Raw genomic sequence first — 56,247 nt, forward strand, 5'->3', positions numbered from 1 at the left:
GTGTTGTAAAGTGCGAGTGATGCACAAGAACCGTCCCCATGCATCACAATCCTTCAAATTTAGTAGTTTTTTCCCATCAATCATAGGTTTCGCAACCGCGAGATTTGGAGAAAATCATATAATAGGGAATCGTTGCATCTGGAATTAAAATTGAGTATAATTAATGTCAAATATAGTCAAGGTCAGATGGTGCAAGGGGGTGGGAAGATGAGAAACATCTCCGATATTATCGAGAAATATCTGAAGCAGGTTTTGGATATGAGTGAAGAAGATATTGTGGAAATCAAACGCAGCGAGGTTGCTGATAAATTTCAATGTGTTCCTTCACAAATTAACTATGTCATTAACACCCGATTCACGATTGAACGGGGGTATGTCGTGGAAAGCAAACGGGGCGGGGGCGGATATATCCGGATTATTAAGGTGCAGTCTCATGATTCGGCCCAATTGATTGACCATTTGCTGTCACTTATCCATAGCCGTTGCAGTCAAGCAAGTGCTGAGGATGTGATTGGCCGGCTTATTCAGGAAGAGATTATTACAAAGAGAGAGGCTAAAATCATGTTAAGCGTAATTGATCGGTCTGTTTTGTATATTGAACTTCCATATCGGGATGAATTAAGAGCAAGAATGTTAAAGGCAATGTTAACATCTTTGAAATATAAATAATATAGCCAGAGGGTGAAAGTATGATTTGCCAAGAATGTAATCAAAGGCCTGCGGCACTCCATTTTACAAAAATTATTAATGGTGAAAAGACGGAAGTGCACCTTTGTGAAAAGTGTGCTCAGGAAAAGGGCGATATGTTTATTTTTAATGGTGAATCAGGGTTTTCTTTTAATAATTTATTAGCAGGTTTATTAAATTTCGACCCGGCATTTCAACAGCCAACCGAGAGCCCGTTTCAACAGGCAGAAATCCTGCAATGCCACCATTGTTCCATGACATTTCCACAGTTTTTGAAAGTAGGACGCTTCGGCTGTTCGCACTGCTACGAGACCTTTAAAGAACAATTAAAACCTGTTCTAAGGCGGCTTCATGGCGGAAATTGGACCCATAACGGGAAAATCCCAAAAAGAGTTGGCGGGGCCATTTATCTCCGCAAGCAAATTGATGAACTGAAAAACTCGTTAAGAGAATCTATTATTCATGAAGAATTTGAAAAAGCCGCAACCATCCGCGATGAAATCCGTCAGCTGGAGAAAAAATTAGCGGCTGGTCATGAGGGAGGGGAATAACGGTGTCGCTCGAACGTTTTTTAAATCAAGCGGTCAGCTCCTGGATGAGTGAGGAAGGGCCTGAATCCGATATTGTCCTCAGCTCGAGAATTCGCTTGGCGCGAAACTTGGAAGCATATAAATTCCCAACTCTTTTTTCACATGAGGAAGCCAAACAGGTTATTAATGAGCTGGAGGGCATTTTGCAAACTTCCAGCCTTCGAAACTTTGGGCATTTGGAATTGCTGAAAATAGATGAGATGCAGCCGCTGCAAAAGAGGGTCTTGGTTGAAAAACATCTAATCAGCCCGCAATTGGCAGAGGATTCACCATATGGTGCCGTTTTATTATCCGAAAATGAAGAAGTTAGTATAATGATTAATGAAGAGGACCATATACGGATTCAATGCCTATTTCCTGGGCTGCAGCTAAAAGAAGCATTAGATGCTGCCAATGAAATTGACGATTGGCTTGAAGCTCATCTCCAGTATGCTTTTGATGAAAAATACGGCTATTTAACAAGCTGTCCAACAAATGTCGGCACTGGCCTTCGGGCATCCGTCATGATGCATTTGCCGGGTTTAATTTTAACACAGCAGATTAACCGGATTATTCCAGCCATCAATCAATTAGGGTTTGTGGTTCGGGGAATTTACGGTGAAGGAAGTGAAGCACTCGGCAATATTTTTCAAATTTCCAATCAAATAACCCTTGGAAAATCTGAAGAAGACATGTGCCGCGATTTAATGGGGGTTGTCAGCCAGTTAATTTCACAAGAAAGGTCGGCACGTGAAGCATTACGCAAAACTTCGAACATACAATTAGAAGACAGGGTGTTCAGGTCCCTAGGGATCCTAACCAACAGCCGGATTATTGAAACGAAGGAAGCTGCAAAGTGTTTATCGGATGTTCGTCTTGGAATAGATATGGGATATATAAATTATGTATCAAAGAACATCTTAAATGAATTGATGATTTTAACGCAGCCTGGTTTTCTTCAGCAATATGCTGGAGGACCATTAAGACCGCATGAAAGAGACATAAGGCGGGCGGCATTAATTCGGGAACGTTTTATAATGGAATCTAAAAATATTGGTGAGGAGTGATAGTATGATGTTCGGCCGTTTTACTGAAAGAGCACAAAAGGTTCTAGCTTTAGCACAGGAAGAAGCAATTCGTCTTGGGCATAACAACATTGGAACTGAGCATATTTTATTGGGATTAATCCGCGAGGGTGAAGGGATTGCAGCTAAAGCTCTTTATGGACTTGGATTAGGCTCAGATAAGATTCAAAAAGAAGTGGAAAATTTAATTGGCAAAGGGCAGGAAGCCTCACAGATTATTCACTACACTCCGAGAGCCAAAAAGGTAATTGAACTTTCAATGGATGAAGCACGCAAACTAGGACATTCCTATGTCGGGACAGAGCATATTCTGCTTGGACTGATCCGTGAGGGAGAAGGGGTGGCAGCCCGAGTCCTTAATAACCTTGGGGTAAGCTTGAATAAAGCGCGCCAGCAGGTATTGCAATTATTAGGCAGCAATGAGAGCGGAGGGCAGCATGGCGGAGCATCTGCCAGTGCCAATACGCCTACACTTGACAGCCTGGCAAGAGATTTAACAGCCATCGCAAGGGAAGGCAGCCTTGACCCAGTGATTGGCCGCAGCAAGGAAATTCAGCGTGTAATCGAGGTGCTGAGCCGCCGGACTAAAAACAACCCGGTATTGATTGGCGAGCCTGGGGTTGGTAAAACAGCTATCGCGGAAGGCCTTGCCCAGCAGATTGTCAATAATGAGGTGCCAGAGATCCTTCGCGATAAGCGTGTCATGACACTTGATATGGGAACCGTAGTTGCGGGAACCAAGTATCGCGGCGAATTCGAAGACCGTCTGAAAAAAGTAATGGATGAAATCCGCCAAGCCGGAAATATCATCCTGTTCATTGATGAATTGCACACATTAATCGGTGCTGGCGGGGCGGAAGGTGCCATTGATGCTTCCAATATTTTAAAACCATCGCTTGCCCGTGGCGAGCTACAATGTATCGGGGCGACAACCCTTGATGAATACCGCAAATATATCGAAAAGGATGCTGCCTTAGAGCGCCGCTTCCAGCCGATTCGGGTGGATGAGCCGACTGCGGAAGAATCCGTTCAAATTTTAGAAGGGCTGCGTGACCGCTATGAAGCCCACCATCGTGTCTCCATTACCGATGAGGCGATTGAAGCAGCGGTAAAGCTTTCCGACCGTTATATCTCAGACCGTTTCCTGCCTGATAAAGCGATTGATTTAATCGACGAAGCAGGGTCTAAGGTTCGTCTCCGTTCCTATACCACTCCTCCAAACTTAAAAGAGCTGGAAGTGAAGCTCGAGGAAGTGCGGAAGGAAAAGGATGCAGCCGTGCAAAGCCAGGAATTCGAAAAGGCGGCATCATTAAGGGATTCAGAGCAGCGCCTGCGTGAGCAGCTTGAAGAAACGAAGAAAAGCTGGAAGGAAAAGCAGGGCAAAGAAAATAATCAAGTAACAGTTGAGGATATTGCCAGCGTTGTATCGAGCTGGACTGGAATTCCTGTTTCTAAACTTGCAGAAACAGAAACAGCAAGACTGCTTAACTTAGAAGAAATTTTGCATTCTCGCGTGATTGGTCAAGAAGAGGCAGTTTTGGCTGTATCCAAAGCGGTCCGCCGTGCGAGAGCAGGATTAAAAGATCCAAAGCGGCCGATTGGCTCCTTTATCTTCCTAGGACCAACCGGGGTCGGGAAAACAGAATTAGCCCGTGCCCTTGCTGAAGCAATGTTTGGTGATGAGGATGCGATGATCCGGATCGATATGTCGGAATATATGGAGAAGCATTCGACATCCCGCCTTGTCGGTTCCCCTCCAGGCTATGTAGGATATGAGGAGGGCGGACAATTAACCGAGAAAGTCCGCAGAAAGCCATATTCAGTTGTCCTTTTGGATGAAATTGAAAAGGCGCACCCAGATGTGTTTAATATCCTGCTCCAGGTATTAGAAGATGGCCGCTTAACCGACTCGAAGGGAAGAACAGTCGATTTCCGCAATACAGTTCTGATTATGACATCTAACGTCGGTGCGGAAGCCCTGAAGCGGAATAAGTATGTCGGCTTTAATATCCAGGATTCTGCCCAGGACTACAAAGACATGAAGGGCAAAGTCATGGAAGAGCTGAAGAAAGCATTCCGTCCTGAATTCCTGAACCGGATTGATGAAATAATCGTCTTCCATGCACTTGAGAAAAAGCATTTGGAGGAAATTGTTACATTACTATCTGATCAGTTAATTAAGCGATTAAAGGAACAAAAAATAGAAATCGAACTAACACCGGCGGCAAAAGGGAAAATTTCCGAAGAAGGCTATGACCCTGAATATGGGGCAAGACCGCTTAAACGGGCCATTCAAAAACATATTGAAGACCGCCTGTCGGAAGAGCTGCTAAAAGGAAATTTATTGACCGGCCAGCTTGCTGTTATTGACGTCGAGAATGGTGAATTTGTTGTCAGATCAGCTGAGCAAACGAGCTTGGCAAAATAATTATGTAAGATGAAACCAATCAAGGGAGGTACACGTAAATAATGTAAAATCGTGTACCTCTTTTTCCATGTAAGGGACGTCTTTTTCGCACAGAGAGGAAGAGCAAGAATGGTAAAGCGAAAAACAAAATTCATGTGTCAGGACTGCGGATATGAGTCACCAAAATGGATGGGAAAATGCCCAGGGTGCGGCGGCTGGAATCGAATGGTCGAAGAAGTAGAGGTTACCGGGGCGCAAAGACGGGGAGCGTTTGCCCATTCTCAGGGAGGTTCAGGCATTCTTTCAAAACCGGTTCCGATTACTTCGATTGAAACGGTCAGCGAGCCGAGAATCCATACTGACTTAAAGGAATTAAACCGTGTTCTTGGCGGCGGAGTTGTTAAGGGGTCATTGGTGTTAATTGGCGGCGACCCGGGCATCGGAAAATCAACGCTCCTTCTGCAAGTATCTTCACAGCTAGCAAAAAAGGACCATCAAGTATTGTACATATCCGGTGAGGAATCCTTACGGCAAACCAAACTTCGGGCGGAACGGTTAAACATCGCCTCGCCAAATTTAATGGTATATGCGGAGACAAACCTTGAGGAAATTAACAGGACCATTGAAAGCACAAATCCAAGCTTTGTCATTATCGATTCCATCCAAACGGTTTACCACCCGGAGGTTACCTCAGCACCAGGTAGTGTTTCTCAGGTTCGCGAATGTACGGCTGAATTAATGAGAATTGGCAAAACGAAAGGGATTGCCATCTTTATTGTCGGGCATGTTACAAAAGAAGGGTCGATTGCCGGTCCTAGGCTGCTCGAGCATATGGTGGATACGGTCCTTTATTTTGAGGGAGAAAGACACCATACCTATCGAATTTTACGTGCTGTAAAAAACCGCTTTGGATCCACAAATGAAATGGGAATTTTTGAAATGAAGGAATTTGGCCTTGAAGAGGTCGAAAATCCATCGGAAATATTTTTGGAGGAGCGCTCTAGAGGTGCGGCAGGATCGACTGTTGTCGCTTCGATGGAAGGGACCCGGCCTGTTCTTGTGGAAATCCAAGCACTTATTTCGCCCACCAGCTTTGGGAACCCGAGAAGGATGGCAACAGGGATTGACCACAACCGGGTACCGCTCTTAATGGCTGTTCTAGAGAAGCGGGTCGGAATGCTCCTCGCCAATCAAGATGCCTATTTAAAGGTAGCCGGCGGAGTGAAATTGGATGAACCGGCCATTGATTTGGCGATTGCCGTAAGCATTGCTTCAAGTTTTAGGGACAAACCAACACGGCCGACAGATTGTATTATTGGGGAGGTCGGCTTAACGGGAGAAGTCAGACGGGTTTCAAGAATCGAGCAGCGCGTTCAGGAGGCTGCCAAAATGGGATTTGAGCGGGTTATCCTGCCGGCTAATAATCTTAGTGGCTGGAATGGGCCAATAGGTGTCGAACTCATCGGTGTTTCGTCGGTCAGCGAGGCGCTGAAGGCGGCTTTGGGAGGGTAGCGGATGGACAATAAAAGATCAGGGGAACTATCCATTCATGATGTAGTACAGTTAATTGCACCGGGTACCCCTATTCGAGAAGGACTTGATAATGTTTTACGGGCCAATACCGGAGGCTTGATTGTGATTGGCTATAACGAAAAAGTAAAAGCGATAGTCGACGGGGGATTTGAAATTAATTGTTCCTTTTCACCAAGCTTTTTATATGAATTGGCGAAAATGGACGGGGCAATCATCTTAAATGAAACTGGAAATAAAATTTTGATTGCTAACGCCCAGCTTGCCCCAGATACTGATATTGCCTCTACGGAAACGGGTATGCGGCACAGAACAGCCGAACGGGTCGCCAAGCAGACAAAAGCGCTTGTGATTGCAATTTCCCAAAGAAGAAATGTTATTACTTTGTATCAGGGGAATTTTCGTTATGCCCTCAAGGACATAGCTGTCATTTTAACAAAGGCGAATCAGGCCATTCAAACACTGGAAAAGTATAAATCCGTCCTGGAGCAAAGCATTACCAATTTAAGTATTTTAGAATTTGAGGATTCTGTTACTTATAATGATTTTCTACTTGTCCTCCACCGCTTCGAAATGGTCTTAAAGATTAAAAATGAACTGTTGGGGTTCCTGTATGAACTGGGGACTGAAGGCAGGCTGATTCGGCTGCAGATGAATGAAATATTGACAGAACTGGAAGAAGAAATGATGCTGATTATGAAGGACTATGCGTTTGATAGAGAGGTAAAACCAAACGAAGTCCTGCAGCGGATGCAGACTATGACGGCGAGCGGGACCATAGACGACATGGTTTTGTTAAGGCTATTGGGGTACCTCGGCTATGTTCACCTTGATGAATACCGAAATCCGTGCGGATACCGGATTCTTAATAAAATCCCCAGGCTTCCTGGTGTCATCATCGAAAATCTTATCAATAACTTTGGAAATCTGACAAATATTCTGACTGCAACAGTTGAAGAACTTGATGACGTGGAGGGAATAGGGGAAATACGTGCGAATAAAATCAAAGAGGGCTTCAAATTAATTAAGGAGCGATTATATACGGATCGCCATCTATAAAACTATTGAAAAAATCTAAAAGGCTATGTTAAAATAAATGTTTTTCATTTATTTGACACTCCCATTTTTCGATGCTACCCTAGATTTTAACGTAACAAATTTGTTTCAAAATCAACACAATTTGGAAAAATATTCTTACTTGCAACGTTTCAATTTCCCTATTGTGTTTATAATGAAAAAGAGGAGGTGAAGGAATGTTAAAACGAATTGTGCAGGCGTGCTTTCTCATTACTGGGGGAACGCTTGGAATTTTGTTTTTGCCGCAATTACTTGTTCTACTTCATCTAAATGATAGCCAACTTATCAATAATTCCTATGTCACTGCTATTTTAGGTGCTATTATTTTTTATCTTATAACCTTTTGGGCAGTAGATTACGTTATTAATTTTATTAAATGGGCGGAAGATTCATTAGTAAAGATTCCTGTTACAGATGTTTTATTTGGAAGTATTGGCCTAATATTTGGCTTGTTGGTTGCCTTCTTGATTGGCTTTGCCCTAAATGCCGTACAAGTACCAATCTTAAATGAAGTGGCCCCGATTCTATTGACCTTGTTATTTGGGTATTTAGGATTCCAGGTGGGATTTAAAAAACGCGATGAACTTCTCGGTTTGTTTGGCCGAGGCAGCGGCAAGAAAAAGACCGCTGAAGAGGAAACAGATAAGGCGGAATTTAAATCTTTAAAAATATTGGATACAAGCGTCATTATTGATGGACGCGTAGCTGATATTTGCCAAACGGGATTCTTGGATGGGACGATTGTTATTCCCCAATTTGTGCTTGAGGAATTGCAGCATATTGCAGACTCTTCTGACGTGTTGAAACGCAATCGCGGCAGAAGAGGATTGGATATCTTAAATAGAATCCAAAAGGAGCTGGCAGTTAAAGTAGAGATTTACGAGGGAGATTTTGAAGAAATTCAGGAAGTCGACTCGAAGCTCGTTAAGCTGGCGAAAATAACGAACGGTATTCTTGTGACGAATGATTTTAACTTAAATAAGGTTTGTGAATTCCAAAATGTCTCCGTTTTGAATATCAATGATCTGGCAAATGCTGTGAAGCCAGTCGTTCTTCCAGGTGAGGAATTAACTGTTCAAGTAATCAAGGATGGTAAGGAATATCATCAAGGTGTTGCCTATTTGGATGACGGGACGATGATTGTTGTGGAAGAAGGAAGAGAATATATCGGCAAACGAATTGATGTCCTCGTAACGAGCGTCCTGCAGACATCTGCAGGCAGAATGATTTTTGCCAAACCGAAGCTTTTAGAAAAAGCATTATAAAAAAGGATTGTGTTATATATGACTTACAAAGTCATTCTCCCTGCCGCCGGTTCCGGAAAGCGAATGGGAGCGGGGAAAAACAAGCTTTTGCTTGAACTTGAAGGTGTGCCAATCCTCATTCATACACTTAAAGTTTTTGCGGATGATGAGGATTGCGAGGCCATTATTTTAGCGGTAAACCCAAAGGATGAAAAGGAATTCACGGATTTAATCAATAAACATCATATCAAAAAGTCCGTCAGTATGGTTCCGGGCGGTTCTGAACGCCAGCACAGCATTTATAATGCGTTAAAAACCATCAAGACCGATGGGATCATTCTTGTTCATGATGCCGCCAGACCGTTTATCAAAAAAGAGCATATCCTCCGTTTAACGGGAGTAACAGAGGAGAAAGGTGCTGCCATTATTGGCGTGCCTGCAAAAGATACGATGAAAAAAGTCATGGGCGGTACTGTAACAGAGACTGTGGAACGTTCGAGCTTGTGGGCAGTGCATACCCCGCAGGCTTTTCGCATTTCCCTCCTCCATCAGGCATATGAAAAAGCAGAAAGAGACAGCTTTCTCGGCACTGATGATGCCAGTTTGGTAGAAAGATTGGGACATCCAGTGGCGATGGTGGAAGGCGATTATGATAATATCAAAATTACAACACCAGAGGATTTATTTTTTGCAGAAGCGATTTTAAAAAAGAGAAATATAAAAGCGGAAGCGACTTGACCAGGGGCGACAGGCAGAAAACGAGCCGTCAAGAAGGTTGCTCTTTAACCTTCTTGACGGATTTGCTTCTGACCCCGAGCCCCTAGGCGCTGGAGCTGGATAAAAAGGAGTTTGAATTATGTTTCGAATTGGCCAGGGCTTTGATGTTCATCAATTAATCGAGGGACGCCCTCTGATTATTGGTGGTATCACGATTCCATATGAAAAAGGGCTGTTGGGGCATTCCGATGCCGACGTATTATTACATACCGTTTCCGATGCCTGTTTAGGGGCAATTGGCGAAGGCGATATCGGAAGGCATTTTCCTGATACCGACCCAAACTTTAAGGACGCTGATTCGGCTAAGCTGATGGAGCGTGTCTGGGGAATCGTGAAAGAAAAGGGATATGAGCTTGTTAATGCTGATTGTACAATCATTGCCCAAAAACCAAAGATGGCTCCCTATATTGGCGAGATGCAGGCGCGGATTGCCGAGCTTCTCGAGGCATCTCCGGAGCAGGTTAATGTGAAAGCAACCACAACTGAAAAGCTCGGGTTTCCTGGCAGAGGCGAAGGGATTGCGGCCCAGGCAGTTGTTTTGTTAAAAAAGGTTGGGGTTTAGACTTTATTGAGGTTCTGCCAAGTGATAAAATATATCGGTATGAGAACCAAATGGAAAAAGTGGAGGCATTATGATGTCAAATGAGATTAGAGTAAGGTACGCTCCAAGTCCAACCGGACATTTACATATCGGGAATGCCCGTACGGCACTATTTAATTATTTGTTTGCCCGCAATAAAGGCGGAAAGTTTATTATCCGGATTGAGGATACTGATAAGAAACGTAATATTGAAGGCGGCGAGCAAAGCCAATTAAAATATTTAAAATGGCTTGGAATGGACTGGGATGAAAGTGTTGATGTCGGTGGTGAATATGGTCCGTACCGCCAATCGGAAAGAAACGATATTTATGAAACCTACTATAAGCAGCTTTTAGAGAATGGAAAGGCTTATAAATGCTACTGTACAGAAGAAGAATTGGAGAAAGAACGGGAAGAGCAAATTGCCCGTGGTGAAACCGCACATTACTCCGGCAAGTGCCGGCACTTAACTCCGGAAGACCGCACCCGTTTGGAGGCAGAAGGCCGCAAGCCAAGCATTCGTATTCTTGTACCGGAAGGAAAAACGTATACCTTTGATGACATGGTTAAAGGAACTGTATCCTTTGAATCAGATACGATTGGCGGAGACTGGGTAATGGTTAAGAAGGATGGCACGCCAACCTATAACTTTGCGGTTGCTATCGATGACCGTCTCATGGAAATCTCGCATGTTCTGCGCGGCGATGACCATATCTCCAATACGCCAAAGCAACTGGTGGTCTACGAAGCATTAGGCTGGGAGCCGCCAATTTTCGGACATATGACGCTAATTGTGAATGAAAGCCGTAAGAAATTGAGCAAGCGGGACGAGTCCATCATTCAATTTATCGAGCAATACGAGGAATTAGGTTATCTGCCAGAAGCATTATTTAACTTTATTGCTTTGCTCGGCTGGTCTCCTGCAGGGGAAGAGGAGATTTTCGCGCAAGAAGAATTTATTCAAATCTTTGATGCAGAGCGACTGTCCAAATCACCGGCATTATTTGATAAACAAAAGCTTGCTTGGATGAACAATCAATATATGAAAAAAGTAGAGCTAGAGCGGGTAGTGGAACTTTCCCTGCCGCATTTAATCAAGGCTGGCCGTGTCAGCGAGAACCTGTCAGAGGAAGAACAACAATGGGTCCGCACTTTGGTTTCTCTCCTTCAGGAAAAAATGAGCTTTGGCGCGGAAATCGTCGAGCTTTCGGATATGTTCTTTAAGGACGAGGCAGACTATGAAGAAGAAGCGAAGGAAGTACTGGGTGGAGAACAAGTTCCAGAGGTGTTAAAGGCTTTCTCACAGGAGCTTGATCAGCTTGAAAGCTTCCAGGCAGAAGGCATCCAGGCCGCGATGAAGGCTGTCCAAAAATCAACAGGGCAAAAGGGGAAAAACCTGTTTATGCCGATTCGGGCCGCTGTGACGGGGCAAACCCATGGACCAGACCTGCCAAAATCGATTGAACTTTTAGGCCGCGAGAAAGTTCAAAATAGAATTAAGCAAATTATTAGTTAACATTCAAGAAAAAATGTAATATAGTATAAGTATTATAAAACGAGCTAAAGCTTTGATGAGGAAAAGTAGAAAAATGATGCTTGAAAGAGAGAACCATCACCGGCTGAAAGTGGTTTAAGCCGCTCATTTTTTGAAAATGCACCTCGGAGCCCCACTTCGAAACAGATTGCCTCTGGAGTAGATTTGGGCGGAACCTTTCCGTTAACAGGTAGAGTGAGGCCATATTAATGTACACACAGTTTCTGTGTCTGTATTCATTATGACCTAATCAGAGTGGAACCACGTTAAAATCAAGCGTCTCTGTCTTTACGACAGAGGCGTTTTTTATTTTATAAAAAGGGGTATAAAACAAAGGGGGGAGTATCAATGTTCAAAACATTGAAGGAGGATATTGATGTAATATTTGACCAGGATCCGGCAGCAAGAAGCTATTTGGAAGTAATTCTAACTTATTCAGGTCTTCATGCCATTTGGGCGCACCGCTTGGCGCATGGGTTCTATAAGAGAAAATTGTTTTTCATTGCTCGAGTTATTTCACAAGTAAGCCGCTTCTTCACAGGAATTGAAATTCATCCGGGGGCAAAAATAGGCAGAAGATTTTTTATCGACCATGGAATGGGCGTTGTTGTGGGGGAAACCTGTGAAATTGGCGATAATGTTACGATTTATCAAGGGGTCACACTAGGCGGTACAGGGAAAGAAAAAGGAAAGCGTCATCCGACTATTAAGGATAATGTACTCATCTCTACTGGTGCCAAGGTTTTAGGCTCGATAACCATCGGCGAAAATTCCAAAATCGGCGGCGGATCGGTAGTTTTAAAGGAAGTTCCGCCGAACTCCACGGTCGTAGGAATTCCAGGAAGAGTCGTCATGAAAGACGGCATTCGAGTTGGGAAAGATTTAAACCATTCCGACTTGCCAGACCCGGTTGCGGATCGCTTTAAAGATTTGCAACTGGAACTGGATCAAATGAAAAAGGAACTGGCAGAATTAAAAGAGGAAAGGACAAAAGTTAATGACCATTCAACTGTATAATACACTTACCCGCAAGAAAGAGACCTTTGTACCCCTTGAAGAAGGCAAGGTCAAAATGTATGTTTGCGGGCCAACTGTCTATAATTATATCCATATCGGAAATGCGCGCCCGGCAATTGTATTTGATACGGTACGCCGTTATTTAGAATACCGCGGTTACGACGTCAAATATGTATCCAACTTTACGGATGTCGATGATAAATTGATCCGCGCTGCCAATCAGCTCGGAGAAGATGTACCAACGATTGCGAATCGGTTTATTGAGGCCTATTTTGAAGATGTTTTGGCACTAGGCTGCAAAAAGGCAGATGTCCATCCGCGTGTCATGGAAAACATGGACATTATTATCGACTTTATCAGCCAATTAATCGAGAAGGGCTACGCCTATGAGTCTGAGGGGGATGTTTATTACCGGACGCGCCACTTTGAGGAGTACGGCAAGCTTTCCCACCAGCCAATTGATGAACTGCAGGCTGGAGCTAGAATTGAAGTAGGCGAGAAAAAAGAAGATAACCTGGACTTTGCTTTATGGAAAGCAGCCAAGGAAGGGGAAATTTTCTGGGAGAGCCCGTGGGGTCCGGGAAGACCAGGCTGGCATATCGAATGCTCGGCGATGGCGAAAAAATATCTTGGTGAGACCATTGATATCCATGCTGGCGGACAGGATTTAACCTTCCCGCACCATGAAAACGAAATTGCCCAATCCGAGGCGTTAAGCGGAAAAACTTTTTCCCGCTATTGGATGCATAATGGCTATATTAATATTGATAATGAAAAAATGTCAAAGTCACTTGGCAACTTTGTGCTGGTCCATGACATTATTAAGCAGATAAACCCGCAGGTGTTACGATTCTTTATGCTGTCCGTTCACTACCGCAATCCAATCAATTACAGTCAGGAGTTATTGGAGAGCACAACGGCAGCCCTTGAACGGTTAACCACCTCTTACCAAAATTTAAAACACCGCCGTGAGAACAGCGCAAACTTGACGGAAAATAATCAAGAATGGCTTGATAAAATCAGCAGACACCGCGATGAATTTATCGAAGCGATGGACGATGATTTTAATACAGCCAAGGCCATTTCAGTTTTATTTGAGTTATCGAAACTAGCTAATTATTACCTCATGGAAAAAAATACTGCGGTAGAGGTTATTGATGCGTTTACAGCGCAATTCGAAGAGCTGTTTGCTGTTCTTGGCCTGACTTTTGAACAAGAAGAATTACTGGATGAAGAAATTGATGCCCTAATTGAACAGCGAATTCAGGCCAGAAAGGACCGTAACTTCCAATTGGCTGACCAAATTCGTGACCAGTTAAAGGAAATGAATATCATTTTAGAGGATACCCCACAAGGTACAAGGTGGAAAAGAGGCTAATTTAAATGCTTGATTACGATAAAACAGTCGATGCCAGCCAATTGAATAGTCTCGCACTTGCTTACATGGGTGACGCTGTCTATGAAACATATGTAAGGCGTCACCTCTTGTTTAGCGGGCGGGTCCGGCCCCATCAACTGCACAGAGAAGGGACGAGGTATGTTTCTGCAAAAGCGCAATGCCAGATTCTTTTTCAAATGATGGATGAAGGGCTATTGCTAGAGGAGGAGATGGCGGTTGTTATGCGCGGCAGAAATGCGAAATCAGGAACTGTCCCGAAAAATACCGATGTTCAAACTTACCGATACAGCACAGCCTTTGAAGCGTTAATCGGCTATTTATATTTAATGGGAAGGAAGGACCGCCTAGAAGAACTCGTCCGCCAGTCGTTTTTCTATGTGGAAAATAAGAAAGGAGGAACGTCAACATGAATCAGGAACAGGAATACATCGTGGGTAAAAATCCGGTGATTGAGGCGCTAAAATCAAAACGGGATATCAATAAAATTTTAATTGCAGAAGGGTCACAACGCGGGCAAATGCAGCAGATTACCCAATTGGCCAAAGAAGGAAATGTCCTCGTGCAATTAGTCCCAAAGAAAAAAATCGACCAGATTACTGACCAGAACCATCAAGGTGTCCTTGCCTATGTCGCAGCCTATCAGTATGCCGAATTGGATGATTTGTTTGCGGCGGCGGAAAAGAACAACGAGCCTCCTTTCTTTTTACTGCTGGATGAGATTGAGGATCCTCATAACCTCGGCTCGATCATAAGAACTGCAGATGCAGTCGGAGCGCACGGGATCATCATTCCAAAGCGAAGGGCAGTTGGCTTAACGGCAACGGTCGCCAAAGCTTCGACAGGAGCCATTGAATATATACCGGTTGTCCGGGTAACAAACATGGCGCGTACGATAGATGATCTGAAGGAACGGGGAGTCTGGATTGCCGGGACAGATGCGTTGGGGGAACAGGATTACCGGCAAATGGACGGAACTCTTCCGCTTGGCCTTGTGATTGGCAGTGAAGGAAAAGGAATGGGGCGGTTAATCCGTGATAAGTGTGATTTTCTCATTCATCTGCCAATGGCGGGTCATGTTACATCCTTAAATGCTTCTGTTGCGGCGGCACTGCTGATGTATGAGGTATACCGGAAACGGCACACCTTAGAGGGATAGTATATGGATATCCTGCTAGTCGATGGCTATAACATTATCGGGGCGTGGCCGGAGCTTAAAGCATTAAAAGACCGGGACCTTCCGGCAGCAAGGGACCGATTGGTGGAAAAGATGGCCGAATATCAGGCCTTTTCCGGCTTTCGGGTAATCGTAGTCTTTGATGCTCATTATGTAAAAGGAACGGAAAAAAAGTATGAAAATCACAAGGTTGAAGTCATTTTTACGAAGGAAAATGAATCAGCCGATGAACGGATTGAAAAAATGGCGATCAGCTTAAGTAATCGAAGAACACAAGTTCACGTGGCCACTTCTGATTTTACAGAGCAATGGCAAATTTTTGGACAGGGTGCTTTAAGAAAATCAGCCCGTGAATTAGAAATAGAAATGTCCTCCATTGAAAAAGGAATTGAGAAAAAGGTAAAAAAAATTCAAGAGAAAAAACCTTTCTACAAAATACCGATTAGCGAAGAAATGGCAGAAATTTTTGAAAAATGGCGCCGAGGACAGAAGTGAGCTATCGACTTCAAAAATTTTCTAATGTATAATAATACTATCTATGCTTGTTCGGTGGAGGGGATCTTAAGTTGAGTGCGGACTTCGGGACAAATGTTAACGAGCAGTTTTTCGTAATGGAAGACGAGGAAATTGTCGATTTGGTTCACCAAGGCGACAGCGAAGCTTTGGATTTTTTAATCCATAAGTATCGAAATTTTGTACGTGCGAAAGCAAGATCCTATTTTTTAATTGGCGCGGATAAGGAAGATATTGTTCAAGAAGGAATGATTGGTCTGTATAAGGCGATCCGCGATTTTAGAGAGGACAAGCTGACCTCCTTCAAAGCATTCGCTGAATTGTGCATCACAAGGCAAATCATCACAGCCATCAAAACGGCAACGAGGCAGAAACATATTCCGTTAAATTCCTATGTTTCATTGGACAAGCCTATTTACGATGAAGAATCAGACCGGACGTTGATGGATGTATTATCAGGTGCAAAGGTTCTCGACCCGGAAGAGCTAATCATTAACCAGGAAGAGTTTGACCACATAGAAGTAAAAATGACGGAATTGTTAAGTGATTTAGAACGAAAGGTATTGGCCCTGTACTTGGATGGGCAATCGTACCAGGAAATTTCTGAAGAACTTAACCGTCATGTGAAATCGATTGATAATGCCTTGCAGCGTGTAAAAAGAAAGCTAGAGCGGTACCTGGAGTTTCGCGAGTTTTCCCTGTAAGTTTTGTATGCGCTCACAGATTTATGTCAGTTCACTGAATCTCCTGCCGAATGTTATTGACAATAAATAGGGGTCATGATACATTTTTAGGGATATAAAGAGGGTGCCTAAGGATGAGTAAAAAGAGAGTTCTTGCCTGCACAATCTGCGGTTCTAGAAATTATTCCACCGCCAGCAAGGATACACAAACAGAGAGATTGGAATTAAATAAATATTGTAAAACCTGTGATGTGCATACTGTTCATCGTGAAACAAAATAAAAGATTAACATTCTAGCATTGCTATTTACGATAGTTGGGGGTTACTAAATGTCTCGCATAAAGAATTTCTTCAGTGACGTAGTTCGTGAAATGAGAAAAGTCAGCTGGCCAAAACGCGGAGAACTGACTCGCTCTACTGTAACTGTTATAACAACTGTTGCCTTTTTTGCCGTTTTCTTTGCGGTTTTAGATTTGGGAATTTCAAAATTGATTCGGTTAATTCTTGAATAATAACTTGTACTTCATGGTATAATGGAAAACACAAGGAATTTTTAGCAAAAAACCCGTCATTAGCGGGTTTTTTAATTTGTTTAAAAAAAAGGTTGAATTTAAATTAGGGAGGGACGGACGCACAAGTCCTCTTAAATGGAAAAGAATTGGTATGTTGTTCATACTTACTCAGGCTATGAGAATAAGGTAAAGGCTAATTTAGAAAAACGTGTGGAATCCATGGGCATGTCAGATAAAATCTTTCGTGTCGTAGTTCCGGAAGAAGAAGAAACAGAAATTAAAAACGGTAAGAAAAAGGTTGTCAAACGTAAGGTGTTCCCTGGATATGTGTTGGTTGAGCTTGTGATGACCGACGATTCTTGGTATGTCGTACGAAATACACCGGGTGTAACTGGGTTCGTTGGTTCTGCTGGATCAGGTTCAAAGCCAACTCCACTGCTTCCGGAAGAAGTGACCGGCTTACTGAAACGTATGGGCGTAGAAGAAAAGCGTATTGACGTTAACTACGAAATCGGCGAAACCGTCAAAGTTAAAGAAGGCCCATTCGCCAACTTCACAGGAGTCGTCGAAGAAATGGACAAGGACAAAGCCAAGCTTAAAGTACTAGTCAACATGTTCGGCCGTGACACCCCAGTAGAACTTGAATTCACACAAATTGATAAGCTTTAATTTTTAAAAAATAATAAAAAGTTGAAGATAAGTTTTTCTACCCTGTTGATTGGAGTGGAGGGCACGAAGACTCCTGCGGGAGTACGGTTCAGGGGAGACCCCGCAGGAGCTTTAGCGACGAGGAGGCTCCCCGAAACGCCCGCGGAAAGCGAAGTGCCCGGAGCTCCAATCAACAGCCCTTTTTTAGAGCAGAAAAAGGCCAAAAGAGACAATTTTAAAGAAAAATTATCTGATATTGTAAAAAAACTTGAAATCAGTTTTAAAAAATGATAATATTTCATAGGTCAGTATGTCTAAGGAAAACTCCTTGGACAAGACTTTTGTCAAGCTCTTTGTATTCATATAAAGACTTCAGATGAGTGGGAGGGTTAATACCCTATTAACCACATCACGGACTTTAAGGAGGTGTGTCTCGTGGCTAAAAAAGTAATTAAAGTTGTTAAATTACAAATCCCTGCTGGTAAAGCAAACCCTGCACCGCCAGTTGGTCCAGCACTAGGTCAAGCCGGTGTTAACATCATGGGATTCTGTAAGGAATTTAACGCTCGTACAGCAGATCAAGCTGGATTGATTATTCCTGTTGAAATCACGGTGTTTGAAGACCGTTCATTTACATTTATTACGAAAACTCCTCCTGCTGCCGTTCTTTTGAAAGTAGCAGCTGGAATTCAGTCTGGTTCAGGCCAGCCTAACCGTAATAAAGTAGCAACAGTAAAGCGTGATAAAGTACGCGAGATTGCGGAACAAAAAATGCCTGACCTAAACGCAGCTAGCGTTGAAGCAGCAATGCGCATGGTTGAAGGTACTGCACGCAGCATGGGTATCGTTATCGAAGACTAATCCATGTTAGTAACTGTTATGTTGTAATGAAGGGGTTGCGCAGTTATAAAAATACTCGCAACCTTTTTCGTGGGAGTTATCAAGACGTTAAAACCACAATTTAGGAGGAAATAAAAATGGCTAAAAAAGGTAAGAAGTACCTAGAAGCTTCTAAGCTTGTAGATCGCTCAAAAGCTTACCCAATTGCAGAAGCAATTGAACTTGCTAAGCAAACAAATATTGCGAAATTCGACGCAACTCTTGAAGTTGCTTTCCGCTTAGGCGTTGACCCTAAGAAAGCTGACCAGCAAATCCGTGGAGCAGTTGTGCTTCCAAACGGAACTGGTAAAACTCAACGCGTATTAGTATTCGCGAAGGGTGAAAAAGTGAAAGAAGCAGAAGCAGCTGGCGCTGATTATGTTGGCGATGCAGAATACATCAACAAAATCCAACAAGGTTGGTTCGAGTTCGATGTAATCGTAGCAACACCTGACATGATGGGTGAAGTTGGTAAATTAGGTCGTACTTTAGGGCCTAAAGGCTTAATGCCAAACCCTAAAACAGGCACAGTTACATTTGATGTAACAAAAGCAATCAATGAAATTAAAGCAGGTAAAGTTGAATACCGTGTTGACAAAGCTGGAAATATCCACGTGCCTATCGGTAAATCTTCTTTCGAAAACGAAAAGCTTGTTGAGAACTTCACTACTGTGTTCGAAACAATGTTAAAAGTAAAGCCATCTGCTGCTAAAGGTACTTACATGAAGAACGTAACTGTTACTTCAACAATGGGACCTGGAATCAAGGTAGATCCTTCTACTGTTGCAGCAAGATAAGGTAACTAATTTTTCCAATTGACAATCGAAATTAGATTTTATATAATCAATTTTGTTGTTTAATACAATAAACATTTGTACCGTAGACAGCAGGGGCTTATGTGCTTAATAATCCTGCCGAGGTTATGCGATAAATTAAGCTATCTTTTTAGCTGATTATGCTGCCTCTATGTCTATTCTATGATATAGAGGCATTTTACTGACCGGTATAAATGTAGACATTCTACAGGAGGTGTTAAGATGAGCAGTGCAATCGAAGCTAAAAAACAGGTTGTCGAAGAAATTGCTGGAAAACTAAAAGCTAGCGTATCAACAATTGTTGTTGACTACCGTGGCCTTACAGTTGGTCAAGTGACTGAACTTCGTAAACAACTTCGCGAAGCTGGCGTTGAGTTCAAGGTTTATAAAAACTCCATGACTCGCCGTGCGGCTGAAGAAGTAGGTCTTGCTGGCTTAAACGATGCATTAACAGGTCCTAACGCAATCGCGTTCAGTACTGAAGATGTAGTAGCACCAGCGAAAATCTTAAACGATTTTGCTAAAAAGAACGAAGCGTTAGAATTAAAAGCGGGTGTTATCGAAGGTAACGTCGCAACTGTTGAAGAGGTTAAAGCTCTTGCTGAACTTCCTTCACGCGAAGGCTTGCTTTCTATGTTACTCAGCGTGCTTCAAGCACCAATCCGCAACCTTGCTCTTGCAGCAAAAGCAGTTGCAGATCAAAAAGAAGAACAAGGCGCGTAAGTTAAGACTTATCGCTTAACCAATAACGGAATGAAAATTAAGGAGGAAAATTAAAATGACTAAAGAACAAATCATTGAAGCAGTTAAATCTATGACTGTTTTAGAACTTAACGATCTTGTAAAAGCAATCGAAGAAGAATTCGGCGTAACTGCTGCTGCTCCTGTAGCAATGGTTGGCGGCGCAGGTGCTGCTGCTGTTGAAGAGCAAACTGAGTTTGATGTAATCCTAGCTTCTGCTGGCGATCAAAAAATCAAAGTTATCAAAGTTGTTCGTGAAATCACTGGTCTTGGACTTAAAGAAGCAAAAGACCTTGTTGACAACACTCCAAAGCCTGTTAAAGAAGGCGTTTCTAAAGAAGAAGCTGAAGAAATCAAAGCTAAGCTTGACGAAGTTGGAGCAAACGTTGAAGTTAAGTAATCTTAACGTTATAAAAAAGTCCGCTGCATAAGCGGGCTTTTTTTGGCTATCTTAAAAAGGTCCTAGTGCCTCATTATCTTCTATTCCTTTCCTCAGGAGGTGAGTCGTTTGACTGAACACTACTATTCTCGTTCCCAAAAGGTTGAAAGTGACCCGAAATATTGGGACTTCACCTTAAGAAACCATCAATTTCGGTTTAAAACGGATAACGGAGTTTTTTCAAAAAGAGAGGTAGATTTTGGCTCACGTCTATTAATTGAATCTTTTACGATTCCGGAAATAAACGGTCCTATTCTCGATGTTGGCTGCGGATATGGCCCCATTGGTTTATCTATTGCAAAGGCCAACCCAGACCGGATCATTCATATGGTAGATGTGAATGAACGGGCTCTTGAATTGGCGAGGGAAAATGCCGTTCTCAACAAAATTGAGAATGTAAAAATCTATGAAAGTGACCGGCTGCTTAGTGTAAAGGAAGATACCTTTTCCGCTATTTTAACCAATCCCCCCATTCGTGCCGGGAAAAAGACTGTTCATGATATTTTTGAACAAGGTTATGAACGTCTTGCTGCCCGCGGCGAATTATGGGTAGTCATTCAAAAGAAGCAGGGTGCTCCCTCGGCGATGGAGAAAATGAAAGAACTTTTTTCTAATGCTGAAGTAATTGACAAATCAAAAGGATATTTCATCATAAAGGCTAAAAAACAGTTGACTTGATAGTGTCGTTGTGATAGCATTATAAAATGCCATCATAATATTTACTGAATTATTCCTATAAATACATTTTGTCTGTATAAAATAGGGATAAAAAGGAAATGATGACAAAATAATAGTCAAAATGTGAAAATGTGGTTTTTGGGAAAAAACCCTTTTTCTTTTTGTCTTTTGGATAGGGCTTTATAGCACTGCTCAAAAGATGTGCATAGATTTTTAAATTACGCTTGATTTGAGGGGTGAATCAGTTGACAGGTCAACTAGTTCAGTATGGACGCCACCGGAAGCGGAGGAGTTACGCACGAATCAGTGAAGTTTTAGAGTTACCAAACCTTATTGAAATCCAAACCTCTTCTTATCAGTGGTTTCTTGATGAGGGATTGCGTGAAATGTTCCAGGATATTTCACCGATTGAGGATTTTACAGGTAACTTATCACTGGAATTTATTGATTACAGTCTTGGCGATCCAAAGTATTCTGTAGAAGAATCAAAAGAACGGGACGTTACATATTCTGCTCCATTGCGTGTCAAAGTACGTCTTGTAAACAAAGAAACAGGCGAAGTAAAGGATCAAGATGTATTCATGGGTGATTTTCCGTTAATGACGGAAACCGGCACGTTTGTTATTAATGGTGCGGAACGTGTAATTGTTTCGCAGCTGGTGCGCTCACCGAGCGTTTATTTCAGCGGAAAAACCGATAAAAACGGAAAAAAGGGCTACACAGCTACTGTCATTCCGAACCGCGGCGCATGGCTTGAATATGAAACAGATGCCAAGGATGTCGTATATGTCAGAATCGATCGTACTCGGAAACTGCCCGTTACGGTTCTTTTGCGTTCACTTGGTTTCGGCTCTGATCAAGAAATTCTTGAATTGATTGGTGATAACGAATATCTCCGCAACACGCTTGAAAAAGATAATACGGAAGGTATTGATAAAGCGTTACTTGAGATTTACGAACGTCTTCGTCCGGGTGAACCTCCGACTGTTGAAAATGCGAAGAATTTATTGATTTCTCGTTTCTTTGATCCGAAACGATATGACCTGGCTAATGTAGGTCGTTATAAAATTAATAAAAAGCTTCACATTAAAAACCGCCTATTCAATCAGCGCTTAGCGGAAACGCTGGCAGACCCTGAAACAGGTGAAATCATTGCAGAAAAGGGAACTGTTTTGGATAGAAGAAATCTGGACAGAATCCTGCCTGCGCTCGAGAAAAATATTAATTTCAAAAGCTACAACCCTGTTGGTGGTGTAGTGGAAGAAGAAATCATTATGCAGGGCATCAAGATTTACGCTCCTGGCGATGAAAATGAAAAGGTTATTAATGTTTTAGGTAATGCCTATGTGGCAGAACCAATTAAAAATATCACTCCTGCTGATATTATTGCGTCAATCAGCTACTTCTTTGATTTGCTGCATGGAGTAGGTGATACAGATGATATCGACCATTTGGGGAACAGACGTCTTCGTTCAGTTGGTGAGCTTTTGCAAAACCAATTCCGAATTGGATTGTCCCGGATGGAGCGCGTTGTTCGTGAAAGAATGTCCATTCAGGATACAGCAACGATAACGCCGCAGCAGTTAATCAATATTCGTCCAGTTATTGCTTCCATCAAAGAGTTCTTCGGAAGTTCACAGTTATCACAGTTCATGGATCAGACAAACCCGCTTGCGGAATTAACCCATAAGCGTCGTTTATCAGCGCTTGGACCAGGTGGTTTAACACGTGAACGTGCCGGTATGGAAGTTCGTGACGTTCACTACTCTCACTATGGCCGGATGTGTCCGATTGAAACACCGGAAGGTCCGAACATCGGTTTGATTAACTCATTATCAAGCTATGCAAAAGTTAATCGCTTTGGATTTATAGAAACACCTTACCGCCGTGTTGATCCTGATACAGGTAATGTGACAGACCGAATCGATTATCTAACAGCCGATGAAGAGGACAATTATGTTGTCGCCCAGGCGAATGCCCGTCTTGGTGATGATGGCTCCTTCCTTGATGAAGATGTTATTGCCCGCTTCCGTGGTGAGAACACGGTTGTTAAACGCGACAGGGTCGATTATATGGACGTATCACCAAAGCAGGTTGTTTCTGCGGCAACGGCATGTATTCCGTTCCTTGAAAATGACGACTCCAACCGTGCACTGATGGGTGCAAACATGCAGCGTCAGGCGGTCCCATTAATGCAGCCTGAGGCGCCAAGAGTTGGTACCGGCATGGAATATGTCTCCGGAAAAGACTCCGGGGCAGCGGTTGTTTGTAAGCACGATGGAATCGTGGAACACGTTGAAGCCCGTCAAGTATGGGTGCGTCGTGTGAAAGAGATCGATGGTCAAGAGGTTAAAGGTGACCTCGATAAATACAGGATGTTGAAATTTATCCGTTCCAACCAAGGAACATGCTATAACCAGCGTCCGATTGTGGCTGTTGGCAACCGTGTCAAAAAGGGTGAAATTCTTGCTGATGGTCCATCTATGGAGCTTGGCGAATTAGCGTTAGGAAGAAACGTTCTTGTTGCATTCATAAATTGGGATGGATACAACTATGAAGATGCGATTATCATGAGTGAACGTCTTGTAAAAGACGATGTCTATACTTCTATTCATATCGAGGAATATGAATCTGAATCTCGTGATACAAAGCTTGGACCAGAGGAAATTACTCGTGATATTCCTAACGTGGGTGAAGACGCCCTTCGCAATCTTGATGAGCGCGGTATTATCCGCATTGGTGCAGAAGTAAAAGACGGAGACCTTTTAGTTGGTAAGGTTACACCAAAAGGGGTAACAGAATTGACCGCTGAAGAACGTCTCTTACATGCTATCTTTGGTGAAAAGGCTCGTGAAGTCCGTGATACTTCTCTTCGTGTTCCACACGGCGGAGGCGGTATTGTTCTGGATGTAAAAGTCTTTAACCGTGAAGATGGCGATGAACTGCCTCCAGGCGTTAATCAGTTAGTCCGTGTCTATATCGTTCAAAAGAGGAAAATCTCCGCAGGCGATAAAATGGCGGGACGCCACGGGAATAAAGGGGTTATCTCAAGAATTTTACCGGAAGAGGATATGCCATTCCTTCCAGATGGCACACCGGTTGATATTATGTTAAATCCATTAGGGGTACCTTCTCGGATGAATATCGGGCAGGTTCTTGAGCTTCACTTAGGTATGGCTGCCAGAGCTCTTGGTATTCATGTTGCAACGCCAGTATTTGACGGTGCACGTGAGGAAGATGTATGGGCAACGATTGAGGAAGCCGGCATGGCCCGCGATGCCAAAACGGTTCTTTATGACGGCCGTTCGGGTGAACCTTTTGATAACCGTGTATCAGTTGGGGTCATGTATATGATTAAGCTTGCTCACATGGTTGACGATAAATTGCATGCACGTTCAACAGGTCCTTACTCACTTGTTACACAGCAGCCGCTTGGCGGTAAAGCCCAGTTTGGCGGACAGCGTTTCGGTGAGATGGAGGTATGGGCGCTTGAAGCATATGGCGCTGCATACACGCTGCAGGAGATTCTTACGGTTAAGTCGGATGACGTGGTTGGCCGGGTTAAAACATATGAAGCCATTGTAAAAGGCGAAAATGTTCCAGAACCGGGCGTTCCTGAGTCATTTAAGGTATTAATCAAAGAACTTCAAAGCTTGGGTATGGATGTCAAAATCTTATCCGGTGATGAAGAAGAGATTGAAATGCGCGATATGGAAGATGAAGAGGACGTACAACAAGTCGACACATTAAACATCGTTCCTGACGCACCAAGCTTTGAATCCGAAAAAGTAGGTTCAAAAGAGTAATCCATTCTTAGTTTAAGCGCACTTAAGAGAATAGCTCCTGCTGTGAACAAGCTATTGCTGTTCCTTGGTGCGCTTTTAAGCTTTTATATAAGGGTAAAACCTGGACATAAATAGGGAGGTAGGCCCCTTGCTGGACGTTAATAATTTTGAGTACATGAAAATAGGTCTTGCATCACCGGATAAAATCCGCTCTTGGTCATTCGGTGAGGTTAAAAAACCTGAAACCATTAACTATCGTACGTTAAAGCCAGAAAAGGACGGTTTATTCTGCGAAAGAATTTTTGGTCCGACAAAGGATTGGGAATGTCATTGCGGAAAGTACAAGCGTGTCCGTTATAAAGGTGTTGTCTGTGACCGATGCGGTGTAGAGGTTACTCGTGCAAAGGTCCGCCGCGAACGAATGGGGCATATTGAACTTGCCGCACCTGTTTCGCATATATGGTATTTTAAAGGCATTCCAAGTAGAATGGGGCTTGTTTTAGACATGTCTCCAAGGGCGCTTGAAGAAGTCATTTACTTTGCTTCATACGTAGTGACAGAATCAGGTGACACTGCTCTTGAAAAGAAACAGCTATTATCAGAAAAAGAATATCGTGCCTATCGTGAAAAGTACGGTAATAAATTCCAAGCATCTATGGGTGCAGAAGCCATCAAGAAACTGCTGTCAGATATCGATTTAGACAAAGATGTTGATGGTTTAAAAGAAGAGCTTAAAACAGCTCAAGGCCAACGCCGTACACGTGCAATTAAACGTCTTGAGGTTCTCGAAGCATTCCGTAATTCCGGGAACGAACCATCTTGGATGGTGTTAGATGTTCTTCCAGTCATTCCACCAGAGCTGCGCCCGATGGTTCAATTAGATGGCGGAAGATTTGCGACTTCTGACTTAAACGATTTATATCGCCGTGTGATTAACCGTAACAATCGTTTAAAGCGTTTATTAGACCTGGGTGCGCCTAGCATTATCGTTCAAAACGAAAAGCGGATGCTCCAGGAAGCCGTCGATGCTTTAATTGACAACGGCCGCCGCGGCCGCCCGGTTACAGGTCCTGGTAACCGTCCGTTAAAGTCACTGTCCCATATGCTGAAAGGTAAGCAAGGACGTTTCCGTCAAAACCTGCTTGGAAAACGTGTTGACTATTCCGGCCGTTCGGTTATCGTCGTAGGTCCTAATCTAAAAATGTATCAATGCGGACTTCCGAAAGAAATGGCGCTTGAATTATTTAAGCCATTTGTGATGAAGGAGCTTGTTGAAAAGGGATTAGCCCATAATATTAAATCAGCAAAGCGCAAAATTGAAAGAGTGTCCCCAGATGTTTGGGATGTGCTTGAAGATGTCATTAAGGAGCATCCGGTTCTGTTAAACCGTGCCCCTACGCTTCACCGTTTAGGGATCCAGGCATTTGAACCTACGCTCGTTGAAGGCCGTGCTATTCGCCTTCACCCGTTAGTATGTACTGCATACAATGCCGACTTTGACGGAGACCAAATGGCTGTGCACGTACCGCTTTCTTCAGAAGCACAGGCTGAAGCCCGCCTTTTAATGCTTGCTGCCCAAAACATTCTTAACCCGAAAGATGGTAAACCGGTTGTTACTCCTTCACAGGACATGGTATTAGGAAACTATTATCTAACTCTTGAAAGAGAAGGTGCCGTCGGTGAGGGCATGGTGTTTAATGATACGGACGAAGCCCTTCTTGCCTATCAAAACGGCTATGTTCACCTGCATACAAGGGTTGCTGTTAATGCCGGTAAATTAGGAAATGAGACTTTTACAGAAGAACAAAACAACAAGCTGTTAATCACAACCGTTGGTAAGCTTGTGTTTAATGAGATTCTTCCAAAATCATTCCCTTATATCAATGAACCAACTAAACACAATTTAGAGGTTGAAACACCTGCTAAGTACTTTGTCGAAAAAGGCGAGGATATCAAAGAAAAGATTAAAAATATGCCTTTGATTGATCCGTTTAAAAAGAAAATTCTTGGTAATATCATTGCGGAAGTATTCAAGCGTTTCAAAATTACCGAAACATCCAAAATGCTCGACCGCATGAAGGATTTAGGTTTCAAATATTCAACTAAAGCCGGTATTACTGTTGGTGTTGCCGATATCGTCGTACTTAAAGAGAAAGAGCAAATTCTTCATGATGCGCAGGCTAAGGTTGATAATGTTACTAAACAGTTTAGACGTGGTTTAATTACAGAGGATGAGCGTTATGACCGTGTCATCTCTATTTGGAGCCAGGCGAAGGATACTATTCAAGGTAAATTGATGAAATCCTTGAATAAGACTAACCCAATCTTCATGATGAGTGACTCCGGTGCCCGTGGTAATGCGTCTAACTTTACACAGTTAGCAGGTATGCGTGGTCTGATGGCCAACCCGGCAGGTCGTATCATCGAGTTACCAATCAAGTCAAGTTTCCGTGAAGGATTAACGGTATTAGAGTACTTTATCTCTACTCACGGTGCGCGTAAAGGTCTTGCCGATACCGCCCTTAAGACAGCTGACTCAGGTTACTTAACCCGCCGTCTCGTTGACGTTGCACAGGACGTTATTGTTCGTGAGGATGACTGTGGAACAGACCGCGGCTTTACTATTAGCGCTTTAAAAGATGGTACAGAGGTTATTGAACCACTTGAAGAGCGTCTAATTGGCCGATATGCACGTACGCCTATTAAACATCCTGAAACAAAGGAAGTCCTTGTTCCGGAAAATGGCCTAATTACAGAAGACCTTGCTACTGTCATTGTAGAGGCTGGAATTGAAGAGGTTAAAATCCGTTCGGCATTTACATGTAACACCCGCCATGGTGTTTGTAAAAAATGTTACGGCCGTAACCTAGCGACTGGTCAAGAGGTCGAAGTGGGTGAAGCGGTTGGTATTATTGCGGCCCAGTCTATCGGTGAGCCAGGAACACAGCTAACGATGCGTACATTCCATACCGGCGGTGTTGCGGGTAACGATATTACGCAAGGTTTACCGCGTATTCAGGAAATTTTTGAAGCGCGTAACCCTAAAGGGCAGGCTGTAATTTCAGAAATTGACGGTGTGGTCATCAGCATTAACGAAGGCCGCGACCGCCAGCACGAAATTGTTGTTCAAGGTGAAGTTGAGCAGCGCAGTTATACTGCTCCGTATACCGGCCGTCTGAAGGTTGCTGTCGGAGACCGGATTGAACGAGGTCAGGAATTAACCGAAGGATCAATCGATCCAAAAGAACTGATTAAGGTAAAAGATGTAATTTCCGTTCAGGAATACCTGCTTCGTGAAGTGCAAAAGGTTTACCGGATGCAGGGTGTTGAAATTGGCGATAAGCACGTCGAGGTTATGGTCCGCCAAATGCTCCGCAAAGTGCGTGTCAGTGAGGCTGGAGATACCGATGTATTACCGGGTACACTGCTAGACATTCACCAGTTTACGGATGCCAATGAATCAGCTTTACTAAACGGCAAAATACCGGCTACAGGGCGTCCTGTATTACTTGGTATTACCAAAGCGTCTCTTGAAACTGATTCATTCTTGTCTGCAGCATCATTCCAAGAAACAACAAGAGTTCTTACCGATGCAGCAATTAAGGGCAAGCGCGATGAATTGCTTGGTTTAAAAGAGAATGTTATCATCGGAAAATTGGTTCCTGCCGGAACAGGTATGCAGCGCTACCGCAAAGCAGAGCCAGTCCTTCGGGATACAACCTCAGAAGAACCGGTAACAATTGATTAAATAAATGTCAGAGGCTGACCTTCGTCAGCCTCTATTTTAAGAAAATATTTAAATGTTTGGTTGACAACTATTTTCTAAGATGTTACTATATCAAAGGTGCTCCTATACACCTGATACTTTGGAGGATAGCAATCATGTCTTATGAAAAAGTATTACAGGCGAAGAGTTTCATTATAGGGACGAAACAAGCAGTGAAAGCACTAAAGGAAGGAAAAGTCGAAGAGCTGGTTATCGCGGCAGATGCTGACCAAAAAGTTACGACACTAGTGGTCACAACAGCCCAAGACTTAGAAGTTCCTGTTCTGTATGTGGACTCCATGAAAAAGCTTGGTAAAGCATGCGGAATTCAAGTAGGTGCGGCCGCTGTTGCAATTATCCGTTAAAAACTGTTTTTGTAGATAGAGTAGTCTGCAAAAACTTTGTTTTTGCAAAAAAATGAACCACCTGGATGTGTGGGCTTACAATTAATGAAGGGAGGAAAAAAACATGCCTACAATTAACCAATTAGTGCGCAAGCCACGTCAGTCAACGACTGAGAAGTCAAAATCACCTGCGCTAAATAAAGGTTATAACAGCTTCAAAAAATCACAAACAAATGTATCTTCACCACAGAAACGCGGGGTATGTACTCGTGTTGGTACAATGACTCCAAAGAAACCAAACTCAGCGTTACGTAAATATGCTCGTGTACGCTTGACAAATGGTATCGAGGTGACTGCATACATTCCTGGTATCGGCCACAACCTTCAAGAGCACAGTGTTGTTCTTATCCGTGGCGGACGTGTAAAAGACTTACCAGGGGTACGTTATCACATCGTACGCGGAGCGCTTGATACAGCTGGAGTTAACAACCGTATGCAAGGCCGCTCAAAATATGGTACTAAGAGACCAAAAGCAGCTAAGAAATAATCATACTAAATAGAAGCTTCTTTGAAAGGAGGAAAAAGCATGCCACGTAAAGGTCCTGTAGCAAAGAGAGACGTGTTACCAGATCCACTTTACAATTCCAAATTAGTTACTCGTCTTATCAACAAAATGATGATTGACGGTAAAAGAGGTAAATCTCAAGAAATTCTTTACTCTGCATTTAATACAATCCGTGAGCGTTCTGGAAAAGAACCTATGGAAGTATTCGAAGCAGCGATGAAAAATATCATGCCAGTTCTAGAAGTAAGAGCACGCCGTGTCGGTGGTGCTAACTACCAAGTTCCAGTTGAGGTGCGTCCTGACCGCCGTACAACTCTTGGTCTTCGCTGGTTGGTAAACTATGCGCGTCTTCGCGGTGAAAAAACAATGGAAGAGCGCTTAGCTAACGAAATCATGGATGCAGCAAACAACACTGGTGCATCTGTTAAGAAACGTGAAGATACACACAAAATGGCTGAAGCAAACAAAGCGTTTGCTCACTATCGTTGGTAATCTAACCTTCAAATATAAAAACTTACTACTAGGAAGGAGAAAGACCCAATGGCAAGAGAGTTCTCCTTAGAAAATACTCGTAATATCGGCATCATGGCTCACATCGATGCCGGTAAAACGACTACCACTGAGCGTGTCCTTTATTACACTGGTAAGATTCATAAAATCGGTGAAACACATGAAGGTGCTTCTCAGATGGACTGGATGGAGCAAGAACAAGAACGCGGAATCACAATCACTTCCGCTGCAACAACTGCACAATGGAAAGGCCACCGTGTTAACATCATCGACACTCCAGGACACGTAGACTTCACTGTAGAAGTAGAACGTTCCCTTCGTGTACTTGATGGTGCGGTAGCAGTTCTAGATGCTCAGTCAGGTGTTGAACCACAAACTGAAACAGTTTGGCGTCAAGCAACAACTTACGGAGTACCACGTGTAGTATTCGTAAACAAGATGGACAAAATCGGCGCAGACTTCCTGTACTCTGTGAAAACATTACATGATCGTCTGCAAGCGAATGCTCATCCAATTCAGTTACCAATCGGGGCTGAAGATCAATTCTCAGCTATCATTGACCTTGTGGAAATGAACGCAGTATTCTACGGAAACGACTTAGGAACTGATATTGAAGTTCGTGAGATTCCGGAAGAACACCGTGCGCAAGCTGAAGAATATCGTGAAAAATTAGTTGAGGCAGTAGCTGAACTTGATGAAGAGTTAATGGAAAAATACCTTGGCGGAGAGGAAATCTCAAAAGAAGAGTTAAAAGCCGCAATCCGTAAAGGTACTGTTAACGTTGAATTCTACCCAGTTATCTGTGGATCAGCCTTCAAAAACAAAGGTGTTCAGTTAATGTTAGATGCAGTTATCGATTACCTTCCATCTCCATTAGATGTACCTGCCATCAAAGGTCATGCTGTGGATGATGAAGAGGAAATCGTTGAGCGTCACTCAAGTGACGAAGAGCCATTCTCAGCTCTTGCATTTAAAGTTATGACAGACCCTTATGTGGGTAAATTAACGTTCTTCCGCGTTTATTCTGGTACTTTAGAGTCTGGATCATATGTTCAGAACTCAACTAAAGGCAAACGTGAACGTATCGGACGTATCCTGCAAATGCACGCAAACAGCCGTCAAGAAATCTCAAAGGTTTATGCCGGTGATATTGCTGCTGCTGTAGGTTTGAAAGATACAACTACTGGTGATACTCTATGTGACGACAAAAACCTTGTTATCCTAGAGTCTATGCAATTCCCAGAGCCAGTAATCCAGCTTTCAGTTGAACCTAAATCAAAAGCTGACCAAGACAAAATGACAACTGCTCTGCAAAAGCTGCAAGAAGAAGATCCGACCTTCCGTGCACATACTGACCAGGAAACTGGACAAGTAATCATCGCTGGTATGGGTGAGCTTCACCTAGATATCATCGTTGACCGTATGCGTCGTGAATTCAAAGTTGAAGCTAATGTAGGTGCACCGCAGGTTGCTTACCGTGAAACATTCCGTGCTTCTGCACAAGTTGAAGGTAAGTTTGCTCGTCAGTCTGGTGGACGCGGTCAATACGGACACGTTTGGATTGAGTTCTCACCGAACGAAGAAGGAAAAGGCTTCGAATTCGAAAATGCCATCGTTGGTGGTGTCGTTCCTCGTGAATACATCGCTCCAGTTCAAGCTGGACTTGAAGATGCGCTTCAACGCGGTGTTCTTGCTGGATATCCATTAGTTGATATTAAAGCAAAACTATTTGATGGTTCATACCATGATGTTGACTCCTCTGAAATGGCGTTTAAAATTGCTGCTTCATTGGCACTTAAAAATGCAGCATCTAAGTGTAGCCCAGTAATCCTTGAACCAATGATGAGGGTAGAGGTTGTAATCCCTGAAGAGTATCTTGGGGACATTATGGGACAAATCACTGCACGTCGTGGACGTGTTGAAGGTATGGAAGCTCGTGGTAACGCACAAGTTGTTCGTGCTATGGTTCCTCTATCAGAAATGTTTGGATATGCAACTGCGCTTCGTTCTAGCACACAAGGTCGTGGAGTATTCTCTATGCACTTTGATCACTACGAAGAAGTACCTAAATCAGTTTCTGAAGAAATCATCAAAAAAAATAAAGGTGAGTAATTGATTTTTACTTATCTTTAAAGTATAACTACTTATGTAAGAATGGAAACTGTGAAACGAGGACAACCTCTTTACAGTTTCCGCTTAAATATACTTAATTTTTATAATCCAAAGGAGGATTTTCCAAATGGCAAAAGCTAAATTCGACCGTTCAAAGCCACACGTTAACATTGGTACAATCGGACACGTTGACCATGGTAAAACTACTTTAACTGCTGCAATCACTTCTGTACTAGCTAAGCAAGGTAAAGCAGAAGCTCGTGCATACGATCAAATCGACGGTGCTCCAGAAGAAAGAGAACGTGGTATCACAATCTCTACTGCACACGTTGAATATGAAACTGATGCACGTCACTACGCACACGTTGACTGCCCAGGACACGCTGACTATGTTAAAAACATGATCACTGGTGCTGCACAAATGGACGGCGGTATCCTTGTTGTATCTGCAACTGATGGTCCAATGCCACAAACTCGTGAGCACATCCTTCTTTCTCGTCAGGTAGGCGTACCTTACCTTGTTGTATTCATGAACAAGTGTGACATGGTTGACGACGAAGAATTACTTGAATTAGTAGAAATGGAAATTCGTGACCTTCTTTCTGAATACGATTTCCCTGGCGATGACACTCCAGTTATCAAAGGTTCTGCTCTTAAAGCATTAGAAGGCGATGCTGCATGGGAAGAAAAAATCATCGAACTTATGGATGCTGTTGACAGCTACATTCCAAACCCAACTCGTGACACTGACAAGCCATTCATGATGCCAGTTGAGGACGTATTCTCTATCACTGGTCGTGGTACAGTAGCAACAGGACGCGTTGAGCGTGGTGTAGTTAAAGTTGGTGACGTAGTTGAAATCGTTGGTTTCACTGAAGAGCCAAAATCTACAACTGTAACAGGTGTAGAAATGTTCCGTAAGCTTCTTGACTTTGCTGAAGCTGGTGACAACATCGGTGCCCTTCTTCGTGGTGTAGCCCGTGAAGAAATCGAGCGTGGACAAGTTTTGGCTAAGCCAAAGTCCATCACTCCACACACAAAGTTCAAAGCACAAGTTTACGTATTATCTAAAGAAGAAGGTGGACGTCATACTCCATTCTTCTCAAACTATCGTCCACAATTCTATTTCCGTACTTCTGATATCACTGGTATCATCATTCTTCCAGAAGGTACTGAAATGATCATGCCTGGCGATAACACAGAAATGACTGTTGAGCTTATCGCTCCAGTTGCGATTGAAGAAGGAACTAAGTTCTCTATCCGTGAAGGTGGACGTACTGTAGGTTCAGGTTCAATCACTACAATCATTGAGTAATTAACTAATAACAGAAGCAGCTGGGTGACGATCCAGCTGCTTTTTTATATTGCTCTTTTAAATATTTTCCGTGTTTCTTCTATATAATTATGAATGTTTAAATGTAATTTAATTAGGAGATTACTGGAGATTAATATTATGTGTTGAAATCATGTATATCAACCTTTATAATAATAAAAGTGTTCAGGACATAAGACTAAAAAAATTCGTAATAAATGTTGCGTTTGCTTTATGTTTTATGTATAATAGACAATGTTGGTCTTTGACTGCGATGATGTGGGAGGTTGCTGACACACCCGGCCGCTTTGCCATGGCGCTGTGTTAGGGAAATTCTCACTGAGAAATGTCTATTTTTAAAATAGGCGAATAAAGGAGGGAAAATAATGGCAAAACAAAAAATTCGTATCCGCTTAAAAGCATATGATCACAGAATCCTTGATCAATCTGCAGAAAAAATCGTTGAAACAGCAAAGCGTTCAGGTGCTGCTGTGTCTGGTCCGATTCCGCTTCCAACAGAAAAATCTATTTATACGATTCTTCGTGCGGTTCACAAGTACAAAGATTCTCGTGAGCAATTTGAAATGCGGACACATAAGCGTCTAATCGACATCGTTAATCCAACTCCACAAACAGTTGATGCATTAATGAGATTAGATTTACCATCCGGTGTAGATATCGAAATCAAATTATAAGTAAATAAAATTTCACAAAATTAGGAGGTGTGACTTACATGACCAAAGGAATCTTAGGAAGAAAGATTGGTATGACTCAAGTATTTGCTGAGAACGGAAACTTAATTCCTGTAACAGTAGTTGAAGTAGCTCCAAACGTTATTCTTCAAAAGAAATCTGCGGAAACTGATGGCTACCAAGCTATTCAGGTAGGTTTCGAAGATAAACGTGAAAAGTTAGCTAACAAACCTGAAAAGGGACATGCTGCAAAAGCAAATACTGCTCCTAAGCGCTTCGTTCGCGAATTCCGCGGAGATGACTTAGCAGGCTATGAAGTTGGTCAAGAAGTCAAAGTTGATATTTTCGCTGCAGGCGATTTAGTAGATGTAACAGGAATCTCAAAGGGTAAAGGTTTCCAAGGCTCTATCAAACGCCACGGACAATCACGCGGCCCAATGGCTCACGGTTCTCGTTACCACCGTCGTCCTGGTTCAATGGGACCAGTTGCTCCAAACCGTGTATTCAAGGGTAAATTATTACCTGGACGTATGGGTGGAGAGCAAGTTACTGTTCAAAACCTTGAAATTGTTAAGGTTGACGCTGAGCGCAATCTGCTTTTAATCAAAGGTAACGTTCCAGGCGCGAAAAAGGCATTATTAAAAATCAAAGGTGCAGTTAAAGCATAATCACTTCGTAAGAAAGGAGGAACATAGGAATGCCGAAAGTAGCATTATTTAACCAAAACGGTTCACAAGTTGGTGAAATCGAGTTAAACGAATCCGTATTTGGTATTGAACCTAACCAACACGTATTATTTGAAGCGATCATTATGCAAAGAGCTTCTTTACGTCAGGGAACTCATAAAGTTAAAAATCGTTCTGAAGTAGCCGGCGGTGGTCGTAAACCATGGCGCCAAAAGGGAACAGGTCGTGCTCGTCAAGGGTCAATCCGTTCTCCACAATGGCGCGGAGGTGGTACTGTATTTGGTCCACAACCACGCAGCTATAGCTATAAATTACCGAAAAAGGTTCGTCGTTTAGCAATCAAATCTGCACTATCATCTAAAGTTCTAGAAGAAAAAGTGTTAGTACTTGAAAGCTTAGCGTTCGATGCTCCAAAAACAAAAGACTTCAAAGCTGTTTTAAATGGTCTTTCTGTTGAGAAAAAGGCGTTAATCGTTACAGCTGACCTTGATGAAAACGTAGCATTATCTGCTCGCAACATTCCTGGTGTAACAGTTGTAACTGCTGATGGAATCAACGTATTAGACGTTGTAAATCATGATAAATTAATCATGACTAAAGCAGCGGTTGAAAAAGTAGAGGAGGTGCTTGCATAATGGATGCACGCGATATCATTAAGCGCCCCGTTATCACTGAACGTACTACTGACCTAATGGCTGAAAAGAAATATACTTTTGAAGTGGATGTTAAGGCTAATAAAACCCAAGTTAAAGATGCTGTCGAAGAAATCTTTGGCGTAGAAGTTGATAAAGTCAACATCATGAACTACAAAGGTAAGTTCAAGCGTATGGGTAAATTTGGCGGTTATACAAACAAACGCCGCAAGGCAATCGTTAAACTAACAGCTGACAGCAAAGAAATCGAATTCTTTGAAAGCTAAAATCTAATATAAGAGGAGGGAAATAAAATGGCGATTAAAAAGTACAAACCTACCTCTAACGGACGTCGTGGGATGACTGTTTCTGATTTCGCTGAAATCACAACAAGTACTCCAGAAAAATCACTCTTAGCTCCATTAAAGAGCAAAGGCGGCCGTAACAACCAAGGTAAGTTAACTGTTCGTCATCAAGGTGGCGGCCATAAGCGTCAATATCGTTTAATCGACTTTAAACGTAACAAAGATGGCATTCCTGGACGCGTTGCCACTATCGAATACGATCCAAACCGTTCTGCAAACATTGCACTAATCAACTATGCTGATGGTGAAAAGCGTTATATCTTAGCTCCAAAAAATCTTGAAGTAGGCATGGAAGTAATGTCTGGCCCTGAGGCAGATATTAAAGTAGGTAACTCACTTCCATTAGCAAACATTCCAGTTGGTACAGTAGTACACAACATCGAATTAAAACCAGGTAAAGGCGGCCAGTTAGTTCGTTCTGCTGGAACAAGCGCTCAAGTACTTGGTAAAGAAGGTAAATACGTACTTGTACGTTTAACTTCTGGTGAAACTCGCATGATTCTTTCTGAATGCCGTGCATCTATCGGTCAAGTAGGAAACGAACAGCACGAACTTATTAAAATCGGTAAAGCTGGTCGTTCTCGCTGGTTAGGCGTACGTCCAACTGTCCGCGGATCTGTTATGAACCCTAACGATCACCCACACGGTGGTGGTGAAGGACGTTCACCAATCGGACGTAAGTCTCCAATGTCTCCTTGGGGCAAACCGACTCTTGGTTACAAAACTCGTAAGAAGAAAAACAAATCCGACAAACTTATTATTCGTCGTCGTAAAAAATAACGTGATTGAACTACGGTTCAAAGACAGAGCCGTAGACCACTCACGAAGGGAGGTTCATTCATGGGTCGCAGCTTAAAAAAAGGACCATTCGTTGATGATCATTTAATGGTTAAAGTTGAAAAGTTAAATGAATCCGATAAGAAACAAGTGATTAAGACTTGGTCTCGTCGTTCTACGATTTTCCCACAATTTATCGGTCATACGATCGCCGTTTATGATGGCCGTAAACATGTGCCTGTGTATGTTACTGAAGACATGGTAGGACATAAGCTTGGAGAATTCGCTCCAACACGTGCTTACAAAGGTCATGGTAACGATGATAAGAAAACAAGACGTTAAGAGAGGAGGGCATCCCAATGCAAGCTAAAGCTGTTGCAAGAACAGTCCGAATTGCTCCTCGTAAAGTCCGCTTAGTCGTCGATTTAATTCGAGGAAAGCAAGTTGGTGAAGCGGTGGCGATTTTAAATCTGACTCCGAAGGCTGCTTCTCCAGTTGTTGAAAAAGTTTTAAAATCCGCTATGGCAAATGCTGAGCACAATTATGAAATGGACGTAAATAACTTGGTTGTATCCCAAGCATTTGTTGACGAAGGTCCAACCTTAAAACGTTTCCGTCCACGCGCTATGGGCCGTGCAAGCCAGATCAACAAGCGCACAAGCCACATTACAATCGTTTTATCAGAGAAGAAGGAGGGATAAGCTGTGGGTCAAAAAGTAAATCCAGTCGGTTTGCGTATCGGAATCATCCGTGATTGGGAATCTAAATGGTACGCAGGTAAAGACTTTGCTGATCTTTTACACGAAGACATTAAGGTTCGTGAATACATTACGAAGCGCTTAAAAGATGCTTCTGTGTCTAAAGTTGAAATCGAACGTGCTGCGAACCGCGTTAACGTTACAATCCATACAGCGAAGCCTGGTATGGTAATCGGTAAAGGCGGTACTGAAGTGGAATCACTTCGTAAAGCATTAAACCAGTTAACTGGCAAACGCGTTCATATCAACATTCTTGAAATCAAGAAGGCTGATGTTGATGCGAAGTTAGTTGCTGAAAACATTGCTCGTCAATTAGAAAACCGCGTATCTTTCCGCCGCGCACAAAAGCAAGTAATTCAACGTGCTATGCGTGCTGGTGCAAAAGGTATTAAAACAATGGTATCCGGTCGTCTTGGCGGCGCTGATATCGCTCGTTCAGAACATTACAGCGAAGGAACTGTTCCACTTCATACACTTCGCGCTGATATCGACTACGCTACAGCAGAAGCCGATACTACCTACGGTAAACTTGGTGTAAAAGTATGGATCTATCGTGGAGAGATCCTTCCTACTAAGAAGAAAACTGGGGAAGGAGGCAAATAATCATGTTATTGCCAAAACGCGTAAAATTCCGCCGTCAACATCGTGGTAACATGCGTGGAAACGCAAAAGGCGGTACTGAAGTATCATTCGGTGAATTCGGTTTGCAATCATTGGAGGCATCCTGGGTTACTAACCGTCAAATCGAAGCTGCTCGTCGTGCGATGACTCGTTACATGAAACGTGGCGGTAAAGTTTGGATTAAGATTTTTCCTCACAAGCCATTTACTGCAAAGCCTCTAGAAGTACGGATGGGTTCCGGTAAAGGTTCACCTGAAGGCTGGGTGGCAGTAGTTAAGCCTGGAAGAATCATGTTCGAAATTGCCGGCGTTTCTGAGGAAACTGCTCGTGAAGCTCTTCGTCTTGCAGCACACAAACTTCCTGTAAAGTGCAAGTTTGTAAAACGTGAAGAAATTGGTGGTGAATCAAATGAAAGCTAATGATATTCGTGACCTTACCACTGCTGAAATTGAACAAAAAGTAAAATCGTTAAAAGAAGAGCTTTTCAACCTTCGCTTTCAATTGGCGACTGGACAACTTGAAAATACAGCTCGTATCCGTGAAGTACGCAAATCGCTCGCTCGCATGAAAACTGTGATTCGCGAGAGAGAAATCAGCGTTAATAAGTAAAATCCGAGAGGAGGTTCACGAGTGATGAGTGAACGTAACCAGCGCAAGGTTTACACTGGACGCGTTGTTTCTGACAAAATGGATAAGACTGTAACTGTTCTTGTCGAAACATACAAAAAGCATCCCCTTTACGGTAAACGCGTAAAGTACTCTAAAAAGTACAAAGCTCATGATGAGCAAAATCAAGCAAAAGTTGGCGACATCGTACGTATTATGGAAACTCGCCCGCTTTCAGCTACAAAACGCTTCCGTTTAGTTGAAGTAGTAGAAAAAGCAGTTATTATTTAATTGTTCGGAGATAGTTTTTCCGAAGGGAGGTTACACACATGATTCAACAAGAATCACGTTTGAAAGTTGCTGACAACTCTGGTGCACGTGAAGTGCTTACCATTAAAGTTCTTGGTGGTTCTGGCCGCAAAACGGCTAACATCGGCGATATTATCGTTTGTACAGTGAAACAAGCAACACCTGGTGGCGTTGTTAAAAAAGGTGATGTTGTTAAAGCTGTTGTTGTACGTACAAAGAGCGGTGTCCGCCGTCCTGACGGTTCCTACATCCGTTTTGATGAAAATGCATGTGTAATTGTGAAAGAAGATAAGAGCCCACGTGGAACTCGTATCTTTGGACCAGTTGCCCGCGAACTTCGCGACAATAACTTTATGAAGATTGTTTCTCTAGCTCCAGAAGTACTATAATTATAAATTCCAATTGCCTTTAAGGAGGTGCTTACGGATGCATGTAAAAAAAGGTGATAAGGTCAGAGTCATCTCTGGTAAGGATAAAGGCAAGACAGGTACAATCCTGGCTGCTTATCCTAAAGAAAGCCGTGTTCTTGTAGAAGGCGTGAACATCGTGAAAAAACACGCTAAACCTTCACAAGCAAACCCACAGGGCGGTATTATCAGCTTCGAGGCTCCAATTCATGTATCAAATGTAATGCCTATCGATCCTAAAACAGGTAACCCTACACGTGTAGGTTACAAATCGGTAGATGGCAAGAAAGTCCGAGTAGCAAAATCCGGTGAATTATTAGATAAATAGTCTAAAGAAGAAGGGAGGTACACTCTATGAACCGCCTAAAAGAAAAGTATTTAAAAGAAATCACGCCTGCTCTTATGAGCAAGTTCAACTATAAATCCATTATGCAAGTACCTAAGATTGAAAAAATCGTTATTAACATGGGTGTTGGTGACGCAGTTCAAAATGCTAAAGCTCTTGATAATGCAGTTGAAGAATTAGCAATGATCACTGGTCAGAAGCCTTTAGTAACCCGTGCGAAAAAATCTATCGCTGGTTTCCGTCTTCGTGAGGGAATGCCAATTGGTGCAAAAGTCACTCTTCGCGGTGAGCGTATGTATCAATTCCTTGATAAGTTAGTTTCTGTTTCTTTACCACGTGTACGTGACTTCCGTGGTGTTTCTAAAAAAGCATTTGATGGTCGCGGCAACTACACATTGGGTATTAAAGAACAGCTAATTTTCCCTGAGATTGATTACGATAAGGTAAGCAAGGTTCGTGGTATGGATATCGTTATCGTAACAACTGCAAATTCTGATGAAGAGTCTCGTGAATTGTTAACTCAAGTCGGAATGCCGTTCCAAAAGTAATCGCTAAATAAGGAGGCGAAAACGTGGCTAAGAAGTCAATGATTGCGAAACAAAAGCGCACGCCTAAATACAAAGTACAAGAGTACACACGCTGCGAACGCTGTGGTCGTCCACACTCTGTATATCGTAAATTTAAGCTTTGCCGTATTTGTTTCCGTGAATTAGCATACAAAGGACAAATTCCTGGTGTTAAAAAAGCTAGCTGGTAAAACTAGAGTTTGTGGAAGGAGGTAAAAAACAATGGTCATGACAGATCCAATTGCTGATTTGCTCACTCGCATTCGTAATGCGAATATGGTGCGTCACGAGAAATTAGAAGTACCTGCTTCTAATATCAAAAAAGAAATTGCTGAAATTCTAAAGCGTGAAGGTTTCATCCGTGACGTGGAATATATCGAAGATAATAAACAAGGTATCATTCGTATCTTCTTAAAATACGGTGCAAATAACGAACGTGTTATTACTGGATTGAAGCGTATAAGCAAGCCTGGTCTTCGCGTTTATGCAAAATCTAACGAAGTGCCGCGTGTTTTAAATGGACTTGGTATTGCGCTAGTTTCTACTTCAACAGGCGTGATCACTGATAAGGAAGCTCGTGCTAAACAAATCGGCGGAGAAGTTTTAGCATACGTTTGGTAAGAGATTTTTTGAATGAATGGAGGTGCACTAAATGTCTCGCGTAGGAAAAAAACCTATTGAAATCCCAGCAGGTGTAACAGTTGCTGTGAACAACAACACTGTTACTGTTAAAGGACCAAAAGGCGAGCTTTCTCGTTCTTTTAATCCAGAAATTACAATTAACGTTGAAGAGAATGTTGTAACCATCTCTCGTCCATCAGATGTGAAAGAACACCGCGCATTGCACGGTACAACTCGTGCGGTACTCGCAAATATGGTCGAAGGTGTTTCTAAAGGCTTCGAAAAGAGATTAGAGTTGATCGGGGTTGGTTACCGTGCCCAAAAGCAAGGTACCAAGCTTGTACTAAACGTTGGATACTCTCATCCAGTTGAAATCGAACCTGAAACAGGCCTTGAAATTGAAGTTCCTGCAAATACAAAAATTACTGTAAGAGGTACTGACAAAGAACGTGTTGGTGCATTAGCAGCAAATATCCGTCAAGTTCGTCCTCCAGAGCCGTATAAAGGTAAAGGAATCCGTTACGAAGGCGAATTTGTTCGTCGCAAAGAAGGTAAAACAGGTAAGTAATGCCGCATAAGTAAACGAAAGGAGTGACGTAAATGATTACGAAGCAAGATAAAAACGCTACTCGCCGTAAAAGACACGCTCGTGTTCGTGCGAAGCTTAGCGGTACCTCTGCTCGTCCACGTCTAAACGTGTTTCGTTCTAACCAGCATATTTATGCACAGGTAATCGATGACACTAATGGAGTTACTTTAGCAAGTGCTTCTACATTAGATAAAGAACTTAACCTTGAGTCAACTAGCAATTTGGAAGCTGCACAAAAGGTTGGAGAATTAGTCGCTAAACGTGCGGTGGAAAAAGGAGTCTCTGCAGTTGTATTTGACCGTGGAGGATACCTTTACCATGGACGTATTCAAGCATTAGCTGATGCTGCCCGCGAAAATGGCTTACAATTTTAATAGACAAAGGAGGGACAAATTAGATGCGTCGCATTGATCCAAACAAACTTGAACTTGAAGAACGCGTAGTTACAGTTAACCGTGTTGCGAAGGTTGTTAAAGGTGGACGTCGCTTCCGTTTCTCTGCACTTGTCGTAGTGGGAGATAAAAACGGCCATGTCGGTTTCGGTACCGGTAAAGCGCAGGAAGTACCTGATGCAATCCGCAAAGCAATCGAAGATGCAAAGAAAAACCTAGTAGAAGTGCCAATGGTTGGAACAACTGTTCCTCACCAAGTAATTGGACGTTTTGGTGCTGGTGAAATACTTCTAAAGCCTGCCTCTGAAGGTACTGGAGTAATCGCCGGCGGTCCTGTTCGTGCAGTACTAGAATTAGCAGGTGTTCAGGATATCCTATCTAAATCATTAGGTACTAACACTCCAATTAACATGGTACGTGCTACTGTAGAAGGATTAAAACAACTTAAACGTGCTGAAGACGTAGCAAAATTACGTGGTAAATCAGTAGAAGAACTGTTAGGATAAGGAGGGAAATCAAATGGCGAATAAACTTTTAGTTACCCTCAGCCGCAGCGTAATCGGTCGTTCACAAGACCAACGCGAAACAGTTAAAGCGCTAGGTTTACGTAAATTAAATCAAACAGTTGAGCATCAAGATAACGCTGCTATTCGCGGTATGATTACTAAAGTTGCTCACCTTGTAACAGTAAAAGAACAATAATTCATTGTTTTCTTTCATAAGGAGGTGCCAATATGAAACTTCATGAATTAAAGCCTACCGAAGGTTCTCGTCATGAGCGTAAGCGTTTAGGCCGTGGTATCGGCTCTGGTCAAGGTAAGACTGCGGGTAAAGGTCATAAAGGACAAAATGCTCGTTCAGGCGGCGGTGTCCGTATCGGTTTTGAAGGTGGTCAAACACCATTATTCCGTCGTTTACCAAAACGCGGTTTCACCAATTTCAACCGTAAAGAATACGCCGTAGTAAATCTTGATGCATTGAACCGCTTTGAAGAAGGTACAGAAGTTACTCCAGAACTTCTTATCGAATCAGGTGTGGTAAGTAACGAAAAAGCAGGAATCAAGATTCTTGCTAAAGGGAACGTTGAGAAAAAGCTTACAGTTAAAGCTCATAAATTCTCCTCTGCTGCTAAGGAAGCGATCGAAGCTGCCGGTGGAACTACTGAGGTGATCTAATGTTCCAGACAATCTCCAATTTTATGCGCGTGGGTGATATACGTCGAAAGATCATATTCACCCTTTTAATGTTAGTCGTATTTCGAATCGGCACTTTCATTCCAGTTCCGAATGTAAATGCTGAAGCGCTAGCTGCACAAGATAAGCTAAGTGTTTTCGGTGTTTTAAATACATTCGGCGGAGGCGCATTAAAGCAATTCTCTATTTTTGCAATGGGGATTATGCCTTACATCACTGCTTCAATTATAATTCAGCTCCTGCAGATGGACGTTGTTCCAAAGTTTACGGAGTGGTCAAAGCAAGGTGAAGCGGGGCGTCGGAAGCTTGCCCAATTCACTCGATATTTTACCGTCGTGCTTGGGTTTATCCAAGCATTAGGTATGTCATACGGCTTTAACAATTTGTCCCAAGGACAATTGATTGAAAACCCTGGAATTGGAACGTATTTATTAATTGCCGTTGTGCTGACTGCCGGTACATCGTTCTTAATGTGGTTAGGGGAGCAAGTTACTGCTAAAGGTGTTGGAAATGGTATTTCTATCATCATCTTTGCAGGTATTGTTGCCGGAATCCCAAATGTTTTAAATCAAATGTATGTTCAGCAGTTTGAAAATGCAGGCGAGCAATTATTCTTACGTATCGTGACTGTTGTTCTAATTGCAGTAGCTATTATTGCTATTGTAGTGGGTGTAATCTTCATCCAACAGGCAACTCGGAAAATTCCAATTCAATATGCGAAACGGATGGCAGTAGGACGTAATCCTGTGGGCGGCCAGTCTACCCATATGCCATTAAAAGTAAATGCAGCTGGAGTAATCCCTGTAATCTTTGCCGTTTCGTTTATTGTTACGCCAAGAACGATTGCATCCTTCTTCCCAACGAATGATGTAACGCTCTGGATTATGAAAGTGTTTGATTATTCTCATCCAATCGGGATGACACTTTATGCAGCGTTAATTATCGCGTTTACTTATTTTTATGCCTTTATTCAAGTTAACCCTGAACAAGCAGCGGAAAACTTACAAAAGCAGAGCGGCTATATCCCTGGAATTCGTCCTGGTAAGAGCACGCAGGAATATTTAACACGCGTCCTATATCGGTTAACTTTTATCGGCGCCATTTTCCTTGCTATTATTGCAGTACTTCCAGTTTTATTTATTAAAATTGCGAATCTGCCACAATCGGCACAAATTGGCGGAACAAGCTTGCTGATCGTCGTCGGTGTTGCACTTGAAACGTATAAGCAGCTTGAAGCACAATTAGTTAAACGTCACTATAAAGGATTTATCAAATAAAAAGGGTTTTGCGGGACCCTTTAATGGGCCCCAATAAACCTCACATATAGCACGAGGGGGAATATGTGTGAATTTAGTATTAATGGGGCTACCTGGTGCAGGTAAGGGCACTCAGGCTGAAAAAATTGTTGAACAATACCGCATCCCTCATATCTCAACTGGAGATATGTTCCGTGCAGCAATGAAGGAAGGAACTGAACTGGGTTTAAAAGCTAAATCCTTCATGGACAAAGGCGAGCTTGTTCCTGATGAAGTAACAATCGGCATCGTTCGTGAACGGTTAGGTAAAGAAGACTGTCAAAATGGCTTTTTACTTGATGGCTTTCCTAGAACAGTACCTCAAGCAGATGCATTAGAAAACTTACTAGTAGATTTAAATAAAAAAATCGACTACGTAATCAATATAAATGTTGATAAAAGCATTTTAATGGAGCGTTTGACTGGACGTCGTATCTGTAAGGAATGTGGATCAACCTATCATCTAGTATTCAATCCTCCTGCAAAAGAGGGTGTATGCGATCGTTGCGGCGGTGAGCTGTATCAGAGAGCGGATGATAACGCTGAAACAGTTCAAAATAGATTAGATGTCAATATCAAACAACAAGAACCATTATTATCTTTTTATGAAGAGAAAGGGTACTTGCGTACTCTTGATGGTCAGCAGGATATTAACAAAGTATTTGCTGATATTGAAGAACTTTTGCGGGGTCTTCGTTAATGCTCATCATTCCCAATTGGCACGTGACTCTCGCTTTTCTCTCATAGAATTCAATTGTATGTGCAAGTAACTGGCTTTTCTATTGTACTGGGTATGCAGAACCGAGAGTTGGGCAAGAATGACTGAAGAAATTATTCTTCTTTTATGCAGAAATTACTTGCGGACAAAGACACAACAATATGTTAAAATTGTAGGGTTGCTAACTGCGTACGAACGAGAAGACTCGCTTTACATTACTAGTCTTACGAACGATAATTCTTTAAAGAGAAGGGGGACGAGACTGTGGCCAAAGATGATGTAATTGAAATTGAAGGTAAAGTCATTGAAACTTTGCCAAATGCAATGTTTAAGGTAGAATTGGAAAATGGTCATACTGTGCTGGCTCACGTTTCCGGGAAAATCCGCATGCACTTTATCAGGATCTTGCCAGGTGACAAAGTGACTGTTGAGCTTTCTCCATATGACTTAACGCGCGGTAGAATTACGTACCGTTTCAAATAATTGTTTGCACTCCGAAACTCAAGGAGGTTAGGATAATGAAAGTAAGACCATCTGTTAAACCGATCTGCGAAAAGTGCAAAGTTATCCGCAGACGCGGCAAAGTAATGGTTATCTGTGAAAACCCTAAACATAAACAAAAACAAGGTTAATCGACAAGGAGGTGCACATATATGGCACGTATTGCTGGTGTAGATATTCCACGTGAAAAACGTGTAGTTATCTCTTTAACTTACATTTATGGTATTGGCAAAAAAACTGCACAAAAAATCTTAGCAGAAGCTGCTGTTTCTGAAGATACTCGTGTACGTGATTTAACTGAAGATGAATTAAACAAAATCCGTGATATCGTTGACAAGCTAAAGGTTGAAGGTGACCTTCGCCGTGAAATTTCACTTAACATTAAACGTTTAATGGAAATTGGCTGCTACCGCGGATTGCGTCATCGTCGCGGCTTACCGGTTCGTGGACAAAATACGAAAAACAACGCCCGTACACGCAAAGGTCCTCGTAAGACTGTTGCGAACAAGAAGAAGTAATCGGCAAAGGAGGTTAAATTAAATGGCTCGTAAAACTAATACACGTAAGCGTCGTGTTAAAAAGAATATTGAAGCTGGGGTAGCTCATATCCGCTCAACATTTAACAATACGATCGTAACCATCACTGATGTTCATGGAAATGCAATTTCTTGGTCTAGTGCAGGTGCGCTTGGATTTAAAGGTTCTCGTAAATCTACTCCATTCGCAGCGCAAATGGCAGCTGAAACTGCAGCTAAGACATCAATGGAACATGGTATGAAAACTTTAGAGGTAACAGTTAAAGGCCCTGGTGCAGGTCGTGAAGCAGCTATTCGTGCTCTTCAAGCTGCTGGTCTTGAAGTTACGGCAATTAAAGACGTTACTCCTGTTCCACATAACGGATGCCGTCCGCCAAAACGCCGTCGTGTGTAATTTTTCTGTATAGAATTTATATCATCTGTCTATAATGGGATATGATATGAATTTATTGATTTTTATACAGAAATTTCATTCCAGTTGTTGTGCACAAAACGGGAACGTATACATGGGGGAATTTCGATTAGAACTCTAATCGAGGTTTCGACGTTTTGAAGGAGGGTTATTGGATGATCGAAATAGAAAAACCAAAAATCGAAACGGTTGAGATCAGCGAAAATGCCAAATACGGCAAATTCGTCGTAGAGCCACTTGAGCGTGGATATGGTACCACTTTGGGTAACTCCTTACGTCGTATCCTATTATCTTCACTCCCAGGTGCCGCTGTTACTTCGATTCAGGTCGATGGGGTACTTCATGAGTTCTCAACAATTGAAGGCGTCGTAGAGGATGTAACATCCATCATTTTAAACATTAAAAAATTAGCTTTAAAAATCTATTCTGATGAAGAAAAGACACTTGAAATTGATGTTCAAGGTGAAGGACCTGTTACGGCTGGTAACATTACCCATGACAGTGATGTGGAGATTTTAAATCCAGACCTTCATATTGCAACATTATCTGCAAATGGACATCTTCATATGCGTTTGACTGCTAAACGCGGACGCGGATATACGCCTGCTGACCAGAACAAAAGAGAGGATCAGCCAATCGGTGTCATTCCAATTGATTCCATTTACACTCCTGTATCTCGTGTTTCCTATCAGGTAGAAAACACCCGTGTAGGTCAATTATCAAACTTTGACAAGCTAACGCTTGATGTTTGGACAGATGGAAGCACTGGGCCAAAAGAAGCGATTGCTCTTGGTTCGAAAATTTTGACTGAGCATTTAAACATCTTTGTTGGTCTTACTGATGAAGCACAAAATGCTGAAATCATGATTGAAAAAGAAGAAGATCAGAAAGAAAAAGTTCTTGAAATGACCATTGAAGAACTCGATCTATCCGTTCGTTCTTATAACTGCTTAAAGCGTGCAGGCATCAACACTGTTCAGGAATTAGCGAATAAGACTGAAGAAGATATGATGAAGGTACGTAACTTAGGCCGCAAATCACTTGAAGAAGTGAAGGCAAAACTAGAAGAGCTTGGATTAGGCTTACGTAAAGATGACTAGTCTAAATCCGTTTAACGACTTCAAAAAGGAGGGAACCCTTCATGGCATACAGAAAGTTAGGACGCACAAGCGCACAGCGTAAAGCTATGCTTCGTGATTTAACAACTGATTTAATCATCAACGAGCGCATTGAAACAACAGAAACTCGCGCGAAAGAACTTCGCTCAACTGTTGAGAAAATGATCACTCTTGGCAAACGCGGTGACCTACATGCCCGTCGTCAAGCTGCTGCATACGTTCGTAACGAAGTAGCAAATGCTGAAACAGGTGCAGATGCATTACAAAAGCTTTTCACTGACATTGCTCCACGTTACCAAGAGCGCCAAGGCGGCTATACTCGCATTATGAAACTTGGACCACGCCGCGGTGATGGTGCACCAATGGTTATTATCGAGTTAGTTTAATATTTTCTAACAGACAACAAGGGTATTGGACAGTTTAAGAACAAACTTGTTCTGTGCCCTTTTTCTGTAAAAACAAGTATATATGTACGAACCAAGCCAAAAAGAGCGTTACGATGAGCGTGACTCCACTAGCTGGAGCGAAATAAGCAAGCTCCATTTGCTTCCGGAAAGATAACTTTTGGTAATCTTTTTTGCGACTCGTCTAGCTCATGCACCTCCTCCTATTTCCTAATTGGAAATGCTTTGTAAAGGCAGTTGAAAATCGTTCCTGCCTGGGGATGAGGTGCAGGCTTTTTTTGTATATATGGGCTTTTTTATAATAAAAGAGCAGAGTTGAGGCGAGGGGGGAGCAGGATGAAAAAGTCAATCGTCAGCTTGAAGGAAGTTTCGTTTCAATATGATGATCAGGAACGGTATGCTTTAAATAATGTTACATTTGATATTTTTGAAGGTGAGTGGCTGGCGATCGTCGGTCATAATGGTTCCGGTAAATCTACGATGGCTAAGCTTCTTAATGGGCTGCAGTTTCCTAAGTCCGGTGAAATAACCGTCTGCGGTTTACCTTTGAATGAAGAGACAATCTGGGATATCCGAAAACAACTTGGAATGGTCTTTCAAAATCCAGATAATCAATTCGTCGGAACCACAGTCCAAGATGATGTGGCTTTTGGTTTAGAAAATATGGGGGTACCACGGAATGAAATGGTTCATCGTGTTGAGGATGCCTTGAAAAAGGTGAAGATGGATCAATTTCTATATCAAGAGCCCCACCATCTCTCGGGCGGTCAAAAGCAGCGTGTCGCGATAGCAGGTGTTCTGGCGTTACGACCCGCAATCATTATTTTAGACGAAGCAACATCAATGCTTGACCCTAGAGGAAGAGAAGAGGTTTTAGCAACGGTTAGAGATTTAAAGGCAGAAAAACAGTTGACGGTTATTTCCATTACGCATGATTTAGATGAAGCGGCGAAAGCAGACCGAATTATTGTGATGAATAAAGGAGAGGTTTACCGGGAGGGTACTCCCGAAGAAATCTTCTCACTTGATGAGGAATTAATTGAACTGGGGCTGGATATTCCATTCTCAGTGAAAATGACAAAGGCATTCCGTCAAATGGGTCTTACGTTTACAAAGAATTATTTATCGGAAGAAGAGTTGGTGACAGAGTTATGGACATCTCGCTTAAATCTGTAGAGTACCGTTATCAAGCTAATACCCCATTTGAAAGACTTGCTATTTCCGATGTTTCGATTGATATTCCATCAGGAACCTATCTCGCTTTAATCGGCCATACCGGCTCAGGTAAATCCACTGTTTTGCAGCATTTAAATGCTCTTTTGCAGCCGACAGAGGGAACAGTGCTAATTGGCAGCCAGGAAATAAAGGCTCATCAAAAAAATAAAAATTTAAAGTCAGTCCGGCAAAAGGTCGGAATTGTATTCCAATTCCCTGAACATCAATTATTTGAGGAAACAGTGGAAAAGGATATTATTTTTGGCCCGATGAATTTTGGCGTTTCCGAGTCAGAGGCAAAAAAGCGGGCACGAGTTGCCTTAAAACAGGTAGGACTCGGTGAAGAAATCTTAGAAAAATCACCATTCGATCTCTCTGGCGGACAAATGCGGCGGGTTGCGATTGCTGGGGTATTGGCAATGGGTCCTGATGTCATCGTTTTGGACGAGCCTACTGCTGGTCTGGATCCGCGCGGACGAAAAGAGATTATGGATATGTTTTATTCGCTTCATAAGGAGAGGGGCCTCTCAACTATTCTTGTCACTCACAGCATGGAGGACGCGGCAAGGTATGCTGACCAAATCGTCATCATGCAGCAGGGCCGGGTCGCCAAAAAGGGCACTCCAGAAGAGATTTTCTCAGAGACTGCCGAATTAATTCAAATGGGACTAGATGTACCTGAGGTGGTCCGTTTTCAGCTGAAGCTTGAGGAAAAATTAGGCAGTAAGCTGGATAAAATCTACCTTTCCATTGAAGAGCTATCGGCTGCCATTTCAGAACGTTTGAAGAGAGGTGTCCGCTCATGATGGAAAAAATGATTTTTGGACGCTATGTACCGGCTGATTCTCTTATTCATAAAATGGACCCTCGTTCCAAACTAATTATTATTTTCTTGTTTGTTTGTGTCATCTTTTTGGCAAACAATGGTCTTACTTATGCACTTATTGGTATATATACTTTTTTAATGCTGGGTTTATCTAAAATTCCTATTCGGTTTTTATATGGCGGTTTGAAGCCGATCATATGGCTTGTCCTGTTTACCTTTATTCTGCAATTGTTTTTTACTAAAGGAGGCAGTCTTATTTTTCACTGGGGGCCCGTGAAGATCTACGAGGAAGGCCTCAAGATGGGAATTTTTATTTCTTTGCGATTTTTCTTTTTGATTTTAATGACCTCCTTGTTGACATTAACGACGACTCCGATTGAGATAACGGATGGATTAGAAACATTATTAAATCCTTTAAAGAAAATCCGCTTTCCTGTTCATGAAATGGCACTAATGATGTCGATTTCATTACGGTTTATTCCAACTCTTATGCAGGAAACTGACAAAATTATGAAAGCACAAATTGCCCGCGGTGTGGAATTTGCGAGTGGTCCTCTAAAAGAGCGGATTAAGGCTGTTATTCCGCTTCTCATTCCGCTGTTTGTCAGTTCCTTTAAGCGTGCCGAGGAGCTGGCGGTCGCCATGGAAGCAAGGGGTTACCGCGGCGGAGAAGGCCGGACGAAATACCGCCAGTTAAGCTGGGCTGCGGCAGATACCGTACAAATCGTTCTTCTTGCAGTATTAACGATTTTGTTGGTCCTATTACGTTCATAATGGAGATAGGCTGATGCAGAGGTATAAAGCAATTATTTCATATGACGGCACCGGGTTTCTTGGTTATCAGGTCCAGCCAAAAGGGCGGACGGTGCAGGCAGAGCTTGAAGCAGCCCTGGCGAAAATTCATAAAGGCATCCCTGTGAAAGTTACTGCTTCCGGCCGTACGGATGCGGGGGTCCATGCCAGGGGGCAGGTGATTCATTTTGATTCACCGCTGGCAATTCCCGAAGATCGCTGGGTAGTTGCCCTTAATTCTTTACTTCCAGAGGATTTGGCCGTTTTATTTGTTGAAAAGGCTGATAATGCGTTTCATGCACGTTTTGATGCTGCGGGAAAGGAATACCGTTATCAATTGCAATTATCTGGTTTTAGGGACCCCTTTCAGCGGAATTATGTGTACCGCTATCCCTATGCTTTGAACTTGGAGGCAATGCGGGAGGCAAGCAGGTATCTGCTTGGAACCCATGACTTTACCAGCTTTTGCGCCGCTAAGACGGAGGTTCAGGACAAGGTAAGGACAATTAAGGAGATCGACTTTTTATTAGATGGCAATCTATTGACTATCCGCTTTGTCGGCAATGGTTTTTTATACAACATGGTGCGGATTCTTGTGGGGACTTTATTGGCGGTCGGATCTGGTGACCTGTCACCTGAAGAAATTCCTTCCATTTTGGAAAAGAAGGACCGGTCTGCTGCTGGAAAAACTGCTCCAGCACGTGGGTTATACCTTTGGGAAGTGCAATATTAGGGGGGTTCCCTACAAAGTTGAAAAAAGTAGTCACTTTTTAAAAAAGAGGGCTATTTTGACCGAGAAAGAGCTAAAAGGGTTCCAACCGTAAATATAGATATATTATTTTGCCCGAGAAGGAGCTAAAAGGGTTCCAACGGTAAATATAGGCATCTTATTTTGCCCGAGAAGGAGCTAAAAGGGTTCCAACCGTAAATATAGATATATTATTTTGCCCGAGAAGGAGCTAAAAGGGCTCCAACGGTAAATATAGGTATCTTATTTTGCCCGAGGAGGAGCTAAAAGGGTTCCAACGGTAAATATAGGCATCTTATTTTGCCCAAGAAGGAGCTAAGAGCGTTCCTATGGTAAAAATAGAGGCATTATTTTGCCTAAGGGGACTCCGATAGCGGCACTTCGGTAAGAATAGGAAATCAGATGGCTCGAAGATTTACATCTCTTAAATTACTTTTATAAAACAACCCATCCTGGTGTAACATCTTCTTGACAATTTTACCTTAAGTATTTATTATATTATATGTGTGTGTTTTTAATCCCACGATAAAGCCCCGGAAAGTCTTCATCGTGATTGAAAATATAGCTTTTGAAAATGACTGCACAAAGTGGCGTTTCCTGTTCATTCCCGGAACAGAATTGAATGGAAATAGCCAGTGAAGGTGCGAAAATATTATTTTTACGATTTAATTAGGAGGGAAACTCATGCGTACAACGTTTATGGCAAATGCCAACAATATCGAGCGCAAATGGTACGTAGTTGATGCTGAGGGCAAAACTCTTGGACGTCTTGCTTCTGAAGTAGCATCTATCCTACGTGGTAAACATAAGCCAACTTATACACCACATGTTGACACTGGTGATCATGTCATCATTCTTAATGCTTCTAAGATTGAATTAACTGGTAACAAAATAAACGACAAAATCTACTACCGTCACACAAATCACCCAGGCGGTTTAAAGCAGAGAACTGCTCTTGAAATGCGTACGAACTATGCTGAGAAAATGCTTGAGCAAGCTGTAAAAGGCATGCTTCCAAAGAATTCTCTTGGCCGTCAAATGTTCAAAAAATTACACGTTTATGCTGGTGCAGAACATAAACACCAAGCACAACAACCTGAAGTTTACGAACTTCGCGGTTAATTAAGAGGAGGGAATTAACTTGGCACAAGTTCAATATATCGGTACTGGCCGTCGTAAGAGCTCAGTTGCTCGTGTACGCTTAGTTCCAGGCACAGGTAAAATTGTTATTAACGATCGTGACATCGACACTTATATCCCATTCGAAGCTTTACGTGTTGTTGTAAGACAACCATTAGTAGCTACTGAAACTGTTGGCAGCTACGATGTTCTTGTAAACGTAAGCGGCGGCGGCTACACTGGTCAAGCTGGCGCAATCCGCCACGGTATTGCTCGCGCATTACTTCAAGCTGACCCAGAATACCGTCCAACATTAAAGCGCGCTGGTCTATTAACTCGTGATGCACGTATGAAAGAGCGTAAGAAATACGGTCTTAAAGGTGCTCGTCGTGCGCCTCAGTTCTCAAAGCGTTAATCTTTTGCAAACGTTCAAAGACTCTCAACTCTATTGGTTGGGGGTCTTTTTGCATTTAGTATAAATGTTTAAAATTTTTTTTCTGCTCCTTCATCTAAATTTCAAAATTGGGAAGCATAAGAAGCGTCCCCGTGCTTCAAATTAGTATATAATTAGAGTGAATTAGTTTAGGAGGTAAACAAATTGGAGCATAAGCAGCCGAAGTTGGAAGTTAGGGTAAAGAAACTGATTGAAGTTGATGGATTAAAATTTAAGGATTTGAATAATAGTGGGAAATTAGAGCCTTATAAGGATTGGCGTTTGAGCCCGAAAGAACGTGCCGAGAATCTTGTTTCATTGATGAATCTCGATGAAAAGGTCGGGATGATGTTAATCAATACCCGTCAGATGGGTCTTACGCAAAAGGATAAAAGCAAGACAAGTCATGATGGTGTGTTAGATGAGGGGATTGTGGAAAAGGGCGAAACGATTTTTGCCTTGGCCAAGGTATACGGTACAACTCATACAATTGAAAATATGCATTTGCGCCACTTCATCCTACGGGACAATTGGAGTCCAGCTCAAATGGCAGAATGGGTCAATACCATGAATGAAGTATGCGAGGGAACACGTCTTGGTATTCCTTGCTTAATAGCATCTAATTCAAGAAATGAAAATACTGAATTTATCTTTGGTATGAATGATGCAGCTGGGATTTTTTCCACATGGCCGGGGACTTTAGGGCTTGCAGCAGCCGCTAAAGGAGAGATGAAAAATGGCGGTGATGCCTCGTTAATCAGCCAATTTGCCGAAATAGCCCGTACTGAATGGGATGCTGTTGGGATAAGGAAAGGTTATATGTATATGGCTGATACTGTCACAGACCCTAGATGGCAGAGGATATATGGCACTTTTGGTGAAGACCCAGAATTTATTTCTGATGTCATCGGTCGTGTCATTGACGGATTCCAAGGGGAAGAATTAGGCAGTCATAGTATTGCAATGACAACTAAGCATTTTCCTGGAGGCGGAGCAAGGGAAAATGGATTTGATCCACATTATGAAGAGGGAAAATGGAATCTATACCCAACTCCAGGAAGCTTAGAAAAGTATCACCTGCCGCCGTTCCAAGCAGCAGTAGAACATGGCAGCTCATCCTTTATGCCATATTACTCGATTCCTAGCATCAAAAAAAGTGCCGTTCAAAAATTCCAAGGTGAAGATATCCCATTCGAAGAGGTTGGCTTTACCTTTAATCAGTATTTTTTACAACACATTCTTAGAGGATTACTTGGATTCAAAGGCTATATCAACAGCGACAGCGGCGTCACCAATAAAATGAGCTGGGGCGTTGAAGATAAGACTGAGGCAGAACGTTTTGCAAAAGCCGTCAATGCGGGAACGGATCTGGTTTCCGATACAAATGATGTTGAAAATCTAAAATTAGCAATCCAAAATGGATGGATTAGTGAAGACCGTATTGATGAAGCAAACATAAGGCTACTTACCGAAATGTTTGCGTTAGGGTTATTCGATGATCGTACATACGTGTCACCGGAAAATGCCGCTGCAGTGATAAGTAATCAAGCAAATTGGGACGCTGCATATGAAGCTCATAAAAAATCAGTAACTGTTTTGAAAAATTCAAATCAGACATTGCCTTTAACTGGTGCGAAGAAAGTTTATGTGGAAGTTTTCCATAAGGAACCCGAACGCGCAGCTTCTTATACGGAAAAGGCTAGGAAGGAATGCCAGGAGCTTGGCTTGTTTAGCTTGACTGATAACTATGAAGAAGCGGAAACTGCGATTTTATTTTTACATCCAAAATCCGGTGCTTATTTTAACGCTACACCAGGGTTGTTAGAGCTGGAAATTTGCGAGAATAAACCCGAAAAGGCATTGGATGGAACTGATTACGAAGAAACGACTTTAAGCAACATGGCTCATCTAAAGGAAGTTGCCGACAGTGTTCATGTTCGCGGAGGCAAAGTCATTATAAGTGTTAATTTCATTTTGCCGTGGATCCTTGGAAATGTTGAACCGCTTGCAGATGCCCTGATTGCTGGATACGATACGTACTATAATGCACAGTTTGAGGTAATGGCAGGTAATTTCAAACCAATTGGCGTATTGCCGTTGACATTGCCAGCAAGTGAGGAAGTTATTGCAGTGGATGAAAATGGAGACTGTGTATCAAGAAACGATGTGCCAGGCTTTGACAAGGACAAATATATGCCTGAAGGGCTTAAATATGCCTATGAAGATCGCGATGGTAACGTCTATAAACTTGGTCATGGACTAACATATTAATAACATTCAGTAGCAGGCTAAAAAAGCCTCAGTTCGAAACGTCTTAAAAGGCTCTCAGTTTAATTGTCTGGAGCCTTTTTTGCATAATAAAACGAATGTGGTCACTCCACATTCGTCCTTAGTCTACTAAGTGATTCCTGACCGCATATAAAGCAGCCTGTGTCCGGTCGGCGAGTTCGAGCTTTGCAAGCAGGTTTGAAACATGTGTTTTGACTGTCTTTTCGGTAATAAAAAGAGCACCGGCAATTTCTTTATTGCTTTTTCCTTTGGCAATTTCTTTTAACACATCAAGCTCTCTTTTTGTTAATTCCTCGATTAAATCCCGTTCAGGTTTATTTTTAGAGGACAAATTAGCCAATAAATGCGAAGTCGCTTTTGGATGAAGCTGGTTTTCTCCGCTCATGATTCTTTTAATGGACGTTACTAATTCATCTGGCTGAATGTCCTTTAATTGGAACCCTGATGCACCTGCTTCCAAAGCGGGAATCACATGGTCCTGGTCGGAAAAGCTAGTCAGCATCATAATTTTGATTTCTGGCTGTTCCTTTTTAATGATAGTAGTTGCCTGGATTCCGTCCATTTCCGGCATCACCAAATCCATTAAAATAAGATCCGGCTTCAATGATTTAGCCAGTTCAACCGCTTCTTCTCCGTTTGCTGCTTCCCCAATCACATCAAGGTCGTTTTGCGTCCGCAGGAAAAAGGCCAATCCCCGTCTAACAACATGATGGTCGTCTGCTATTAGTATCCGTATACTCACTGAATTCTCCCCCCTACAACGGAATTTCAATTTGGATTTCCGTCCCGCTGTCCGTTTTGCTTTTTAAATGAAAGGTCCCATTTAACGCTTCTGCCCGCGTTTTCATACTTTTTAACCCCAATGAGGGGATTTCTAGGCTTTCATCATAATGGAAGCC

The 56,247-nt window shown here is 42.5% G+C and carries 70 protein-coding genes and 2 other annotated features (1 of these 72 only partly in view); of the genes, 67 read left to right on the forward strand and 3 right to left on the reverse strand.

Going from position 1 to position 56,247, the window contains the following annotated elements:
- The first annotated feature begins 207 nt into the window (after positions 1-207).
- From ACNQGS_RS20815 to nusG, 19 genes are all read left to right on the forward strand, one after another.
- The gene (locus tag ACNQGS_RS20815) at positions 208-669 is read left to right on the forward strand and encodes a CtsR family transcriptional regulator (protein WP_213148297.1); all 462 of its coding nucleotides are present in this window, start codon (positions 208-210) and stop codon (positions 667-669) included.
- Positions 670-689: 20 nt separating this feature from the next.
- Positions 690-1,238, forward strand: coding sequence for a protein-arginine kinase activator protein McsA (gene mcsA, locus ACNQGS_RS20820; RefSeq protein WP_491489039.1), 549 nt, complete (start codon positions 690-692; stop codon positions 1,236-1,238).
- 2 nt (positions 1,239-1,240) lie between these two features.
- On the forward strand, positions 1,241-2,323 hold the full coding sequence (mcsB, locus tag ACNQGS_RS20825) for a protein-arginine kinase McsB (RefSeq protein WP_491489040.1): 1,083 nt from the start codon (positions 1,241-1,243) through the stop codon (positions 2,321-2,323).
- Positions 2,324-2,327: 4 nt separating this feature from the next.
- A complete protein-coding gene (gene clpC, locus ACNQGS_RS20830) occupies positions 2,328-4,769 on the forward strand; it encodes an ATP-dependent protease ATP-binding subunit ClpC (protein WP_423800318.1) in 2,442 nt (813 codons plus the stop codon).
- Positions 4,770-4,877: 108 nt separating this feature from the next.
- Positions 4,878-6,260 (forward strand): DNA repair protein RadA, encoded by a 1,383-nt coding sequence (gene radA / locus ACNQGS_RS20835; protein WP_213148293.1) that lies wholly within the window; start codon positions 4,878-4,880, stop codon positions 6,258-6,260.
- Positions 6,261-6,263: 3 nt separating this feature from the next.
- Positions 6,264-7,337: a DNA integrity scanning diadenylate cyclase DisA gene (gene disA / locus ACNQGS_RS20840; RefSeq protein WP_491489041.1), complete on the forward strand. Its 1,074-nt coding sequence runs from the start codon at positions 6,264-6,266 to the stop codon at positions 7,335-7,337.
- Positions 7,338-7,531: 194 nt separating this feature from the next.
- A complete protein-coding gene (locus ACNQGS_RS20845) occupies positions 7,532-8,620 on the forward strand; it encodes a PIN/TRAM domain-containing protein (RefSeq protein WP_213148291.1) in 1,089 nt (362 codons plus the stop codon).
- An 18-nt stretch (positions 8,621-8,638) separates the two neighbouring features.
- A complete protein-coding gene (gene ispD, locus ACNQGS_RS20850) occupies positions 8,639-9,337 on the forward strand; it encodes a 2-C-methyl-D-erythritol 4-phosphate cytidylyltransferase (RefSeq protein ID WP_491489042.1) in 699 nt (232 codons plus the stop codon).
- Positions 9,338-9,455: 118 nt separating this feature from the next.
- Entirely contained in the window at positions 9,456-9,938 is a 483-nt protein-coding gene (gene ispF, locus ACNQGS_RS20855) for a 2-C-methyl-D-erythritol 2,4-cyclodiphosphate synthase (RefSeq protein WP_491489043.1), read from the forward strand.
- A 73-nt stretch (positions 9,939-10,011) separates the two neighbouring features.
- On the forward strand, positions 10,012-11,472 hold the full coding sequence (gene gltX, locus ACNQGS_RS20860; RefSeq protein ID WP_491489044.1) for a glutamate--tRNA ligase: 1,461 nt from the start codon (positions 10,012-10,014) through the stop codon (positions 11,470-11,472).
- Between the two features lie 43 nt (positions 11,473-11,515).
- Positions 11,516-11,777 (forward strand) — a binding site (T-box leader).
- A 61-nt stretch (positions 11,778-11,838) separates the two neighbouring features.
- On the forward strand, positions 11,839-12,507 hold the full coding sequence (gene cysE, locus ACNQGS_RS20865; RefSeq protein WP_491489045.1) for a serine O-acetyltransferase: 669 nt from the start codon (positions 11,839-11,841) through the stop codon (positions 12,505-12,507).
- Entirely contained in the window at positions 12,488-13,885 is a 1,398-nt protein-coding gene (cysS, locus tag ACNQGS_RS20870) for a cysteine--tRNA ligase (protein ID WP_491489046.1), read from the forward strand. Before cysE ends, cysS begins: the two co-directional genes overlap by 20 nt.
- A gap of 5 nt (positions 13,886-13,890) precedes the next feature.
- Entirely contained in the window at positions 13,891-14,316 is a 426-nt protein-coding gene (locus ACNQGS_RS20875; RefSeq protein WP_464492250.1) for a Mini-ribonuclease 3, read from the forward strand.
- Complete coding sequence (gene rlmB / locus ACNQGS_RS20880; RefSeq protein WP_491489047.1) at positions 14,313-15,062, forward strand: 23S rRNA (guanosine(2251)-2'-O)-methyltransferase RlmB; 750 nt, start codon at positions 14,313-14,315, stop codon at positions 15,060-15,062. The genes ACNQGS_RS20875 and rlmB overlap by 4 nt, the downstream gene beginning before the upstream one ends.
- 3 nt (positions 15,063-15,065) lie before the next feature.
- Positions 15,066-15,575, forward strand: a complete 510-nt coding sequence (locus ACNQGS_RS20885) for an NYN domain-containing protein (protein ID WP_213148284.1) — start codon at positions 15,066-15,068, stop codon at positions 15,573-15,575.
- A 71-nt stretch (positions 15,576-15,646) separates the two neighbouring features.
- Positions 15,647-16,297: an RNA polymerase sporulation sigma factor SigH gene (gene sigH / locus ACNQGS_RS20890; protein ID WP_213121098.1), complete on the forward strand. Its 651-nt coding sequence runs from the start codon at positions 15,647-15,649 to the stop codon at positions 16,295-16,297.
- 113 nt (positions 16,298-16,410) lie between these two features.
- The gene (gene rpmG / locus ACNQGS_RS20895; protein ID WP_491489048.1) at positions 16,411-16,557 is read left to right on the forward strand and encodes a 50S ribosomal protein L33; all 147 of its coding nucleotides are present in this window, start codon (positions 16,411-16,413) and stop codon (positions 16,555-16,557) included.
- 48 nt (positions 16,558-16,605) lie between these two features.
- Complete coding sequence (secE, locus tag ACNQGS_RS20900; protein ID WP_213121096.1) at positions 16,606-16,788, forward strand: preprotein translocase subunit SecE; 183 nt, start codon at positions 16,606-16,608, stop codon at positions 16,786-16,788.
- A 135-nt stretch (positions 16,789-16,923) separates the two neighbouring features.
- Positions 16,924-17,457, forward strand: coding sequence for a transcription termination/antitermination protein NusG (nusG, locus tag ACNQGS_RS20905; protein ID WP_213148282.1), 534 nt, complete (start codon positions 16,924-16,926; stop codon positions 17,455-17,457).
- On the opposite strand, the gene ACNQGS_RS20910 is transcribed toward nusG, so the two are convergent.
- A complete protein-coding gene (locus tag ACNQGS_RS20910) occupies positions 17,454-17,738 on the reverse strand; it encodes a hypothetical protein (RefSeq protein ID WP_491489049.1) in 285 nt (94 codons plus the stop codon). The genes nusG and ACNQGS_RS20910 overlap by 4 nt on opposite strands.
- A gap of 133 nt (positions 17,739-17,871) precedes the next feature.
- Here ACNQGS_RS20910 and rplK point away from each other — a divergent pair, with 133 nt between their 5' ends.
- The 48 genes from rplK (at position 17,872) to ACNQGS_RS21150 (ending at position 55,330) form a co-directional block, all read left to right on the forward strand.
- Entirely contained in the window at positions 17,872-18,297 is a 426-nt protein-coding gene (gene rplK, locus ACNQGS_RS20915) for a 50S ribosomal protein L11 (RefSeq protein WP_042453928.1), read from the forward strand.
- Between the two features lie 116 nt (positions 18,298-18,413).
- The gene (gene rplA / locus ACNQGS_RS20920; protein WP_491489050.1) at positions 18,414-19,112 is read left to right on the forward strand and encodes a 50S ribosomal protein L1; all 699 of its coding nucleotides are present in this window, start codon (positions 18,414-18,416) and stop codon (positions 19,110-19,112) included.
- A 62-nt stretch (positions 19,113-19,174) separates the two neighbouring features.
- Positions 19,175-19,319, forward strand: a sequence feature (ribosomal protein L10 leader region).
- A gap of 33 nt (positions 19,320-19,352) precedes the next feature.
- Positions 19,353-19,853 (forward strand): 50S ribosomal protein L10, encoded by a 501-nt coding sequence (gene rplJ / locus ACNQGS_RS20925; RefSeq protein WP_464492253.1) that lies wholly within the window; start codon positions 19,353-19,355, stop codon positions 19,851-19,853.
- A 55-nt stretch (positions 19,854-19,908) separates the two neighbouring features.
- Entirely contained in the window at positions 19,909-20,271 is a 363-nt protein-coding gene (gene rplL / locus ACNQGS_RS20930) for a 50S ribosomal protein L7/L12 (RefSeq protein ID WP_491489051.1), read from the forward strand.
- 108 nt (positions 20,272-20,379) lie between these two features.
- A complete protein-coding gene (locus tag ACNQGS_RS20935) occupies positions 20,380-20,988 on the forward strand; it encodes a class I SAM-dependent methyltransferase (RefSeq protein WP_491489052.1) in 609 nt (202 codons plus the stop codon).
- Positions 20,989-21,233: 245 nt separating this feature from the next.
- Complete coding sequence (gene rpoB / locus ACNQGS_RS20940) at positions 21,234-24,794, forward strand: DNA-directed RNA polymerase subunit beta (RefSeq protein WP_491489053.1); 3,561 nt, start codon at positions 21,234-21,236, stop codon at positions 24,792-24,794.
- Between the two features lie 127 nt (positions 24,795-24,921).
- Positions 24,922-28,521, forward strand: a complete 3,600-nt coding sequence (gene rpoC / locus ACNQGS_RS20945) for a DNA-directed RNA polymerase subunit beta' (RefSeq protein ID WP_491489054.1) — start codon at positions 24,922-24,924, stop codon at positions 28,519-28,521.
- A 134-nt stretch (positions 28,522-28,655) separates the two neighbouring features.
- Complete coding sequence (locus ACNQGS_RS20950; protein ID WP_491489055.1) at positions 28,656-28,904, forward strand: 50S ribosomal protein L7ae-like protein; 249 nt, start codon at positions 28,656-28,658, stop codon at positions 28,902-28,904.
- Positions 28,905-29,007: 103 nt separating this feature from the next.
- A complete protein-coding gene (gene rpsL, locus ACNQGS_RS20955) occupies positions 29,008-29,430 on the forward strand; it encodes a 30S ribosomal protein S12 (protein WP_213121087.1) in 423 nt (140 codons plus the stop codon).
- Between the two features lie 39 nt (positions 29,431-29,469).
- Positions 29,470-29,940, forward strand: a complete 471-nt coding sequence (gene rpsG / locus ACNQGS_RS20960) for a 30S ribosomal protein S7 (RefSeq protein WP_213148274.1) — start codon at positions 29,470-29,472, stop codon at positions 29,938-29,940.
- A gap of 48 nt (positions 29,941-29,988) precedes the next feature.
- A complete protein-coding gene (gene fusA, locus ACNQGS_RS20965; RefSeq protein WP_491489056.1) occupies positions 29,989-32,070 on the forward strand; it encodes an elongation factor G in 2,082 nt (693 codons plus the stop codon).
- 127 nt (positions 32,071-32,197) lie between these two features.
- Positions 32,198-33,385: an elongation factor Tu gene (gene tuf / locus ACNQGS_RS20970; RefSeq protein WP_213148272.1), complete on the forward strand. Its 1,188-nt coding sequence runs from the start codon at positions 32,198-32,200 to the stop codon at positions 33,383-33,385.
- A 383-nt stretch (positions 33,386-33,768) separates the two neighbouring features.
- A complete protein-coding gene (gene rpsJ, locus ACNQGS_RS20975) occupies positions 33,769-34,077 on the forward strand; it encodes a 30S ribosomal protein S10 (RefSeq protein ID WP_034676072.1) in 309 nt (102 codons plus the stop codon).
- Between the two features lie 38 nt (positions 34,078-34,115).
- On the forward strand, positions 34,116-34,742 hold the full coding sequence (gene rplC, locus ACNQGS_RS20980; protein ID WP_491489057.1) for a 50S ribosomal protein L3: 627 nt from the start codon (positions 34,116-34,118) through the stop codon (positions 34,740-34,742).
- A 29-nt stretch (positions 34,743-34,771) separates the two neighbouring features.
- Entirely contained in the window at positions 34,772-35,395 is a 624-nt protein-coding gene (rplD, locus tag ACNQGS_RS20985; protein WP_213148270.1) for a 50S ribosomal protein L4, read from the forward strand.
- Positions 35,395-35,679, forward strand: coding sequence for a 50S ribosomal protein L23 (rplW, locus tag ACNQGS_RS20990; protein ID WP_277398412.1), 285 nt, complete (start codon positions 35,395-35,397; stop codon positions 35,677-35,679). Before rplD ends, rplW begins: the two co-directional genes overlap by 1 nt.
- Before the next feature lie 27 nt (positions 35,680-35,706).
- Positions 35,707-36,537 carry a 50S ribosomal protein L2 gene (gene rplB, locus ACNQGS_RS20995; protein ID WP_423800334.1) on the forward strand — a complete coding sequence of 277 codons (831 nt, stop codon included), beginning with the start codon at positions 35,707-35,709 and terminating at the stop codon, positions 36,535-36,537.
- 60 nt (positions 36,538-36,597) lie between these two features.
- Positions 36,598-36,876: a 30S ribosomal protein S19 gene (gene rpsS, locus ACNQGS_RS21000; RefSeq protein WP_213121080.1), complete on the forward strand. Its 279-nt coding sequence runs from the start codon at positions 36,598-36,600 to the stop codon at positions 36,874-36,876.
- Positions 36,877-36,893: 17 nt separating this feature from the next.
- Positions 36,894-37,235, forward strand: coding sequence for a 50S ribosomal protein L22 (gene rplV / locus ACNQGS_RS21005; protein ID WP_213121079.1), 342 nt, complete (start codon positions 36,894-36,896; stop codon positions 37,233-37,235).
- 3 nt (positions 37,236-37,238) lie between these two features.
- Positions 37,239-37,895, forward strand: a complete 657-nt coding sequence (gene rpsC, locus ACNQGS_RS21010) for a 30S ribosomal protein S3 (RefSeq protein WP_213148268.1) — start codon at positions 37,239-37,241, stop codon at positions 37,893-37,895.
- Between the two features lie 2 nt (positions 37,896-37,897).
- Positions 37,898-38,332 carry a 50S ribosomal protein L16 gene (rplP, locus tag ACNQGS_RS21015; protein ID WP_491489058.1) on the forward strand — a complete coding sequence of 145 codons (435 nt, stop codon included), beginning with the start codon at positions 37,898-37,900 and terminating at the stop codon, positions 38,330-38,332.
- Positions 38,322-38,522: a 50S ribosomal protein L29 gene (gene rpmC, locus ACNQGS_RS21020; RefSeq protein ID WP_491489059.1), complete on the forward strand. Its 201-nt coding sequence runs from the start codon at positions 38,322-38,324 to the stop codon at positions 38,520-38,522. The genes rplP and rpmC overlap by 11 nt, the downstream gene beginning before the upstream one ends.
- 24 nt (positions 38,523-38,546) lie before the next feature.
- Positions 38,547-38,810, forward strand: coding sequence for a 30S ribosomal protein S17 (gene rpsQ / locus ACNQGS_RS21025; RefSeq protein ID WP_066321295.1), 264 nt, complete (start codon positions 38,547-38,549; stop codon positions 38,808-38,810).
- A 38-nt stretch (positions 38,811-38,848) separates the two neighbouring features.
- Positions 38,849-39,217 (forward strand): 50S ribosomal protein L14, encoded by a 369-nt coding sequence (gene rplN / locus ACNQGS_RS21030; protein WP_038538479.1) that lies wholly within the window; start codon positions 38,849-38,851, stop codon positions 39,215-39,217.
- Between the two features lie 37 nt (positions 39,218-39,254).
- Positions 39,255-39,563 (forward strand): 50S ribosomal protein L24, encoded by a 309-nt coding sequence (gene rplX / locus ACNQGS_RS21035; RefSeq protein WP_213121075.1) that lies wholly within the window; start codon positions 39,255-39,257, stop codon positions 39,561-39,563.
- 26 nt (positions 39,564-39,589) lie between these two features.
- Positions 39,590-40,129 (forward strand): 50S ribosomal protein L5, encoded by a 540-nt coding sequence (gene rplE / locus ACNQGS_RS21040; RefSeq protein ID WP_213148266.1) that lies wholly within the window; start codon positions 39,590-39,592, stop codon positions 40,127-40,129.
- A 23-nt stretch (positions 40,130-40,152) separates the two neighbouring features.
- Positions 40,153-40,338 carry a 30S ribosomal protein S14 gene (gene rpsN / locus ACNQGS_RS21045; protein WP_009499044.1) on the forward strand — a complete coding sequence of 62 codons (186 nt, stop codon included), beginning with the start codon at positions 40,153-40,155 and terminating at the stop codon, positions 40,336-40,338.
- Between the two features lie 31 nt (positions 40,339-40,369).
- On the forward strand, positions 40,370-40,768 hold the full coding sequence (rpsH, locus tag ACNQGS_RS21050; RefSeq protein ID WP_213121073.1) for a 30S ribosomal protein S8: 399 nt from the start codon (positions 40,370-40,372) through the stop codon (positions 40,766-40,768).
- A 31-nt stretch (positions 40,769-40,799) separates the two neighbouring features.
- Positions 40,800-41,336 (forward strand): 50S ribosomal protein L6, encoded by a 537-nt coding sequence (rplF, locus tag ACNQGS_RS21055; RefSeq protein WP_213148265.1) that lies wholly within the window; start codon positions 40,800-40,802, stop codon positions 41,334-41,336.
- Positions 41,337-41,368: 32 nt separating this feature from the next.
- Complete coding sequence (rplR, locus tag ACNQGS_RS21060) at positions 41,369-41,731, forward strand: 50S ribosomal protein L18 (RefSeq protein ID WP_491489060.1); 363 nt, start codon at positions 41,369-41,371, stop codon at positions 41,729-41,731.
- A 23-nt stretch (positions 41,732-41,754) separates the two neighbouring features.
- Positions 41,755-42,255 carry a 30S ribosomal protein S5 gene (rpsE, locus tag ACNQGS_RS21065; protein ID WP_213121070.1) on the forward strand — a complete coding sequence of 167 codons (501 nt, stop codon included), beginning with the start codon at positions 41,755-41,757 and terminating at the stop codon, positions 42,253-42,255.
- A gap of 13 nt (positions 42,256-42,268) precedes the next feature.
- Positions 42,269-42,451 carry a 50S ribosomal protein L30 gene (rpmD, locus tag ACNQGS_RS21070; RefSeq protein ID WP_213148263.1) on the forward strand — a complete coding sequence of 61 codons (183 nt, stop codon included), beginning with the start codon at positions 42,269-42,271 and terminating at the stop codon, positions 42,449-42,451.
- A 32-nt stretch (positions 42,452-42,483) separates the two neighbouring features.
- Entirely contained in the window at positions 42,484-42,924 is a 441-nt protein-coding gene (gene rplO / locus ACNQGS_RS21075) for a 50S ribosomal protein L15 (RefSeq protein WP_213148262.1), read from the forward strand.
- On the forward strand, positions 42,924-44,219 hold the full coding sequence (gene secY, locus ACNQGS_RS21080) for a preprotein translocase subunit SecY (protein WP_213148261.1): 1,296 nt from the start codon (positions 42,924-42,926) through the stop codon (positions 44,217-44,219). The genes rplO and secY overlap by 1 nt, the downstream gene beginning before the upstream one ends.
- 67 nt (positions 44,220-44,286) lie before the next feature.
- Positions 44,287-44,937, forward strand: coding sequence for an adenylate kinase (locus tag ACNQGS_RS21085; protein ID WP_491489061.1), 651 nt, complete (start codon positions 44,287-44,289; stop codon positions 44,935-44,937).
- 282 nt (positions 44,938-45,219) lie between these two features.
- Positions 45,220-45,438: a translation initiation factor IF-1 gene (gene infA, locus ACNQGS_RS21090; protein WP_007085268.1), complete on the forward strand. Its 219-nt coding sequence runs from the start codon at positions 45,220-45,222 to the stop codon at positions 45,436-45,438.
- Positions 45,439-45,473: 35 nt separating this feature from the next.
- Positions 45,474-45,587, forward strand: a complete 114-nt coding sequence (gene rpmJ, locus ACNQGS_RS21095; protein WP_000868344.1) for a 50S ribosomal protein L36 — start codon at positions 45,474-45,476, stop codon at positions 45,585-45,587.
- A gap of 21 nt (positions 45,588-45,608) precedes the next feature.
- Positions 45,609-45,974, forward strand: coding sequence for a 30S ribosomal protein S13 (gene rpsM, locus ACNQGS_RS21100; RefSeq protein ID WP_213121065.1), 366 nt, complete (start codon positions 45,609-45,611; stop codon positions 45,972-45,974).
- A 22-nt stretch (positions 45,975-45,996) separates the two neighbouring features.
- A complete protein-coding gene (rpsK, locus tag ACNQGS_RS21105) occupies positions 45,997-46,386 on the forward strand; it encodes a 30S ribosomal protein S11 (RefSeq protein WP_046524788.1) in 390 nt (129 codons plus the stop codon).
- Between the two features lie 173 nt (positions 46,387-46,559).
- A complete protein-coding gene (locus tag ACNQGS_RS21110; RefSeq protein ID WP_491489062.1) occupies positions 46,560-47,504 on the forward strand; it encodes a DNA-directed RNA polymerase subunit alpha in 945 nt (314 codons plus the stop codon).
- 41 nt (positions 47,505-47,545) lie between these two features.
- Positions 47,546-47,908: a 50S ribosomal protein L17 gene (gene rplQ, locus ACNQGS_RS21115; RefSeq protein ID WP_491489063.1), complete on the forward strand. Its 363-nt coding sequence runs from the start codon at positions 47,546-47,548 to the stop codon at positions 47,906-47,908.
- A gap of 354 nt (positions 47,909-48,262) precedes the next feature.
- On the forward strand, positions 48,263-49,102 hold the full coding sequence (locus ACNQGS_RS21120; RefSeq protein ID WP_491489064.1) for an energy-coupling factor ABC transporter ATP-binding protein: 840 nt from the start codon (positions 48,263-48,265) through the stop codon (positions 49,100-49,102).
- On the forward strand, positions 49,078-49,947 hold the full coding sequence (locus tag ACNQGS_RS21125) for an energy-coupling factor ABC transporter ATP-binding protein (RefSeq protein WP_491489065.1): 870 nt from the start codon (positions 49,078-49,080) through the stop codon (positions 49,945-49,947). The genes ACNQGS_RS21120 and ACNQGS_RS21125 overlap by 25 nt, the downstream gene beginning before the upstream one ends.
- On the forward strand, positions 49,944-50,741 hold the full coding sequence (locus tag ACNQGS_RS21130) for an energy-coupling factor transporter transmembrane component T family protein (RefSeq protein WP_491489066.1): 798 nt from the start codon (positions 49,944-49,946) through the stop codon (positions 50,739-50,741). The genes ACNQGS_RS21125 and ACNQGS_RS21130 overlap by 4 nt, the downstream gene beginning before the upstream one ends.
- Before the next feature lie 13 nt (positions 50,742-50,754).
- Positions 50,755-51,492, forward strand: a complete 738-nt coding sequence (gene truA / locus ACNQGS_RS21135; RefSeq protein ID WP_491489067.1) for a tRNA pseudouridine(38-40) synthase TruA — start codon at positions 50,755-50,757, stop codon at positions 51,490-51,492.
- Between the two features lie 699 nt (positions 51,493-52,191).
- On the forward strand, positions 52,192-52,629 hold the full coding sequence (gene rplM / locus ACNQGS_RS21140; protein ID WP_213148253.1) for a 50S ribosomal protein L13: 438 nt from the start codon (positions 52,192-52,194) through the stop codon (positions 52,627-52,629).
- Between the two features lie 19 nt (positions 52,630-52,648).
- Positions 52,649-53,041, forward strand: coding sequence for a 30S ribosomal protein S9 (rpsI, locus tag ACNQGS_RS21145; RefSeq protein ID WP_127484434.1), 393 nt, complete (start codon positions 52,649-52,651; stop codon positions 53,039-53,041).
- Between the two features lie 183 nt (positions 53,042-53,224).
- Positions 53,225-55,330, forward strand: a complete 2,106-nt coding sequence (locus ACNQGS_RS21150; RefSeq protein ID WP_491489069.1) for a glycoside hydrolase family 3 protein — start codon at positions 53,225-53,227, stop codon at positions 55,328-55,330.
- 118 nt (positions 55,331-55,448) lie between these two features.
- Here ACNQGS_RS21150 and ACNQGS_RS21155 read toward each other — a convergent pair whose 3' ends face one another.
- Together ACNQGS_RS21155 and ACNQGS_RS21160 are read right to left on the reverse strand one after the other, a co-directional pair.
- A complete protein-coding gene (locus tag ACNQGS_RS21155; RefSeq protein ID WP_378588639.1) occupies positions 55,449-56,090 on the reverse strand; it encodes a response regulator in 642 nt (213 codons plus the stop codon).
- A gap of 13 nt (positions 56,091-56,103) precedes the next feature.
- Positions 56,104-56,247: the 3' end of a GAF domain-containing sensor histidine kinase gene (locus ACNQGS_RS21160; protein ID WP_491489070.1), read on the reverse strand. Its footprint extends 975 nt past the window's final position; only the last 144 of its 1,119 coding nucleotides appear in the window; its start codon lies off the right edge, out of view; its stop codon occupies positions 56,104-56,106.

This window comes from Neobacillus sp. PVCKKU3, from assembly GCF_058323225.1.

Bases quoted from the DNA above. Each gene is read 5' to 3' on its own strand.
- tuf (WP_213148272.1), top strand. From the start codon at position 32,198: ATGGCAAAAGCTAAATTCGACCGTTCAAAGCCACACGTTAACATTGGT.
- rlmB (WP_491489047.1), top strand. From the start codon at position 14,313: ATGAATCAGGAACAGGAATACATCGTGGGTAAAAATCCGGTGATTGAG.
- secE (WP_213121096.1), top strand. From the start codon at position 16,606: ATGTCTCGCATAAAGAATTTCTTCAGTGACGTAGTTCGTGAAATGAGA.
- rpsM (WP_213121065.1), top strand. From the start codon at position 45,609: ATGGCACGTATTGCTGGTGTAGATATTCCACGTGAAAAACGTGTAGTT.
- radA (WP_213148293.1), top strand. From the start codon at position 4,878: ATGGTAAAGCGAAAAACAAAATTCATGTGTCAGGACTGCGGATATGAG.
- cysS (WP_491489046.1), top strand. From the start codon at position 12,488: ATGACCATTCAACTGTATAATACACTTACCCGCAAGAAAGAGACCTTT.
- rplJ (WP_464492253.1), top strand. From the start codon at position 19,353: ATGAGCAGTGCAATCGAAGCTAAAAAACAGGTTGTCGAAGAAATTGCT.
- clpC (WP_423800318.1), top strand. From the start codon at position 2,328: ATGATGTTCGGCCGTTTTACTGAAAGAGCACAAAAGGTTCTAGCTTTA.
- rplA (WP_491489050.1), top strand. From the start codon at position 18,414: ATGGCTAAAAAAGGTAAGAAGTACCTAGAAGCTTCTAAGCTTGTAGAT.
- disA (WP_491489041.1), top strand. From the start codon at position 6,264: ATGGACAATAAAAGATCAGGGGAACTATCCATTCATGATGTAGTACAG.
- rplC (WP_491489057.1), top strand. From the start codon at position 34,116: ATGACCAAAGGAATCTTAGGAAGAAAGATTGGTATGACTCAAGTATTT.
- rpsL (WP_213121087.1), top strand. From the start codon at position 29,008: ATGCCTACAATTAACCAATTAGTGCGCAAGCCACGTCAGTCAACGACT.
- ACNQGS_RS21120 (WP_491489064.1), top strand. From the start codon at position 48,263: ATGAAAAAGTCAATCGTCAGCTTGAAGGAAGTTTCGTTTCAATATGAT.
- ACNQGS_RS20950 (WP_491489055.1), top strand. From the start codon at position 28,656: ATGTCTTATGAAAAAGTATTACAGGCGAAGAGTTTCATTATAGGGACG.
- rpmG (WP_491489048.1), top strand. From the start codon at position 16,411: ATGAGTAAAAAGAGAGTTCTTGCCTGCACAATCTGCGGTTCTAGAAAT.
- rplE (WP_213148266.1), top strand. From the start codon at position 39,590: ATGAACCGCCTAAAAGAAAAGTATTTAAAAGAAATCACGCCTGCTCTT.
- ACNQGS_RS20910 (WP_491489049.1), bottom strand. From the start codon at position 17,738: ATGAAATATTATCATTTTTTAAAACTGATTTCAAGTTTTTTTACAATA.
- rpsG (WP_213148274.1), top strand. From the start codon at position 29,470: ATGCCACGTAAAGGTCCTGTAGCAAAGAGAGACGTGTTACCAGATCCA.
- rpmC (WP_491489059.1), top strand. From the start codon at position 38,322: ATGAAAGCTAATGATATTCGTGACCTTACCACTGCTGAAATTGAACAA.
- ispD (WP_491489042.1), top strand. From the start codon at position 8,639: ATGACTTACAAAGTCATTCTCCCTGCCGCCGGTTCCGGAAAGCGAATG.
- rplO (WP_213148262.1), top strand. From the start codon at position 42,484: ATGAAACTTCATGAATTAAAGCCTACCGAAGGTTCTCGTCATGAGCGT.
- secY (WP_213148261.1), top strand. From the start codon at position 42,924: ATGTTCCAGACAATCTCCAATTTTATGCGCGTGGGTGATATACGTCGA.
- rplX (WP_213121075.1), top strand. From the start codon at position 39,255: ATGCATGTAAAAAAAGGTGATAAGGTCAGAGTCATCTCTGGTAAGGAT.
- rplR (WP_491489060.1), top strand. From the start codon at position 41,369: ATGATTACGAAGCAAGATAAAAACGCTACTCGCCGTAAAAGACACGCT.
- rpmD (WP_213148263.1), top strand. From the start codon at position 42,269: ATGGCGAATAAACTTTTAGTTACCCTCAGCCGCAGCGTAATCGGTCGT.
- rpmJ (WP_000868344.1), top strand. From the start codon at position 45,474: ATGAAAGTAAGACCATCTGTTAAACCGATCTGCGAAAAGTGCAAAGTT.
- rpsS (WP_213121080.1), top strand. From the start codon at position 36,598: ATGGGTCGCAGCTTAAAAAAAGGACCATTCGTTGATGATCATTTAATG.
- rplW (WP_277398412.1), top strand. From the start codon at position 35,395: ATGGATGCACGCGATATCATTAAGCGCCCCGTTATCACTGAACGTACT.
- fusA (WP_491489056.1), top strand. From the start codon at position 29,989: ATGGCAAGAGAGTTCTCCTTAGAAAATACTCGTAATATCGGCATCATG.
- mcsA (WP_491489039.1), top strand. From the start codon at position 690: ATGATTTGCCAAGAATGTAATCAAAGGCCTGCGGCACTCCATTTTACA.
- ispF (WP_491489043.1), top strand. From the start codon at position 9,456: ATGTTTCGAATTGGCCAGGGCTTTGATGTTCATCAATTAATCGAGGGA.
- rplF (WP_213148265.1), top strand. From the start codon at position 40,800: ATGTCTCGCGTAGGAAAAAAACCTATTGAAATCCCAGCAGGTGTAACA.
- gltX (WP_491489044.1), top strand. From the start codon at position 10,012: ATGTCAAATGAGATTAGAGTAAGGTACGCTCCAAGTCCAACCGGACAT.
- rpsK (WP_046524788.1), top strand. From the start codon at position 45,997: ATGGCTCGTAAAACTAATACACGTAAGCGTCGTGTTAAAAAGAATATT.
- rplV (WP_213121079.1), top strand. From the start codon at position 36,894: ATGCAAGCTAAAGCTGTTGCAAGAACAGTCCGAATTGCTCCTCGTAAA.
- rplL (WP_491489051.1), top strand. From the start codon at position 19,909: ATGACTAAAGAACAAATCATTGAAGCAGTTAAATCTATGACTGTTTTA.
- rplN (WP_038538479.1), top strand. From the start codon at position 38,849: ATGATTCAACAAGAATCACGTTTGAAAGTTGCTGACAACTCTGGTGCA.
- ACNQGS_RS20845 (WP_213148291.1), top strand. From the start codon at position 7,532: ATGTTAAAACGAATTGTGCAGGCGTGCTTTCTCATTACTGGGGGAACG.
- rplP (WP_491489058.1), top strand. From the start codon at position 37,898: ATGTTATTGCCAAAACGCGTAAAATTCCGCCGTCAACATCGTGGTAAC.
- ACNQGS_RS20815 (WP_213148297.1), top strand. From the start codon at position 208: ATGAGAAACATCTCCGATATTATCGAGAAATATCTGAAGCAGGTTTTG.
- ACNQGS_RS20875 (WP_464492250.1), top strand. From the start codon at position 13,891: ATGCTTGATTACGATAAAACAGTCGATGCCAGCCAATTGAATAGTCTC.
- rpsE (WP_213121070.1), top strand. From the start codon at position 41,755: ATGCGTCGCATTGATCCAAACAAACTTGAACTTGAAGAACGCGTAGTT.
- rpsJ (WP_034676072.1), top strand. From the start codon at position 33,769: ATGGCAAAACAAAAAATTCGTATCCGCTTAAAAGCATATGATCACAGA.
- ACNQGS_RS21110 (WP_491489062.1), top strand. From the start codon at position 46,560: ATGATCGAAATAGAAAAACCAAAAATCGAAACGGTTGAGATCAGCGAA.
- truA (WP_491489067.1), top strand. From the start codon at position 50,755: ATGCAGAGGTATAAAGCAATTATTTCATATGACGGCACCGGGTTTCTT.
- rpsQ (WP_066321295.1), top strand. From the start codon at position 38,547: ATGAGTGAACGTAACCAGCGCAAGGTTTACACTGGACGCGTTGTTTCT.
- nusG (WP_213148282.1), top strand. From the start codon at position 16,924: ATGGAAAAGAATTGGTATGTTGTTCATACTTACTCAGGCTATGAGAAT.
- rplB (WP_423800334.1), top strand. From the start codon at position 35,707: ATGGCGATTAAAAAGTACAAACCTACCTCTAACGGACGTCGTGGGATG.
- ACNQGS_RS20885 (WP_213148284.1), top strand. From the start codon at position 15,066: ATGGATATCCTGCTAGTCGATGGCTATAACATTATCGGGGCGTGGCCG.
- ACNQGS_RS21130 (WP_491489066.1), top strand. From the start codon at position 49,944: ATGATGGAAAAAATGATTTTTGGACGCTATGTACCGGCTGATTCTCTT.
- rplQ (WP_491489063.1), top strand. From the start codon at position 47,546: ATGGCATACAGAAAGTTAGGACGCACAAGCGCACAGCGTAAAGCTATG.
- rpsH (WP_213121073.1), top strand. From the start codon at position 40,370: ATGGTCATGACAGATCCAATTGCTGATTTGCTCACTCGCATTCGTAAT.
- ACNQGS_RS21125 (WP_491489065.1), top strand. From the start codon at position 49,078: ATGGACATCTCGCTTAAATCTGTAGAGTACCGTTATCAAGCTAATACC.
- rplD (WP_213148270.1), top strand. From the start codon at position 34,772: ATGCCGAAAGTAGCATTATTTAACCAAAACGGTTCACAAGTTGGTGAA.
- cysE (WP_491489045.1), top strand. From the start codon at position 11,839: ATGTTCAAAACATTGAAGGAGGATATTGATGTAATATTTGACCAGGAT.
- rplM (WP_213148253.1), top strand. From the start codon at position 52,192: ATGCGTACAACGTTTATGGCAAATGCCAACAATATCGAGCGCAAATGG.